This is a genomic window from Shewanella sp. SP2S2-4, assembly GCF_031932025.1.
In the GTDB taxonomy this organism is placed as follows: Bacteria; Pseudomonadota; Gammaproteobacteria; order Enterobacterales; family Shewanellaceae; genus Shewanella; species Shewanella baltica.
In genome coordinates, this window is the sequence record NZ_JAUOER010000003.1 from 57672 (window position 1) to 115342 (window position 57671).

At 44.8% G+C, this 57671-nt stretch carries 46 protein-coding genes (2 of these 46 cut by a window edge); 13 read left to right on the forward strand and 33 right to left on the reverse strand.

Annotation, left to right across the window (positions count from 1 at the left end):
• From Q4Q54_RS03975 to Q4Q54_RS03990, 4 genes are all read right to left on the reverse strand, one after another.
• Positions 1-320: the beginning of an EAL domain-containing response regulator gene (locus tag Q4Q54_RS03975; protein WP_071939492.1), read on the reverse strand. 889 nt of this gene lie to the left of the window's left edge; only the first 320 of its 1209 coding nucleotides appear in the window; the start codon lies at positions 318-320; the stop codon falls past the left edge of the window.
• Positions 317-1285: a helix-turn-helix domain-containing protein gene (locus Q4Q54_RS03980; RefSeq protein ID WP_311987757.1), complete on the reverse strand. Its 969-nt coding sequence runs from the start codon at positions 1283-1285 to the stop codon at positions 317-319. Before Q4Q54_RS03980 ends, Q4Q54_RS03975 begins: the two co-directional genes overlap by 4 nt.
• 552 nt (positions 1286-1837) lie before the next feature.
• Positions 1838-2917 (reverse strand): AraC family transcriptional regulator ligand-binding domain-containing protein, encoded by a 1080-nt coding sequence (locus Q4Q54_RS03985; protein ID WP_311987758.1) that lies wholly within the window; start codon positions 2915-2917, stop codon positions 1838-1840.
• Positions 2918-3880, reverse strand: coding sequence for a diguanylate cyclase domain-containing protein (locus Q4Q54_RS03990; protein WP_311987759.1), 963 nt, complete (start codon positions 3878-3880; stop codon positions 2918-2920).
• Between the two features lie 577 nt (positions 3881-4457).
• Here Q4Q54_RS03990 and Q4Q54_RS03995 point away from each other — a divergent pair.
• Together Q4Q54_RS03995 and Q4Q54_RS04000 are read left to right on the forward strand one after the other, a co-directional pair.
• A complete protein-coding gene (locus Q4Q54_RS03995; RefSeq protein ID WP_311987760.1) occupies positions 4458-7211 on the forward strand; it encodes a TonB-dependent receptor in 2754 nt (917 codons plus the stop codon).
• Positions 7212-7362: 151 nt separating this feature from the next.
• Complete coding sequence (locus Q4Q54_RS04000) at positions 7363-9468, forward strand: phytase (protein WP_311987761.1); 2106 nt, start codon at positions 7363-7365, stop codon at positions 9466-9468.
• Between the two features lie 290 nt (positions 9469-9758).
• On the opposite strand, the gene Q4Q54_RS04005 is transcribed toward Q4Q54_RS04000, so the two are convergent.
• The gene (locus Q4Q54_RS04005; protein WP_311987762.1) at positions 9759-10355 is read right to left on the reverse strand and encodes a VF530 family DNA-binding protein; all 597 of its coding nucleotides are present in this window, start codon (positions 10353-10355) and stop codon (positions 9759-9761) included.
• A 535-nt stretch (positions 10356-10890) separates the two neighbouring features.
• Here Q4Q54_RS04005 and Q4Q54_RS04010 point away from each other — a divergent pair.
• A complete protein-coding gene (locus Q4Q54_RS04010; protein ID WP_006081677.1) occupies positions 10891-12501 on the forward strand; it encodes an ABC-F family ATPase in 1611 nt (536 codons plus the stop codon).
• Positions 12502-12707: 206 nt separating this feature from the next.
• Entirely contained in the window at positions 12708-12863 is a 156-nt protein-coding gene (locus Q4Q54_RS04015) for a hypothetical protein (RefSeq protein ID WP_311987763.1), read from the forward strand.
• 3 nt (positions 12864-12866) lie between these two features.
• Here the strand turns inward: Q4Q54_RS04015 and Q4Q54_RS04020 are convergent, their stop codons facing one another.
• The 6 genes from Q4Q54_RS04020 to Q4Q54_RS04045 form a co-directional block, all read right to left on the reverse strand.
• The gene (locus Q4Q54_RS04020; RefSeq protein WP_311899155.1) at positions 12867-13286 is read right to left on the reverse strand and encodes a Fic family protein; all 420 of its coding nucleotides are present in this window, start codon (positions 13284-13286) and stop codon (positions 12867-12869) included.
• Positions 13287-13601: 315 nt separating this feature from the next.
• A complete protein-coding gene (locus Q4Q54_RS04025) occupies positions 13602-14186 on the reverse strand; it encodes a hypothetical protein (protein ID WP_126491902.1) in 585 nt (194 codons plus the stop codon).
• A 21-nt stretch (positions 14187-14207) separates the two neighbouring features.
• A complete protein-coding gene (locus tag Q4Q54_RS04030) occupies positions 14208-14636 on the reverse strand; it encodes a hypothetical protein (protein WP_126491901.1) in 429 nt (142 codons plus the stop codon).
• 109 nt (positions 14637-14745) lie between these two features.
• Positions 14746-15861, reverse strand: a complete 1116-nt coding sequence (locus Q4Q54_RS04035; protein ID WP_311987764.1) for a DUF1570 domain-containing protein — start codon at positions 15859-15861, stop codon at positions 14746-14748.
• 61 nt (positions 15862-15922) lie between these two features.
• Positions 15923-16984 (reverse strand): HNH endonuclease, encoded by a 1062-nt coding sequence (locus Q4Q54_RS04040; protein WP_311987765.1) that lies wholly within the window; start codon positions 16982-16984, stop codon positions 15923-15925.
• The gene (locus tag Q4Q54_RS04045) at positions 16974-17654 is read right to left on the reverse strand and encodes a class I SAM-dependent methyltransferase (RefSeq protein ID WP_311987766.1); all 681 of its coding nucleotides are present in this window, start codon (positions 17652-17654) and stop codon (positions 16974-16976) included. The genes Q4Q54_RS04040 and Q4Q54_RS04045 overlap by 11 nt, the downstream gene beginning before the upstream one ends.
• 388 nt (positions 17655-18042) lie before the next feature.
• Between Q4Q54_RS04045 and Q4Q54_RS04050 the strand changes: the two genes are divergently transcribed.
• Positions 18043-19677 (forward strand): diguanylate cyclase, encoded by a 1635-nt coding sequence (locus tag Q4Q54_RS04050; RefSeq protein WP_311987767.1) that lies wholly within the window; start codon positions 18043-18045, stop codon positions 19675-19677.
• Positions 19678-19783: 106 nt separating this feature from the next.
• On the opposite strand, the gene Q4Q54_RS04055 is transcribed toward Q4Q54_RS04050, so the two are convergent.
• Genes Q4Q54_RS04055 through Q4Q54_RS04100 form a run of 10 tightly spaced genes read right to left on the reverse strand, consistent with a single transcriptional unit; the run spans position 19784 to position 30521 of the window.
• Entirely contained in the window at positions 19784-20833 is a 1050-nt protein-coding gene (locus Q4Q54_RS04055; RefSeq protein WP_311987768.1) for a chemotaxis response regulator protein-glutamate methylesterase, read from the reverse strand.
• Between the two features lie 3 nt (positions 20834-20836).
• Complete coding sequence (cheD, locus tag Q4Q54_RS04060) at positions 20837-21457, reverse strand: chemoreceptor glutamine deamidase CheD (protein WP_011846809.1); 621 nt, start codon at positions 21455-21457, stop codon at positions 20837-20839.
• Entirely contained in the window at positions 21444-22289 is an 846-nt protein-coding gene (locus Q4Q54_RS04065; RefSeq protein ID WP_311987769.1) for a CheR family methyltransferase, read from the reverse strand. The genes cheD and Q4Q54_RS04065 overlap by 14 nt, the downstream gene beginning before the upstream one ends.
• Positions 22290-24263: a methyl-accepting chemotaxis protein gene (locus Q4Q54_RS04070; RefSeq protein WP_310802402.1), complete on the reverse strand. Its 1974-nt coding sequence runs from the start codon at positions 24261-24263 to the stop codon at positions 22290-22292.
• Positions 24264-24265: 2 nt separating this feature from the next.
• Positions 24266-24781, reverse strand: a complete 516-nt coding sequence (locus tag Q4Q54_RS04075; RefSeq protein WP_259509783.1) for a chemotaxis protein CheW — start codon at positions 24779-24781, stop codon at positions 24266-24268.
• Positions 24782-24791: 10 nt separating this feature from the next.
• Positions 24792-26978, reverse strand: coding sequence for a chemotaxis protein CheA (locus tag Q4Q54_RS04080; protein WP_311987770.1), 2187 nt, complete (start codon positions 26976-26978; stop codon positions 24792-24794).
• Positions 26979-26995: 17 nt separating this feature from the next.
• Positions 26996-27361, reverse strand: coding sequence for a response regulator (locus Q4Q54_RS04085; RefSeq protein ID WP_011846804.1), 366 nt, complete (start codon positions 27359-27361; stop codon positions 26996-26998).
• A 3-nt stretch (positions 27362-27364) separates the two neighbouring features.
• Positions 27365-29071, reverse strand: a complete 1707-nt coding sequence (locus Q4Q54_RS04090; protein WP_311987771.1) for a fused response regulator/phosphatase — start codon at positions 29069-29071, stop codon at positions 27365-27367.
• A 2-nt stretch (positions 29072-29073) separates the two neighbouring features.
• Positions 29074-29364, reverse strand: a complete 291-nt coding sequence (locus Q4Q54_RS04095) for an STAS domain-containing protein (protein WP_011846801.1) — start codon at positions 29362-29364, stop codon at positions 29074-29076.
• Between the two features lie 14 nt (positions 29365-29378).
• Positions 29379-30521, reverse strand: coding sequence for a methyl-accepting chemotaxis protein (locus tag Q4Q54_RS04100; protein ID WP_311899346.1), 1143 nt, complete (start codon positions 30519-30521; stop codon positions 29379-29381).
• A 277-nt stretch (positions 30522-30798) separates the two neighbouring features.
• Between Q4Q54_RS04100 and Q4Q54_RS04105 the strand changes: the two genes are divergently transcribed.
• Positions 30799-33504, forward strand: a complete 2706-nt coding sequence (locus Q4Q54_RS04105) for an acetate--CoA ligase family protein (RefSeq protein ID WP_311899345.1) — start codon at positions 30799-30801, stop codon at positions 33502-33504.
• A gap of 272 nt (positions 33505-33776) precedes the next feature.
• Here Q4Q54_RS04105 and Q4Q54_RS04110 read toward each other — a convergent pair whose 3' ends face one another.
• The 5 genes from Q4Q54_RS04110 to Q4Q54_RS04130 form a co-directional block, all read right to left on the reverse strand.
• A complete protein-coding gene (locus Q4Q54_RS04110) occupies positions 33777-34805 on the reverse strand; it encodes a GGDEF domain-containing protein (RefSeq protein ID WP_063882908.1) in 1029 nt (342 codons plus the stop codon).
• 271 nt (positions 34806-35076) lie between these two features.
• Positions 35077-36702 carry a phosphoethanolamine--lipid A transferase gene (locus Q4Q54_RS04115; protein ID WP_311987772.1) on the reverse strand — a complete coding sequence of 542 codons (1626 nt, stop codon included), beginning with the start codon at positions 36700-36702 and terminating at the stop codon, positions 35077-35079.
• A 269-nt stretch (positions 36703-36971) separates the two neighbouring features.
• Positions 36972-39065, reverse strand: coding sequence for a prolyl oligopeptidase family serine peptidase (locus Q4Q54_RS04120; RefSeq protein WP_311987773.1), 2094 nt, complete (start codon positions 39063-39065; stop codon positions 36972-36974).
• 211 nt (positions 39066-39276) lie between these two features.
• A complete protein-coding gene (locus Q4Q54_RS04125; RefSeq protein ID WP_311987774.1) occupies positions 39277-39786 on the reverse strand; it encodes a MarR family transcriptional regulator in 510 nt (169 codons plus the stop codon).
• Positions 39787-40956, reverse strand: coding sequence for a cation diffusion facilitator family transporter (locus Q4Q54_RS04130; protein WP_311987775.1), 1170 nt, complete (start codon positions 40954-40956; stop codon positions 39787-39789).
• Between the two features lie 455 nt (positions 40957-41411).
• Here Q4Q54_RS04130 and eco point away from each other — a divergent pair, with 455 nt between their 5' ends.
• A complete protein-coding gene (gene eco, locus Q4Q54_RS04135) occupies positions 41412-41963 on the forward strand; it encodes a serine protease inhibitor ecotin (protein WP_311987776.1) in 552 nt (183 codons plus the stop codon).
• An 87-nt stretch (positions 41964-42050) separates the two neighbouring features.
• Here the strand turns inward: eco and Q4Q54_RS04140 are convergent, their stop codons facing one another.
• The 4 genes from Q4Q54_RS04140 to Q4Q54_RS04155 form a co-directional block, all read right to left on the reverse strand.
• The gene (locus Q4Q54_RS04140; RefSeq protein ID WP_006081699.1) at positions 42051-42326 is read right to left on the reverse strand and encodes a hypothetical protein; all 276 of its coding nucleotides are present in this window, start codon (positions 42324-42326) and stop codon (positions 42051-42053) included.
• Positions 42319-44307 (reverse strand): RecQ family ATP-dependent DNA helicase, encoded by a 1989-nt coding sequence (locus Q4Q54_RS04145; RefSeq protein WP_311987777.1) that lies wholly within the window; start codon positions 44305-44307, stop codon positions 42319-42321. The genes Q4Q54_RS04140 and Q4Q54_RS04145 overlap by 8 nt, the downstream gene beginning before the upstream one ends.
• A 336-nt stretch (positions 44308-44643) precedes the next feature.
• The gene (locus tag Q4Q54_RS04150) at positions 44644-44982 is read right to left on the reverse strand and encodes a hypothetical protein (protein WP_011846791.1); all 339 of its coding nucleotides are present in this window, start codon (positions 44980-44982) and stop codon (positions 44644-44646) included.
• A gap of 209 nt (positions 44983-45191) precedes the next feature.
• Positions 45192-45731 (reverse strand): hypothetical protein, encoded by a 540-nt coding sequence (locus Q4Q54_RS04155; RefSeq protein WP_311987778.1) that lies wholly within the window; start codon positions 45729-45731, stop codon positions 45192-45194.
• A 590-nt stretch (positions 45732-46321) separates the two neighbouring features.
• Between Q4Q54_RS04155 and Q4Q54_RS04160 the strand changes: the two genes are divergently transcribed.
• Positions 46322-47437, forward strand: a complete 1116-nt coding sequence (locus Q4Q54_RS04160; protein ID WP_311987779.1) for a tyrosine-type recombinase/integrase — start codon at positions 46322-46324, stop codon at positions 47435-47437.
• Between the two features lie 394 nt (positions 47438-47831).
• A complete protein-coding gene (locus tag Q4Q54_RS04165) occupies positions 47832-49889 on the forward strand; it encodes a PhoX family phosphatase (protein WP_311987780.1) in 2058 nt (685 codons plus the stop codon).
• A gap of 163 nt (positions 49890-50052) precedes the next feature.
• Here the strand turns inward: Q4Q54_RS04165 and Q4Q54_RS04170 are convergent, their stop codons facing one another.
• Complete coding sequence (locus Q4Q54_RS04170; RefSeq protein ID WP_311987781.1) at positions 50053-50817, reverse strand: tRNA-uridine aminocarboxypropyltransferase; 765 nt, start codon at positions 50815-50817, stop codon at positions 50053-50055.
• Between the two features lie 398 nt (positions 50818-51215).
• Between Q4Q54_RS04170 and ampC the strand changes: the two genes are divergently transcribed.
• Positions 51216-52400 (forward strand): class C beta-lactamase, encoded by a 1185-nt coding sequence (gene ampC / locus Q4Q54_RS04175; protein ID WP_311987782.1) that lies wholly within the window; start codon positions 51216-51218, stop codon positions 52398-52400.
• Positions 52401-52816: 416 nt separating this feature from the next.
• On the forward strand, positions 52817-54049 hold the full coding sequence (emrD, locus tag Q4Q54_RS04180; RefSeq protein WP_311987783.1) for a multidrug efflux MFS transporter EmrD: 1233 nt from the start codon (positions 52817-52819) through the stop codon (positions 54047-54049).
• A 211-nt stretch (positions 54050-54260) separates the two neighbouring features.
• Here the strand turns inward: emrD and pssA are convergent, their stop codons facing one another.
• Both pssA and Q4Q54_RS04190 read right to left on the reverse strand, forming a co-directional pair.
• Positions 54261-55574, reverse strand: coding sequence for a CDP-diacylglycerol--serine O-phosphatidyltransferase (gene pssA / locus Q4Q54_RS04185; protein ID WP_311987784.1), 1314 nt, complete (start codon positions 55572-55574; stop codon positions 54261-54263).
• Between the two features lie 11 nt (positions 55575-55585).
• Entirely contained in the window at positions 55586-55918 is a 333-nt protein-coding gene (locus Q4Q54_RS04190) for a DUF1904 domain-containing protein (protein ID WP_006081709.1), read from the reverse strand.
• A 475-nt stretch (positions 55919-56393) separates the two neighbouring features.
• On the opposite strand from Q4Q54_RS04190, the gene Q4Q54_RS04195 reads away from it, so the two are divergent.
• Together Q4Q54_RS04195 and dacB are read left to right on the forward strand one after the other, a co-directional pair.
• Positions 56394-56570, forward strand: a complete 177-nt coding sequence (locus Q4Q54_RS04195; RefSeq protein WP_006086754.1) for a hypothetical protein — start codon at positions 56394-56396, stop codon at positions 56568-56570.
• A gap of 67 nt (positions 56571-56637) precedes the next feature.
• Positions 56638-57671, forward strand: the 5' portion of a protein-coding gene (dacB, locus tag Q4Q54_RS04200; protein ID WP_311987785.1) for a D-alanyl-D-alanine carboxypeptidase/D-alanyl-D-alanine-endopeptidase. 475 nt of this gene lie beyond the right edge of the window; the window shows 1034 of its 1509 coding nt (coding positions 1-1034); the start codon lies at positions 56638-56640; its stop codon lies off the right edge, out of view.

A 57671-nucleotide genomic window follows, 5' to 3' on the forward strand; every position in this document is an offset into this window, starting at 1 on the left:
TTGAGCCTCAGCACTGTGATGATATTGTCCACCAGCTCTAAAGTCCGTTTATCCGAAGAGCTGATCACCGCAATCGGAATCGCGGCAAAACGGGGCTCGGAGGCCAACATATTGATGACTGCGATTCCATCTCCTTGGTCCATCTTGAGATCTATGATGATCAAATCAAGCACCACTTCGATGTCAATAATCAGTTCTATGCCTTGATTACCATTACAGGCCTCATAGATCTGCACGTTATCGTCAACCAAGAACTTATGGATATCGGCTTTCATGGTTTCTCGAATAAAACGCTGATCATCTATGATGAGAATATTCATATAGGGGTCTCTAACTGCATGAAGAAAATGGGATCGATCGTTTGGGATTTTGATGAAGGAATGACGGAAAGCTTGAGTAGATTACGATTTGCCATCACCTCTGTGCGACTGCAGAAAAACGAATAGTTTTTTATCGGTTTGCAGCAACCTTCTATCGTTCTCACTTTGAAAATGGGTAACTTAAATTGCGTTAACTTTCGTTTTAATGACTCATCACAGATATTAAAACTTAAAAACTTGAGTGAGCGACTCGCAGCCAATTCATTGAGATAAACAGACATCATGTAGTTTTCAATATAGGGAGTCACACCAAAAGATGAGAACACCATCAAGGTATCTGGTAAGGCTTGGCTGTTATGGTTAATCACCTCGAATAAGTCCACCTCATCATTCATAAATTCGAGGGCAATTTTGCCCTGAGTGCGACAAAACAGACTATGTCCGACTATCTGATCGCCCGAGCTAAACGCAACAACTAATGACAGACCATGGAAAAACGGTTGAGATAAGTTACGGCTCACAAAGGATAAACGCGGATTACTTTCATAAACCAAACTGAGTTGCAGTAACGCCATGAAGTTATGATGGTGGCTCTCGATAAATTCGACACGATAAGGCGTATTGCGGTAGTACGGATGGTCACTGCGTTCTATGTTGGACTCAAAAAGATTAATCAAAGCTAAGCCTTCGTTGATAAACTTTTTATCCTCCCGATAAATATCAAAGAGTTCAGAGCCAAATATTTCAACAATTTCAGACTGTTTAGCAAGGGATGGGATGTTAACCCCTCGCTCCCAACGGCTAATCGTGATGGAATCTAAGGTATCGAACAGACAGCTTTTTTGCCTGAGCAAACCACATAAATCTTCTTGGGAAAGGTTATTCTCTGTGCGGGTGTGTTTTAAGAAATTGGAGAATGTCTGTGCACTTGTTTTGTTTTGATAGGAGATAGGTGTACAAATCATATCGCGTTCCATCTGTATTTTTTACTTTATCTAGCAGCTCCATATATGTCGTATGGTCGATGTCATCTATTGGCTCTGGATGCCTATATGTATAAGTAATCCAAATGCGCTTAAGTCCCTCGATGAAATAAAGTCCAGTGATATTTTCGTCACTCACCACTTAGTTGCTCCATTTCAGCTTAATGTTCACCACGTTTTTGCAATAGGAAAGTGAGTATAAATGGCATTGTTTATCTGAGACCATGGCACAGTCAAAATAGCGACAATAAAAAAGTGTCTAGTCATTCATCCGGTAAAATCATTACCATAATCACTCGCCACTCACTCAGCGGAATCACAGTTCAGCCAGCATAACGCTTATGAGCCTTGCGTAATAACCATTAATGGTGAAATTGATTGGTTATGCGTCAAGTATTCAATTATGAACATATAATGCCGACAAATTTCTCACCTAACTTCACTTTTAAGGCATAAAAATTCACGCTTTGAATAAATAAAAACAAAGAATACGCTTGAAAATACAGGCAGGACATTTTGTTACTCGCTTATGACTTAAGCCAGCCAGCTGCGAAAATAGGTGGGTAATTGGCCCGTCCAGCGTTTAAAAGAACGCCTGAAATTACTGGCGTCGCTGAAGGATAATGAGTTGGCAATTGTGTGGGCGTCCTGCGAAGGTGTAGCTAAATAATACAGGGCTTTGATTAAACGGGTTTCATCGACGAGTTGGCCAAAGCTTAGATCCATTTCAGCCAAGCGGCGCTTTAAGGTCGCTGGGCTCATCGATAGTTTTTCTGCCATTTCTGGCAAACTTACGTTATCCCGCATCAGCGACAAACGAATGCCCGCCGCCAACCCGAGCCTATATTCACTGGCAAACAGTGCATAGCGTGGCGATTGAAATAGCCCTTGGCGCGGAATGACAGATTGAGTAATCGTATGAGTCACAGCATGGCGTGTGGCTTGTGATTCAACGCTGCTAGCGATCTGCTGCGCATATAACAGCGGTTGCTGCATAAGGGCTTTTGCCATCGAGACTCGGCACAGCGGCGCATCGAAACTGATATTGGTACCGAAGTACTTATAATATTGGGCGACATTCTGTGGCGTCTCGAAGGGGAAGCTCATGCTGCCACGCCAACTCTGCCCCATCAATTGCTTACAACTGGTGACCAATGACGACAGGCTTAACTCAATAAAAAATTGGGTATGCCGCTGTGTACCTAAATCAAGACTCAGTAAAAAATGCCACTCTTTATCGCCCTGCCAACGCCAACACTGTAACCAAGGTTGAGTGAGCCAATGATATTTATACCAAAATAGCCCAAGTTCATTGAGATCCCGCGCGCAAAACATCCCCGCGGTTAACGGGCCGCTTTGGGATGGCAACCATAATTGCCCGAGTAAAAAACTTAAGTCGCCACTTGGCCATAGTGATAGGCCATTATCCACCAGCCTGAGTAATTGCTTCGGGCTAATGACATGGCCAGGTTTTCGGATGTCAGCATTAAAAATCCCTGTACCGCGCAGCAATTTGTCGCAATTCAGTCCCCTTTGCTTAAATAAGCCGACAAGGCTCGCCACCAGCAGTTGGCTGTCGATACACTTATCTTGCCAAGTGGCCAGGGCTTTCATTTATCGCGGCTCATGAAACGCGTTGATTGTCGATGTTTGCTGGTTTGATGGCTGACGATTTAACTTTTGCTGTGACATTTTTTCATTGAGCGATTTGAGTAATACTTGCGTTTCGTCCTTTAGCGGTCGTTTTGCCTGTTCACTGCTCAGTTTACCCACAACCGCTTTAGGAGATGGCAGCGTCCACACCACTGAAACCTCGCAACCAAGCACAGTAACCCCATGTTGCAGCTGTTCTGCCATGGTACTCACCAAAGGCGCGATTGCACCATTGAGCAAAATGATAAAGCGATCTCCGGCGTAACGACAGACCAAATCTTGGCTTCTTAGCTGGGTACTCAGCCACTGGGCAACATCGGATAACAGCCTATCGCCCTCTTCAGCACCCTGAAGTTGGTTATATTGATGAAAATAATCGATATCAAGCATGATAAGACCAAAGGGTTGCTGCTGCGCTAGTTGCTTCACTAAATGGTGTTCAAAGGCTTTCGCATCGTTCAATAAGGTTAAGCCATCAGTTAGATGATGCTGGCGATAAAATTGCTCGCGGGTTTGTAACTGGCGATTTACTACGGTTTGCTCGTCGCGCCACAACCAAAGCCCGCAGGTTAAGATGAGTAGACCAATCGGGGTCGGCATTTTTTCAAACCAGTTATACACGGGCAGCGTTTTAACGATAAAAACTTCATCGAGTAAATCTAAATAACACCCTAAACAATAACTCGCCAGACCCACTACCAGTAAATTAGTCACTCGTCCTGATGGGCGAGCCGAGACAATCACCATCAACCAGCACATGCTCAGCACGAACAATGCGCCCTCGGTGGCAATATCGAGCCAATCGACTTGAAGAATGGCTTTCGCAGGCGTGTTCTGCCACAGCAATAGCGGCACGATAAAGATGAACAACAGACTCAAGCCATACACACCGGCCAGTCGCAGCGATTTCACGGGATAATGCAAGGTTTCACCTTTTAATTTTGTTGTGCAAAACGGAGTGGGAATTCACCCTATAGGCACCGCAAGCTAACCCAGTTTTATGACAGAAAGGTGACGTACGGTTTAGCGTGATTGCGGCAAATTAGCTCAACCACTTCGGGATTTTACGGCTATTTGTCGGATATTATACTGGCAACGCTTGCTCACCTTTTCGGACTCTCACACTAAATACTCATGCAAGTAATTGGTTTAAAACATTTAAATCAGTAATAGAACATTTAAATACACAAGCCCTTCCCTAGTGTTTTTGCTGCTAAGCCCACTGTGATAAGCGTCTTTTTAGCTCACGCTCTCGCAAAAAGTCGCTATTAAGCGGCGTTTGAGGGCAAGTTTGCCCCGTTTACAAAATCCCGTCACAAATCTGACATTAACCTGCCCTAACGTTGCCGCTATTGAATGTTTCCAGTGACTAAAAACACAGATTCAAATCCGTGATGCCATGTCGCAACTCATGTTGCAACTCATGTCGCGATGCAGCGACCGAGGGTAACTGGCCGTCACGGATAACACTCGCGTACCAACAAAATAATAGGAAGTTAATATGCAATTTCGCACGCCGTTATCGGCCATCGCCCTTGCCATTGTGGCCGCTGGCTCCAGCGCCAATGTCTTTGCCGTGGGTAAACTCGAAGGTCAGGTTCGTGACAAAACTAGCCAGCAGCCCTTAGCTGGCGCGAGCGTCACCCTCAAAGAGCTAAATCTGAGCCAACAGGCTGGCCGTGATGGTCGCTACTTCTTTGTCGGCATTAATGACGGCGATTACACTCTGGTGGTCAACTACCTCGGAGCTACGCCTATGGAGCACAAGGTCCAGATTGCCGATAAGCAAACCACCCAGCAGGATGTTAGCCTCAGCAGCAAAGATGTTGAACACATTATGGTGGTCGGACAGCAAGGCGCCTTGAGTAAGTCGATGAACCGTCAACGCGGTGCGGATAACGTGCTCAATGTGGTGAGCGCGGATGTACTGGGTAATTTCCCCGACAGTAACATCAGCGAATCACTGCAACGCGTGCCGGGGCTTTCTATTGAACGTGACCAAGGCGAAGGCCGTTTTGTGCGAGTGCGCGGCATGGCGCCGGACTATAACTCAGTGTCGATGAACGGCACGCGTCTGCCATCGCCCGAGAGTGATCGCCGCGCCGTGGCGCTCGACGTGGTACCATCGGATTTATTGCAATCGGTTGAAGTCAGTAAAACCTTAACCCCAGATATGGATGCCGACGCACTGGGCGGCGCGATTGAAGTCAAAAGCCTGTCAGCATTCGATCGAGACGATACCTACGTTAACCTGAGCGCAGAAGCCAGCCAAGATTCTCTAACTGATAACACCAATCCCAAATTGGCCGCCAGTTACAGCGATGTCATTGGCGAAAAGTTAGGTATCGCCATCGGCGCTAGCTGGTACAACCGCGACTTTGGCTCGGATAACGTCGAAACGGGTGGCAACTGGGATTTCACCGATGGCACAGGTTACGGCAATGCGGCGCTCGAGTCAGTCGATCATCGTGACTATGAAATCAATCGTGAGCGTTTAGGCATAGGGGTGAACTTTGATTATCGCCCAAGCGATGACACAGATTTATACCTGCGCACGCTTTACAGTGAGTTTGACGACACCGAAACCCGCAACAGCGCCAAGACGAAGTGGAAATCGCCGCTACAAGCAGGCGAACTCAGCCAAGGCAAAACCACGCGCTCACTTAAATCCCGTAGCGAAAACCAAAACATCACTTCCTATGTCCTTGGCGGAGAAACCCGTTTTGAGCGCTGGACCCTCGATTATCAAGCAAGCCACAGTACGGCAAGTGCCGACAAGCCACGGGATATTGCCGGCGCGGACTTTGTCGCCAAAATCGATGACACAGGTTTTAGCGATACCCAACGACCGCACATAATCGCGCCCGAAAGCTATTATCAAACCGATAATTTTGAGCTGGACGAAATCGAGTTAGCCGAGTCGAAAGCCAAAGACACCATTAACAGCGCCCAATTTGACCTCAGCCGCCAACTGAGTCTAGGTGGCTATCCTGCCGAAGTGAAAACGGGGCTAAAACTCAGCCGCCGCGATAAAACCAATCGTGAAGAAGTGTGGATTTACAGTGACTTTGCCGACCAAGGCGTTAGCGATGATGCCCTGTTACTGAGCCAATACTCAGGTGATGAAGTCGATTACAGTCTCGGCCGCTTTGGCGCGGGCATTAACGCTTCACCCGTGTGGGATCTGGTGGACAACTTAGACGCGGATGCCAATCGCGATGACATCGAATCGACCATCAATGACTTTGATATTACTGAAGATGTCAACGCCGCCTATCTTATGGGTCACTTAGATATCGGTAAACTGCGGATACTCACAGGACTAAGGTTCGAGCAAAACCAATGGGATTCTAAGGGCCATGGTTTCGATGGTGTTAGCGGCGATTTTATCGATATCAACAACACCAGCGATGAAGATCATTGGTTGCCCGCTTTGCATCTCACCTACCGTTATTCTGACAATACAGTGCTACGCGGCGCGTGGACCAACACCTTAGTGCGCCCGACCTTTGGTCAACTCGCGCCAGGTTATTTGCGCGAAGAAGATGACGGCGATATCGATTTAACTTTCGGTAATCCCCATCTTAAGTCGCTCGAATCTATGAACTTCGATCTGAGCCTAGAGCACTACTTTGGCAATATTGGGCTCGTGTCGGCGGGATTGTTCTACAAGGACATTGATAATTTTATCTACAAAGCAGACTTAGCCGGACGGGGCGATTATGTCGATGCCCATAGCGCAGTGACTTACATTAACGGCGACAGTGCCCATATTTCTGGGATTGAGCTCAGTTATGTGCAGGAATTCTACTTTCTGCCTGAGCCCTTTAACGGACTCGTGCTCAATTCTAACCTAACCTACACAGATTCCGCCGCCAGCATCAGCTGGTTAGATGACGGCGCAGAGCACAGCCGTGATATTCCGATGCCAAGTCAGTCGGATATCACCGCGAACCTGTCCTTAGGTTATGAGAACACTTACGCCAGCGTGTGGTTATCGGCAGCCTATAAATCGGAATACTTGCAAGAAGTGTCTGAAATCGATGACTCGCGTCTCGATCTCTATGAAGACAGCCACTTGCAATGGGATTTTGTCGCAAAGGCGCATATTACCACCAGCCTGACCTTGTATTTCAAAGGCGTGAATCTCACCGATGAACCCTATTACAGCTACGCCGGTAACAGTGCCTATAACGCCCAGTACGAAGCCTATGGCCGCACTTTCCAATTAGGCGTGCAATACACTAACTATTAATGCGCTCATCGGCACTTAGGTTATTAACAAGCTTGTGAGTAGACTTTTTTGGCTAAAAATGGGCTGAGAAATGTACTGCGAAGTTTGCTGACAAGTGTCGATGATAAATTTAATAAAAATCTGATAAAACAGAATACTAGCGAATCAAAATATGAAAAAAACTCTACTATCATCCGCCGTATTGCTCGGCCTTATCGCCAGTCATACGCCCTTGACTGCCATGGCAAACACCATCAGCGTCGCTGTTCAAACCATAGCGGGCCATAAGGGCAGCCAAGCACAGCCACTCATCTTTAATCAAGACAAACAGAGCGATAACACTCTGTCTCACTGGCTCTTTGCCAGCGAACAGCAAGGACTGATGTTACAAACCGTTTCGATGACACAAACGCAGCAAGGCATGCAAACGACTGCACAAGCGCCCTTGCCTGCTGCGAGTTTACTGGTGCAAGGTGACTTTGAATTACTCGCCTTTAGCGATCCCTATGCCTTAACGCTCGATCGCAAAGCCGACCGCGTGCGACCTATTATGCTCAAAGAAATCAATGGCAAACCGACGACCAACATCTTGCCCTTGCTGCCCATGGGTCATTTCGAGATCAATTGGATCTGTATTCAGCCCCGCACTCAGGATGGCAATGTCTACGCGTGGTTTGGCGGTGAAAGTGGTAAGAGCGAGCAGTGGCTATTGGGTAATGCCGCGCATTTCTCACCTAAGCTAATGCGCAGCCAATCGATTCCGGTTAACAGCACGGACTGCGCTATCGACGGCGACACACTTTATGTCAGTGAGCCCGAAGCGGGTGTATGGCAGTTTGATGCCAGCCCGTTTGCCGATACCAGTGCTAAGCTCATCTTCCCCGCGCTCGATAATCACATCACCGGCTTAAACCTGCTGAACGCTCAATTGCTACTCAGTGATAAAAACGGCAAAGTGATGGACGGCAAAGGCACTCAAATACTGAGTTTTAGCGCGCCATCGACAAAAACCAACGATAAAACCGAGCTAAAAGCGATAACCAAGGCACAGCGCTTAAGCCTTGCTGTAAACGCGAACACATCAGCCCAAGCAAAAACTGCGACGTTTGCTCTCTATGATGATAAAAACGACCGCTATCTTTTTGCTGAGCAAACCTTGTCACCAGCTTTGCAACAAGCCTTGACACAAGTGCCACCCCAAAAGTTACTCGCCACATCCTTGCCGAGTACTAACACAGCCGCCGATGCACAAGCGAGGCCAACAACAATTGCGGAAAATATTGTAGAAATCCCCGCTTGGGTTGAGAGCGCGCCATCCGATAGACCGGGCGATACCATGGATGATCCCGCCATTTGGGTGCATCCTACTGACCCCGAAAAAAGTCTGGTGCTTGGCACCAACAAACGTTGGGGTTTATTGAGTTTTAATATGCGCGGCGAGCAAGTTCAAGCGTTGCCATCGGGCAGGATCAACAACGTCGATTTGCGCCAACAGCTACTATTGGGCGGTAAAAAGCGCGATATCGCAGTCGCAACCCAGCGCGAACACGACAGTCTCGCCTTTTATGAAATCGACGCCGCAGGCAAGATTACTGAATACCCAAATCAAGCAACCAACATGACGGATATTTACGGCATGTGTTTGTATCAAGACGAGCAAACCTTATACGTGTTCGCTAACGAGAAATCTGGCCGCATCGCCCAATATAGTGTCGACTGGCAGCAAAATGGCCCCAGTATCACACTAGTGCGAGATATTCATACCCCAAGCCAAGTTGAAGGCTGTGTGGTCGATGAGGCGCAACATGCACTGTTTATCGGTGAAGAAGACAAAGGCATTTGGCGCTTTAATGCCAAAGCAGATGCCAGTACAGAGGGCAAATTGATCATTAAGGCCGAAGGCGATTTAGTCGCCGATGTTGAAGGAATTTCTCTGTATCAAGGTGCGACCCTTAAAGGCAAAAAACAAGATTTGCTGGTGGTCTCGAGCCAAGGTAATAACAGTTATTTGCTTTATCAAGCAAGCGCGCCTTATACCCAAGTGGGGCGTTTCCGCATTGGGGTGAACTTAAACGGCATGGAGAATGGCCACGAAACCAGCATAGATGGCAGCGCCGAAACCGATGGGCTGGCTGTCACGCATTTGCCCGTCGGCCATGGTGTTTGGCAACAGGGAATGCTGGTGGTACAGGATGGTCACAACCACTTACCCGATGCCAACCAAGCGTTTAAATGGTTACCTTGGAGCAGCATAGTCAAACAACTCGACATGCAATAGGGCCAATTTACTGCTTGAAATGCCACTGCGGATAATGCGTTATGCAGGTAACGATTTGCACTTAGCGCAACGCGAACGAAAATTGAAGGGGTTAACTATTTATGCAGGGAATATGCAAATTCAAAATAATAACCCCCGACAATTTGCTAACCAGCATTCAATAAATTGAATTATTAATCAAAAAAAAAGAGGTTAGCCGAGAACTACGGCTACCCTCTTTCGTTTACACCCGCCTAAATCGTCTATCACACAGTTAAACAATAACTTCATTCAGGGCGACTAACATCGAATTAACTGCGCTTAGTACCCCAAGGATCGTTATCATCCGTCGATGGGCTTGGTCCTGAACGCTCAGTCATTCTTGAATCATTTTTTGAATCATGTCTGGGTTCGCTGCGACGCTGTGAGCTGCTATTGGACGAACCATAGCCAGAACCCGTTCCCCGTCCACCCGCAGTTTTTTTGCCAGCGCCTTTACCCGCGTCATTACCAAAGCGCTTGCCAGAATTTGGACGGCGGTTACCCGCTTCGTACTCGGCGCTGGCTTTGGCTTGCATTTCAGCGATAGAGGCTAATGTTAGCTCCATCGGTTTACGCGGGACGATACCCGAGGCAAAACCACGTTCACGTGGCTTAAGATCAAACTGCTCACCGACGGCTTTAGGCATACGCTTGAATCGGTATAAGTAGAAGTTTTCCACTTTCTCCCGCGCCCATTCGGTCTTTTTGAGGAAAATGATACAGGCCTCAATGGTCGGGTTAGTGTTAAAGCAGCCTAGCTTTAATGCCGCGTATAAAATTTTCCAACCATAAAAATCGACTAACTCAGTGATCATTGTCTCGAGTTTAAGGCCGTGTAATGGGTTGTTCTGTTGCTCTTCTATCATGGGAATTCCAAATCCAGCCCAATTGGCTGATTTTAAGGTATTAGTTTACGGTATTGAGTGGTTAAACGAGTGACTTAATTCGCTACAAAACTCGCGACACTTAGATCTTACGGTCCTAAAGCTTTCAAACTGAGCCATTAAATTTTAGCCGTAAAATCTGCTGCTCGACAAAACTGCGGGAATAATAACGGTAAATACGCTAAACGCCTTCTTTTATTTGCGCTAGCAAGGTTTGGCGTTGGCTTTAGTACAAAGAAATATTACCGTAAGCTGGCAGTTTAGCTCGGCATATCTGCGATATCATGCAAACAGCTATAAACTCACGCCTTCACCGATCCGCAAATAAACGCAACTGAAACGGCTCGATTTATGGCTACGCATCACATACTTGCTCGCATCTTTAGCCCTTAGTCTGTATACTCCGCGACCTTATTATCCCAACTTTAATGTTTTGGCTTAGAGTGGGTGAAGCGCATGTTTCATTTTGAGGCTTGTTTGTCACAATCCCCGTTAGCAAATACCTAGGAAAGCTCCTTTGATCTCTACCGCGAACATCACGATGCAGTTTGGCCCTGAGCCATTGTTTGAAAACATTTCAGCGAAATTTGGCAATGGTCACCGCTATGGTTTGATCGGCGCGAATGGCTGTGGCAAATCGACCTTTATGAAGATCCTCAGCGGAGCGTTAGCGCCAACCTCTGGCAATGTGTCCATCACGCCCGGCTTAAAAGTCGGTACCCTAAGCCAAGATCAGTTCGCGTTTGAACAATACAGTGTGATCGATGCGGTGATCATGGGTGATGTAGCCCTGTGGAAAGTCAAACAGGAACGCGATGCCATTTACGCTAATCCAAATATGACTGAAGAAGATGGCATGCGTGTTGGCGATCTTGAAAGTGAATTTGCCGAAATGGATGGCTACAGCGCCGAAAGCCGCGCCGGTGAAATCCTGCTCGAAGCGGGTATTGAAGAATCTTTCCATTACGGCCTAATGCAACAAGTGGCACCGGGCTGGAAATTGCGGGTCTTGTTAGCCCAAGCGCTATTTGCCAACCCAGATATTCTGCTGCTCGACGAACCGACCAACAACTTGGACATCCATACCATTAGCTGGTTAGAAGCCGAGTTGAACAAACGTAAATGCACCATGATCATTATTTCCCATGATAGGCATTTCTTGAATGCCGTCTGTACCCACATGGCCGATATCGATTACGGCGAACTGCGCATTTACCCAGGTAACTACGAATACTTCCTCGCCCAATCCTCTTTGATCCGCGAGCAATTATTGTCGGGCAACGCCAAGAAAAGTGCTGAAATCGAAGAACTGCAAGACTTCGTCAACCGCTTTGGTGCCAACGCTTCTAAAGCGAAGCAAGCTAGCTCGCGTGCTAAGAAGATGGACAAGATTAAACTCGATGATGTGAAATCATCTAGCCGTATCCACCCTTCTATTCGTTTCGATGCCGGCAAGAAAATGCATCGCCAAGCGCTGATCCTCGAAGATCTAGCCCACGGGTTTGATGGCGAACAGTTATTCCAAGGCGGCGACTTGATCCTCGAAGCCGGTGCAAAATTAGCGATTATCGGCGAGAACGGCGTGGGTAAAACTACTTTCCTGCGCTGCTTAGTCAATGATTTAGAACACAATAAAGGCGTGATCAAGTGGTCAGAAAACGCATCAATCGGCTACTGCCCGCAAGACAGCAGTGACGAATTTGATAATGACTACACGCTAATGGATTGGATGTCACAATGGCGCCAACCCAAGCATAACGATCTAATGGTACGCGCCATGTTAGGCCGTCTGCTGTTCACCGAAGACGATGCCAACAAGAAGGCCCGTAACTGCTCAGGCGGAGAGAAAAACCGCTTGTTATTCGGCAAGTTAATGATGCAAGACATCAACGTGCTGATCATGGATGAACCGACCAACCACATGGACATGGAAGCTATCGAAGCATTAAACAATGCGTTGAAAGACTTTGAAGGCACCTTGATATTCGTCAGCCATGACCGTGAGTTTGTATCGTCACTCGCTACACGTATCATTGATATTAAAGATAAAAAAATAATTAACTTCCAAGGTACCTTCGATGAGTACCTTTCAAGCCAAGCTGAAATGGAAGCGAGAAAAAGCGCGTAATGTTGTGCTTTGATAAACCTTAATCGGCTATGTCACCTTGATTAAAAAAGTCGTCATTGGAGAACCTACTGACGACTTTTTATCGATATCTAAAGAGCGATATGATTGGTAAAACATGAAGTATTGCTGCTTTGGGCCTTGGATACACAGCTGTCTATTCGTTATCTAGAGTGCTATAATTCATGCACTTAATTGAGGTTGATCCTATGAAAACTAAATCAAAAAACACACAAGTGACTCAAAATCGACTCTATCGCGCTGTGGCCAGTTCAACCGCTATTGAGACGGGTAAAACTACGGCTGAAGCTGAAGCAAAATTGAAGGCCAAAAAAAGCCGTTTCAGTCATTTGACCTTAGCCTAAACTTCATTCGTTTTTAGCGCTGAGCACATCGTTTACCAAACGAGCCATATGTTGATAATCCCCACCCAACCCTGCTTGAATTGACTTAAAATAAAAATCTCTATTTTGTTCCCAAATCCCATAATCAAGTGGGAGATAACCCGCCTTTACTGCCATCACATCGAGTATCAAACGTGACAAACGTCCATTTCCCTCTCTAAATGGGTGAATTAGGATAAATTCCACATGACTTTCAGCCAAGTAACTCACAACTTCGTCTCTAGAAAATGAATTTAAACCATTGAACTTGCTTAAATATTCCTTTTCAAACTGAGTGAGACACTTAAGTATTTGAGCCGCTGCCGTAAATTCGAAACCACCTGACTGTACGCCGCTCACCAGCCCAGTAATAAACATTACCGAGCCATTTTCGATGCCACTCAAAGAGCATACCAACCGATAGATGCTCGCTTTCAATAACACCAGATTGAAACACGTACTCATAAAGCTTTAATAACAACTGTGTCTCTACCTCTGCCATATCCTCTTCATCGGTTATCGCGAGTTTGTTACGAAGTATATGGCCGCCAGAACCGGGTTCGAATTCATCTTCGGTAGTGCCAATATGATATTTCGACATGATAATAGACCCGCTAACTGTAATAACTAATAGAAAAGCAAATATCCGAGTCACAGACAACTTAACACAACTACTCGATGAGATTGACCACACAAGTCTTTGAAATTGGTATGTAGAAACTATGGGCTATAAATTAGCTTATTAATTTTTTTAACCAATATCTCGCGATTTTTAGCCAGTTTAAAAATTGTCGGCAAATGTCGAATGACTATCGGCTCTGACTCGAATACCGCATTGCGATCTTTAGCCTGAATGTAATCACGGATCTGAAGCATCATCTGTTTATTAAATGCCCAAAGTGAATGACCTTTAAACTCAAGGGAATAAAATGCGTCATTGGGCCATTCAAGTCGATGTTTCTGTTTTGCCATACACTGATAACAACAAATAAGACCAAGATCTGTACCATCTGTAAAAGCACTGTTCGCCCTATGTTCCCAAGTCGAAGTACCTTGGTATTTTTCTGGCAATTTTTCCTGCCAAGAAGCATCCAATAGCGGAGGGAAAAACAGCACACCAGGCCATTTATGGGCAAATCTTTGATTAAACTGCTTGATCTCAAACTGCCGACCCTCAAATAAATGCACATCTTTTTTCTCTAAACGAAAAACATGGGCAAAGGTAAAAATGGCGCAGCCAGCACAATGGGGACAAGTAACCTCAACTCCGTTTGGCAGGCTAAAAAACTCATAAAATCCTGTCATTGATACGACATTCCAAGTGATTTAGAGACTAATTTGGAGCTCATCAATTTTCCAACCACCTTCATTTATCATACTAATTCTTTGTTTTTCATTCGCCTCCGATGCATTACCACAAAGATCTTTTTGTGCATATTCAAGGACGGCCGTATCCCCATCTATCACCTGCGACACTAAGGTGAGTGCTTTGCACTTGGCAGCCGCTTTTGAAAATGAAAGATAAGATGCGATCACTTCATCGCGGGACTGCTTCATCTGCTGCATATACTGTGGGAACTTAGATTCAACATCCGCTTGCTTACGTTGGGTATAGTAAGCCTTGTCCTCTTGATAACTCATCCCCTGCTGTACCTTAGCATTGTACTCGTCATACACTTCGCTTGGCGATTTAGGCGTTGTACAACCTATCAGCACAAGCACAGATATGGGCAGTAAGAAAATCGATTTCATCATCGAACCTCCAAAACTAGACATGTATTATCAATAAAAGTGAAATAATCCCTTTTAGTAACTCTGTCATACCTTTCCTTTAAAAATAGATAATTAAGATTTTTAAACTCAATTAACGCCACGTTTTCCAATCATGATCCAGTTGTTTAATACCATCAGGATAACGTGTAAATAGTTCATCGATTACTTTAGCTTGGCAGCGTTGCTCACTCAATTGCAGCAAAAGCTGCTTTAAGGTCACTCGACCTTGGCGAGTGCTAAAGAGGAAAGCCATAAAACTGTGAGCATGCTGGTATAACGCAGCTTGTTTTTGCCCCTGCCAATCATGGTCTGAAGCCGTTAATAGTTCACTCAATCCCATTGATAAAGAAATAGATTCGTCAACGACACGATATGAGTGACCTCGGCTGGAATTGTTTTGAATGATGGCATCATAACGATTATTTGTATCAATCGTTGCTAGAAAAGCGGGCGATTCAAAATATTCCGCCATGCCTTCATTAAACCAGCGCGGAGTATGACCAAATTGACCCGCATTAATGACATGAACGCTTTCGTGAATTGCAGTACGAAACGCTTGAGCATCTTCTCTGTGCCAAACTGCGGCCAAATTATGCTGACTTGAATAAAATCCTTGGCTTGCACCTACCGTGGATGCGTACTGTCTTTTAAGTTTATTATAGGCAGTTAAATTGCCTGCAAGCATCAAGTTAACCTTAATGGGCTGTAGGGTGCGCTTGGGTAGATATTGACGATAAATTTGATCGATTTGATTGATAGTGCTGGTCAGTCGGTCCCTAAAAAATGGCGGTGGAGTACTGACTAAGGAATCAATGTTCAATTCGAAATTGTATTTAGGTTCAGTATATTGAGTTAACTTACTCTCAGCTGATGCATGATTTATATCAGAAAAATGAGTTATGCCATTCTCATCAACCCAAGTATAAACCCCCCCCACTTTTTGTTGTGCAATGCGTCCTTCTTGCACAGTCAACAAATCACAACCTAGGTACTGATCTTCACCATGATATTCATCTACTTGCTGCTTAATATTAGGCAGATCATTAACACGAGTCATTAATGGCATAGAGCTCGCTGAACACCATTGCCAATTCTGTTTTATACAAACTTGTTGCAACGGCTGAGCTAGCTCTGCAAATACTTGGGAAAACTCAACACGAAACCAACGACCATGATAATGATCAATCAGTAGCGCTAAAATCGCCATGATGAACAACATCAAAAAACTACGCTTAAATCGGCTATCCATCGCCCGTTTTCCTCAATATCTAAATTGCTGTGCTCGATAAGTCATTATCTATCGCGTTAAAAGGCACAAAGGTCTTTTTACCGAGCCATAGAGGCGAGCGATTTTGTCCTGCAAGCTGATAAGCCCAAGTCGTAATGGCTTCAGAGCGATCACTCTCACAGACGAAATATCGGCTGAGTTCAGAGTGCAACGCTTGGCCGTGCTGGATAATATTTTGCTCATACCAGTTATCTTTATGGTGCTGAGCGGCAAGATGATCGCGTTTATTGTTATTGCAACTGCTATGAGCGAGAACAAAATTATGCCCTAAATCATTAGGATATCGTGTCCAAGGAATAAAGTGATCCACTTCGCCAGTTTCTTTTAATGACTTATGGCAATAGAAGCATTGGCCTTTTTGGATATCAAGTAGTACAGGTCTGGCGTGAGTAATCGTCTGTCGGTCACTGCCAAATAGAAACTCGCTTAAATTGCCTTTATTGCCAATAACGACCTGATTTGCGGGAAATTCGGCGACTTTCTGCACCCATTGAGTACGAGCCAATGACACCACTAAATCGTGAAATCGCCTGAAGCAAAATGCTATGCCCGGATTTAACTCAATGTAATTTTTCGTTTTATCATGGGGATAAAGAAAACAATCTGCGCTTCGGGACAAAATTTGTAAGCGCCATAACGGACCCTCTTTAAAGGTAGCGCGTGTTTTACGCAATAAAGCTGGATAACTAAGATGCGCTTTTAACTGGGATAAACTGTTAACGCCTTGATTACGTAGCTCAATCAAACTGTTGATTAAGGCTGATTGCTTTCCATTATTTTGAAGTAGAACAAAATGCGCATTAACGGCACCAAAAGGTAAAGAGTGTTGCCAATAGAGTTCAATAAACTTTTCTACCAGCTCATCAATACTGATGGCGGTTCTCTGTTCAGGATCGGCATTAAGTATTAATGGCCGTTCGATGCAGACATCTGCGATCGCATGCAGTAAGGCAAATTTGTATGTTGCAACGAAATCACCTTCCACTAACAGACGTTGTAAATAGCTAATAAATTCAACTTGTCTTCTCGCATCAATCGGCATTCAGTCGCTCCTGAATAATAACGCTTGCTACAGGTGCATTTACGTTTTGCATCAGTTTGGATGTAAAAACTAGCGTCTGCCAATGCACTTGTGTGCGACCGAGTTTGTCAGTCTCATCTTGGCTCGAATCTTTGAGTGCTAGCTGGCAATCTGCAGCCAGTGCGAGCAATTCATCTGCACTGACTGGGTGCATAACGCGGGCATCGGGGCTTGGACCATGGCGCAAACTGATGACTAAAAGGCCCGTTGAATTGAGTAAACCTGAGAGTGTTGCTAGTGCGAGTGGGCGCTCAGAGGGAGATAAATGCATCCACACAGCGCTGAGTAAAATCAGATCGAACTGTTGTGCTAGGCCAACTACTTTTTGTAGCTGAGGTAAACTATCCTCAATCCAACGAACGGGTAGATCCCGCGTTAACACCTGCCCCATTTTCGCTAAAGCAATAGCAGGTTCGATTGCAAAAATTTGCGTCTCTTTGCTCTGTGCTTTTTTGGCTAAATAATGCACATCCCGCCCTGAGCCCGCTCCCACATCCAATATCGATAGTTTGTCTCTCGCGAGGATCGGCAAAAGATGATGTAACCAACTTGAATGCACTTCTTCAAAGGTTTTAGACAAATACTGCGCCGAGAGTGTTACGGCATGGCCATTATAAAACGCTATGCTCACTGACAAAAATCCTTTTGCAACAAGTGATTGTTTTTAATGACGCTAACTTATCACAATCACTTTTGATACAAAATACACATCATCATTATCCTGCTGTTTTGCATAAAATATTTTGCGTTTTGCTGTTTTATATCACAACCCGAGTATTGGCGATTGAAAAAGGAAGTCTATTTAGGCGGGTGGCATCTGTGCATTTCCCCGTCGTTTTTTTCGCAGTGGTTTACACTCTATTAGTCAGTGAGAAAATACGTGCAATTGATTGAATCTGTTACATCCTTCTGTTGAGAACAGTGTCAATTTCAGTATCGGTATAAACGGGTTTTATCGTCCCGAGGTAGCGACCACACGGAGAAACCTAGGGCTCAATCATTTAGGATATCTATTGCCTATGAGTTTTGAAGATTCGTTAGAGCAACTTAAACGACAGTTTTTACATGCACTGCCGGATAAAAAGAAACAAATCATTACCCTGTGGATTTCATTGCGTAAAAATTGGAATGCACACATGTTGTCGGCTGTGTATCGTGAGGTGCATAACTTAAAAGGATCGAGCGAGACCTTTGGGTTGTCGGATACCAAACACATAGTCGATAAACTTGAGTTGCAGCTTAAAGGGTTGCTCAATGCGCCAGCTCCCGAACTTCCTACTATCAAAGGCTTAGATACCCTCTTCCACCAGTTGTTGCAAAACAATATGCGCGGTCAACCTTCGGCGCCAGTGGTGGAGGCGCAAATGCAGCAAAGTCCCTATAAACCTGCTAAGGCGCGGCATGATCATCATATTGCCATCATAGAAGACGATGGTAATGTCGGCGCAATGATCACAAAGCAACTGCGAGAGTTCGGTTTTAGTGTGCAGCATTTTTTGAATTTCACGAGCTTTCTGGTGGTGCAAAATGAAACGCCCTTCGATCTTATTCTATTGGATTTAATTCTGCCCGATTGGACTGAAGAGGCCTTGTTCGAAGCCGCCACTGAGTTTGAAAAGAACAATACCCGAGTGTTTGTTTTATCCTCGCGCGGGGATTTTGACATGCGGTTGTTGGCCATTCGCGCCAACGTTAGCGAATATTTTGTTAAACCTGCGGAAACCACTTTATTGGTGCGCAAAATCCATCAATCTCTCAAGATGTCAGAGAAGCAGCCCTTGAAGGTGTTACTGGTGGATGATCAACAGTCTATGGTGGATTATTTTTCAAGCCTGTTACGCAGTCACGGTTTGATGGTGAAAGGGTTATCGAGCGCCGAGCAAGTTTTGCCTGCCCTTGAGCAGTTTGAACCCGATTTGTTTATCTTCGATTTATACATGCCTGAGGTGAACGGGCTTGAACTGGCAAAAATGATACGCCAACTGGATAAATACACCTCTAGCCCAATTCTCGTGTTGAGCTCTGATGATACGATGCAGAATAAAGTCAGCATCATACAAGCGGGATCAGATGACTTGATTTCGAAGCAAACTGCGCCGAGCTTATTTGTCGCCCAGGTGATTTCCCGCGCCCAACGTGGCCATGATATTCGCAGTTCGGCAAGCCGCGACAGCCTAACAGGGCTGTTAAACCATACCCAGATTCTGGTTGCCGCGAGGCGCTGCTATAACGTGGCGAGGCGAATTAACTCTCAGGTTTGTATCGCCATGTTCGATTTAGATCACTTCAAAAAAGTGAACGACACCTATGGCCATGCTGGTGGTGACAAGGTGTTGCTGGCCTTTGCCCATCTGTTACAACAATCCTTACGGCAAACGGACTTTACCGGTCGCTACGGTGGCGAGGAATTTATGCTAGTGCTGCCAGATATGCAAAAGCCACTGGCCATTGCTAAGTTAAATGCGATCCGCGAGAGCTTTAGCCATATTGTATTTGTCGAAGATGGCGTCGAGTTTAAAGTGACGCTCAGCGGCGGCTTAGTGTTCTCGGACGAATGTGAAGAGTTTCAAGATTGCTTATTACTGGCGGATAAACACTTGTACGAAGCGAAACGATTAGGCCGAAATCAATTAGTGGTTTCACCAAGTGAGTAGAATTGACTCAATTAACCCAGCCACAGTATCAGTCAAGCCGTCATGGCTTATTATCTGGCTCACCGCCAGATTGATGGTTAATGTTGAAGTCCATTCAATGCCGCCATCACAGTGAGCTTAAGTGGTTGATAAGTTTGTTCGGCATCTGCGATAACTCCACCACATAATCTACCGCACGGCATTTTATCGCTTCTCGTGGCATACCAAATACCACACAACTTTGTTCATCTTGGGCAAAAGTGGTGACACCTTTTTGATGCAGTGCCACCATGCCTTCTGCGCCATCTTTGCCCATACCGGTTAAAATCATCGCGCTGATATTGGGCGCGGCACATTGGGCCAAGGCCGTAAACATCACATCGACCGAGGGTCTGTGGCCACTGACCTTTTCATCTTGGGTTAATTTCACTTTATAACTGCCGCCCACTTTAATGATTTCAAGGTGATGATCGCCAGGGGCAACATAGGCATAACTGGGCAACAGTCGCTCACCGTGCTCGGCTTCTTTGACTGTGATCCGCGACAATCGATTTAAGCGTTCGGCAAAAGTGCGGGTAAAACCCGCAGGCATATGTTGGGTGATCACTATCGGTGGCATAGCCGCAGGTAAATGCTGTAATACATACAAAATGGCTTCGGTGCCGCCTGTAGAGGCGCCTATCGCAACTAGATGCTGGGTTAGGGTTGTATTGGCCAATACCGGCCGCTTACTCGACACTGGGCGTGTTGGCTCAACAAATTTTTGCGGTTTGATGATTTTGGCTTTCGCGGCGGATTTGATCTTATCTAAAATCAAATCCTGATAATCATGGATACCTTGGGGCGAGTCTAATTTCGGTTTCGCGATAAAATCTACCGCGCCTAAGGCTAAGGCGTTAAAGGTCGCATCTGCGCCCTGCTCGGTTAACGAAGAAATCATCACTACCGCTGTGGGTCTGGCTTTCATCAAGCGGTCCAGAAAGGTTAAGCCATCCACTTTAGGCATTTCGATGTCTAAGGTGATCACATCGGGGCGAAATTGATTCACTAGATCCTTGGCCTCAAAGGCATCGGCAGCTTGCCCAACCAGAGACAGTTCAGGGTCAGCCTCAATCATTTTACCGAGCAAGCTGCGCATCAGCGCGGAATCATCAACAACGAGCACTTTGATCGTCATAACTTAATCACCAAATAGTTCAACGTCGCCGCCCGTGGGGAGATTACGAACCCGTAAGCGGTACTCGCTTTCTCGGTCAAGGATCGTGCTGTTGTGCAAACTTTTAATTTTGCGAACTTTCACTTTGCCCGTATGGGGGAAAAAATACACTTTGCGCGGATACACATCGAGTAAATCGGCGGCAATAATCGGGATATTTTCCGTATTAAGATATTCAATTACAAACTCAGCATTACGCTCACCAATGTTATGCAGTGTAAAACCTTGCAACATGTTGCCGCCACCAAATACCTTTGCCTCAATTGCGCTTCGACGTGCACCGAGTTTTAGTAAGTCATTTAATAACAGTTCCATTGCATACACACCGTAGCGGGCAGAGTCGGCGAGCACCCCAGTGCTATTACTGTTATCGCTTGGTAATAGAAAGTGATTCATCCCGCCGATTTTGAGCTTAGGATCATACAAGCACACTGACACGCAGGAGCCAAGCACTGTCACTATCATGGTATTTTCACGGGTGGCAAAATATTCGCCGGGTAAGATCTTCACCGCATCGCAACCAAAATGACTATCATGGTAGCGATTCGGCTCTGTAACGGCATATTCGATATTAGGTTTTAGCACTCGAACTCCCTTTCGCTGCTCGATAAGTGGTCTGTCCAACCGCCGTTATAATCTGCGGAAACATATTAAAATTTTCCGAATGTCCCGCAATATAAAGTCCATCCTCACTCAGGGAGTTCATCATGTGCTTTAAAATGACTTCCTGGGTTTCTTTATCAAAATAAATCATCACATTACGGCAAAAAATCACATCGATTGGCGTTTTTAACGGCCAAAATGAATCGAGTAAATTGATGCGGGTGAACTGGAGCATCTGCCTTAGCTCTGGCGCAACTCTGGCATTACCAAACTGAGCTCCTTTTCCTCGATGGAAGAATCGTTTTTTACGTATCTCACTGATCGCTTCAATTCTTTCTAGGGGATAAATACCTTGTTCGGCTTTATGCAGTACGCCACTATCGATATCGGAGGCAATGATCTCAATGGGGGTATTAAAGTTGCCAAAGTGTTCTGCCACTACCATAGCTATCGAATAAGGCTCTTCACCTGTACTACTGGCTGCGCACCAAATTCTTTTCGTATCAGGATGTTCCAATAAGTACTTCCTGAGTATCTCGAAATGATGTGGCTCCCTAAAAAATGCCGTCTGATTGGTGGTTAATGCGTTAATAAATTCTTGGTGTTCACTTTCCTGTGCGAGCAGATAGTCAAAATACGCTGAGAAACCGGACAATTTCAGTGTCCGGATCCGCCGCACTAAACGGCTGTACACCATAGCATCCTTGCTATCGGCAAGTTTAATACCTGAAAACCGATACAGCGTCGTCCGCGCGGTATTAAAATGCGCCGTGGTATAGGCAAACTCCCGCTCCAACGATTTAAGCTCGCTCAATTAAAATTCTTCCCATTCATCTTGATCCACTTTTTTCAATTTTGACATGGGCATTTTTGCTTTAACGGGCATACGAGCAACCGTCAGCGAGGTGGTGTTTGCCGTAAGCTTTTTTTTCTTTGTGGGCTGAACAACATGCGGCTGCTCATCGTCATCTACGCGGAAGCTGGCAACACTGTCTGATAATTGTTGCGCTTGAGATTGCATGCTTTCAGCTGCAGCGGCCGCTTCTTCAACCAAGGCAGCATTTTGCTGGGTCATTTCATCCATTTGCACCACAGCTTTGCTGATCTCATCAATGCCAAGTGCTTGTTCATTGGACGCTGAGGCAATCTCCGCCATGATGTCGTTCACCCGTTTAATGGCAATGACGATTTCTTTCATGGTATCGCCCGACTTACCGACAAGGCTGTTGCCGCTTTCGATCTTAGTGACAGAATCCGAGATCAATGCCTTGATATCTTTAGCGGCATTGGCCGAGCGTTGGGCTAAGCTGCGTACTTCTGATGCGACTACTGCAAAGCCGCGTCCTTGCTCACCCGCCCGCGCGGCTTCAACGGCGGCATTAAGCGCTAAGATATTGGTTTGGAATGCAATACCATCAATAACACCAATGATGTCGGCAATCTTACGCGCCGATTCATTAATCGATGCCATGGTCTGGACCACTTGCTGGATAAGCTCACCACCGTCCACCGCCACTTCAGCGGCTTTAGATGCTAAGGCATTGGCTTGACTGGCGTTATCCGCATTGAGTTTCACTGTACCTGTGAGTTCCTCCATGCTGGCGGAGGTTTCTTCTAGGCTCGAAGCTTGCTCTTCGGTGCGGCTGGATAAATCGGCGTTACCTTGGGCAATTTCTGCTGAGGCGGTATTGATGGTATCCGCAGCTCGTTGGATATCTTGGATCATGAAGGATAGCTTTTCAGCGGTTTGATTTGAGTAGTTTTTCAAATCATTGAAGGTGCCTTCATAGTCGTTATAAATGCGGGTAGTCAGATCGCCATCCGCCAGCGCCATCAGCACGCGGGCCACATCTTGCAGTCCACGGTCTGAGGTTTCAATTAACGAATTCAAGTTGTTCGCCAGCATCAGGAAGAAACCTTGCTTGCCTTCGGTGTCCGCCCTTTGGGAGAAATCACCCGCTGCTGCTGCGGTCACTATGCGGGAAATCTCTTGCTCGGTTTGCACTTCAATGGTGCGGTCGAGCCATTCAACCACTGTCCCTAAACGCTCGCCTTCTTTAGACACTATTGGGCTGGCCGTTAAACGGAAATGGCAGCTGGCCACCTTAATCAGCGATTCATATTTGCGGTCTAATTTATCGAGTAGACTCGCTTGGTGGGCAGGATTGCGGTGGAAAATGTCCATCGAGCTGCCGAGGATTTTATCCACAGAAAAATGCGGTAAAGCCTGCCTAATTTCATGCTCAGACTGACGTAACATGGCTTCGACCGAGCGATTCATATAAATAATGGTACGGTTAGCATCGGCGATCATGACGTTGGTACTGGTATTATTGAGCGCTTCCATAATGCGCTGGGTTGCTCGCTCGGCTTCAATACTTTCGGTGCGATCTATCCACTCGACACCTGTACCTAAATGTTTATTTTCAGCCGTGATAATTGGCGTCAAAATCAACCTAAAGGTACGTTTGCCAATGGTGATTTGTGCAGTATGGGACTGAGTCAAGCGCTCTAACAGATTGCGTTGATGCGCTGGATTTTTATGGAAAATATCGATATTACTGCCGATCAGTTTGGCAACCGAGAATTGAGGTAATTCTTTACGAATATCGTCCTCGGCCTCTTGCAGCAAACGGACGACGGCTTTATTCGCATAGATGATATTGCGCTGACTGTCAGCAATCATGAAACTGTTGCCACTATTATCGAGTAGCTGAAAATAGCGCTGACGTTCTTCATCCTTTTCTAGGCTTGCTTCAGCATTTCCAAATATATTAAAGATACCCATTATCATTGCTCCTGATCAGTCAGACTATTTGCATCAATTAGACCCAGCTCATCACTGCTGATCAGAGCCTGAATATTTACCAGAATTACCATCTTATCTTCAACCGTGGCTAAACCTTTGAGGTAGCGACTATCGAATGCCACACCAAATTCTGGTGCGGGTAAGATTTCCTCCGTCGACAGCTTAATTACATCGGATACGGCATCGACCACTATGCCAACAATGCGCTCGAACACGTTGAGCATAATAACGATAGTGAACTCGTTATAAGTGGCTGCTCCAACAGCAAACTTCATCCGTAAATCGACTATGGGCACTATGTCACCGCGCAGATTTAACACACCTTTAATAAAGCTGGGGGCGTTGGCGATTTTAGTGACTGGCTCATAACCGCGAATTTCTTTCACGGACATAATATCGAGGGCATAGTGCTCATCACCCAATACAAAGCTCAAAAACTCGACTTCATCTTGGGAACTGTATTCCACTTTGGCGGCCATGGTTGATCGACTCTCCATTTGCTGTTCCTTAATTTTTGATGTGCAATGCAAGCGATTCGACATCGAGGATCAAAGCAACGCTACCATCACCCATGATGGTGGCGCCGGAAACTCCGGGGATCCTGCGGTAATGTTTTTCAAGACTCTTGATCACGACTTGCTGCTGGCCAACTAAGGCATCAACGCACAGGCCAAAGCGCTTGTGGTTGCTTTCGAGCAATACCACTATGCCCTCTTCTGGGCTGTGAGCTTTCGGGGTAATTTCCATCAGTTGATATAGATTAAGCAGCGGTAAATATTCTTCACGTACTTTTAATAGCCGTTCTTTGGCCAAGAATTTGAGTTGCTCTGCCTGCGGCTGAATGGATTCAATAATGTGTACTAAGGGCAAAATGTAGATCTGATTGCCAACAGACACACTCATACCATCGACAATCGCAAGGGTGAGCGGCAATTGGATCTCAAAGGTCGCGCCTTTACCCTGCACTGAGTCAATATCGATTCTCCCTCCTAGGGCTTCAATATTTCGGCGCACCACGTCCATACCGACACCTCGACCAGACACGTCTGTCACTTCCTGCGCGGTTGAAAACCCTGCGGCAAAAATCAATTGCCAGACTTGCTTGTCGCTTGCATTCTCCGTGATAGCAATACCATTCTCTTTCGCCTTTTGGAGAATACGCTCACGACATAAACCTGCGCCATCATCGTACACTGCAATGACTATGCTGCCGCCACGTTGACTCGCTCTGAGAGAAAGTTGCCCAATTTCTGCTTTACCTGCTGCCAAACGAATGTCGGGTTTTTCGATGCCATGATCTAAGCTATTGCGCACTAAGTGGGTCAGCGGATCGACAAGCTTTTCAATCATGCCCTTATCAATTTCTGTGTTGCCGCCTTCAATCACGAGATTGACGTTTTTACCCAGCTGCTCAGAAAGATCCCTCACCAATCGATTGAAACGGTTAAACACAAAAGATACCGGCAGCATACGCACCGACATCACGGCCTCTTGCATCTCACGAGTATTACGTTCCAATTCATTGAGTGCAGTCTTAAGGCGCTCGCCTATCTCGCCAGTCAACTCATTCCCGATTAGAGTCAACATAGACTGAGTTATGACCAATTCGCCCGCCAGATTGACCAGAGTATCGATTTTGGAGGTTTCGACCCTTAAGGTGGCATCCGGAGCTGACGCGGCAGGTTTTTTAGCCGCTGCTTTCACTTCTGAAGGCGTATTTTTTGGTATAGCGGATGAACTGAGTGCCGCATTTGAATTTGTTGCATTTGAATGGATTGCAGCAGGCGAGCTGGGGTTTACAGAAACACTCGCGGGAACACTTGCAGCAGGCGACACTTTGGCGTCAGTAGCGCTCTCTTCTTCTTTAAATATGCCGCGTTTTGCTTGGCTGCTATCTGCGTTGACTTTAGCTTGATTGGCAACTGTGGTGGGTTTGACTACCTTAGGCGCTACTGGCTTTGAGCTCAGTAACTCGATTTCATTGGCGAAGGATTCCGGCGTCAACGCTTCAAAAAAGCCAAAACCTAATTCATCATCGGATGTGAAATCAAAGGGCTCTGCCGCTTTCTCAGTATTGCTGACATCATTTATGACACTTTGTGCGCTGATTTCTTCGGCTTGATAAGCCTCTTCAAAAAAGCCAAAGTCTTCACCTTCAATGGCAATATCGCGTGCCATTTCATCTTCAAAGAATCCAAAACCCTGATCTTCCACCTTCTGCACTGACTCGGCTTGGATAATGGGAGAAATCGGAGCATTAGCAGCATCAGTGCCATTGCGTACTGCAACCGATGAGCTAAAGGATTCGCCATTTAACGCTGCGACCAATTGGCTTTTACTGTACTCCACCTCCTGCCAATCAATTTGTTCTTCTTCGCGGTACAGGCTCAATATATGGGATAGCGTATCAACGGTACTCAGCAGTAAATCGATAATCGATGAGGTGAGTTGGAAGTTGCCCTTGCGGGTCATGTCCAGCAGGTTTTCCATCACATGGGTGACACTGGTCAGTGCGGTAAAACCAAAAATACCACTGCCACCTTTAATCGAGTGGGCAGCACGGAAAATCGTGTTCAGTTCTTCAGGATCGGGAGAAGCAAGGTCCAATGCCAATAGCAATTGTTCCATATTTTCAAGATGTTCATGACTTTCTTCAAAAAAGACCTGATGGAACTCGGCCATATTAATGGACATAGCGCACCCCGTTGCAGTTAACCCAGCACTTTTGCCGTAATAGCCAACAGCTTTTGAGGATCAAAGGGTTTTACCATCCATCCCGTCGCACCTGCCGCTTTTCCTTGCGCCTTCATGTCATCGCCCGCTTCCGTCGTGAGCATAATGATCGGAGTGCGCATAAATGCCGACATAGCACGTAAGGATTTAATTAAGGTCAGTCCATCCATTCGCGGCATATTCTGATCCGTCAGGATAAAATCAAATCTTTGCCCATTACAAAGATCAAGGGCTTCACGGCCATCTTTGGCCAGTACCACTTGGTAGTTAGCCGATTTAAGGGTCGCTTCGACCATTTGTCGAATCGCAGCGGAATCATCAACCACTAATATTTTTTTACTCATGCGCTATTCCATTATGACTTTCGTTATATTTCCTGGTGATACTAATTCGTAGGTCTTAGATAATGTTTTCACCAGTGAGAGCCCTCGTCCAGAAAGCTGAGGGATATCTACAACAGTATTTTTATATCCCTTAAATCCTTGACCACTATCTGCCACACATATATGCAACTCATTCGTTATGGAACACCAAACTAAACTCACTTTTACCCAATCATTCATTGTGAGTCGTGCTGAAGAACTGTCTCTAATACTATGGTACAGTTCGAAACCATCCGGATCACTTTTTAGCCGAGAATCTAATTTTAGTACACCATGGTCTATAGCATTACTAAATAGTTCGGCAACCACAGTAAAAACCCTTTGGCAAAAACTTGTCGCAAATCCAAACATACCTAAGAATTGATTCAAAGAATTCAAATATTCAGCACTTAACAACATAGGCCCAGCGAGTTTGACCTCCCAATCAAATTCGCCATCCATATTTGACCGGACAAGGCAGATATTATTCTGTTGATGCCATTCATTCAATCGCTCAAAGTCTAATGTGCATACTGTAATATCATCTGTAATAGGCTTGCCATCGAAAACTTTTTTAAAGTTTTCTGTTAAGTATGGGATAAGCTCACTCGCGTATTGGATAAATAATGAATTTAAAGTTTCAATGCCAAAGGGTTTGTTTTCATTAGTGTATTGTTCAATTAATCCATCACTAAATAAACAAGCATGGCCGACAACGGGTAAATCAACCGTAGCAATATCCGCCACGAAGGTTTGGGAGGGCAAAATGCCAAGAGCCATGTTTGTTGATTTGAATTTTATGATATTTTTTACAGGATAATGGTCTGAGACTGTTTCAGTTTCAAGATGATTTTTGATATATACGGGTGGCATCCCCCCGTTCCAAATATGTATTTTTTTTCGAAAAAAATCGACTTCTAAAACAATACAAGCAACAAAGCGATCATCAGGGTTTTCTCTATGTACTTTTGAGTTCAGTTCATATATTAGCGTTGCTAATGAAAACCCCTTTGAAACCATGGCTCTAAATGTGCTTGCAACACGCATAATTGGCATTGCTGCACTTAATCCGTGACCCGTTGAATCTGCAAGCATAAGGAAAAAATTGCCATTAGGAGCTAACCCTTTAAGGATTATGTCACCACTAAAATTGGCACTTGCCTGGCAGAAAGTACGAACAAACTCGAATTGGGTATTATCAATATTGACTAAGTGCTCGAATAAGTTCCTAGCCATTTTTTCTTCTCTGGCTTTCTCATACAGCATTTTTTCAAGTTCAATTCTTTGTAACTTAACTTCATGCTGTAACTTAACCCGAGTTAATAAGCACTCGACTTTATACCAAAATATCTCAAGGTTAATCGGCTTAACAACAAAATCTAATACGCCCATTCGAAAACATTCTAATACAGATTGATGTTCCTTAGTATTGCTGATCACTATGACTGGAGTCGTTATTTTTTCTTCATTTAAATGTTCAAGTAAAATTAGAGCTGTACCATCTGGCTGCCAAAAGTTAATCAGTATAAGGTCAATCTTATATTGTGACAATTCTGAGAATGCTTCCTCAAGATTATTACAGACAATGACGTGGTAACCTTTCTCATGAATAAAGTCACTAATTGTCTGGCTCATTATGACATCGTCATCGATGACTAATATATAGTTCTTCTTTGCTATTAATGATTTCATGACTAGCAATTCTCTATAATGTAGAGTTTCTGCATGTTAGCAATATTGAGTATTTCCTCGGCTTGACCATGTGCACCTTTAATAGAGGTCGAAATATGTAGCTCCTGTGCCTTACGATGTAGTAATACCATCATACCTAAAGCAGAACTATCCAAATAAAGCACTCGGCTAAAATCGAGAATAATATGATTAATACCTTCCAGTTTTATGATGCTTTGATAACTGTACGTAAATGTTTTGTGATAATAGAAATCAAAGCGTTCTGGCAATGGAATCGTTTGAATATTCGACATTATGATATCCCTATTTAAAAGAGTTCAATTTCACCACAGGTAATTTGATCCCTTGATACGGGATTGTGCGTCTCCTGACGCCGGCGACTCATTTGTGTCGTGATATCATCGCCGTCAATACCAAACTCCTGTTGCGACATGTTGGCGACGCGATTGAGGGACTCTTTTAAATGACTTAAGGATTGGTTGGTGTAAATCAGACTTTGGGAAGTGATATCGCTGAACTGCAAGCCTCGAATCGTATCTGAGATAGCTTGTTCGAGTTCATGTGCCGATGAATCTATGCGTGCTATCACATGAGAATCCTTCTCTGCTTTGACAATAATATGTTTAAGTGCAGTATCAATATCCTTCTTTGCATCTATGATATAAGTCATATCTTGAGCGGCAACTTTACTCACGTGTACGGTTAATTGTTCAATCTGAGTTTGAATCGATCTAAGCTGTTTTTGTATACCTTCACTAAAGCCTGAGCTTCGAGTAGATAAAGCCCGCACTTCATCGGCAACAACCGCAAATCCCCTGCCCGCATCGCCCGCTCTTGCCGCTTCAATTGCCGCATTTAAGGCGAGTAAATTGGTCTGGGAAGAGATTTGGTCTATATCCTGTAAGGCTTTCATTGCTTGGGGCATGGCCTCGTAGATAAGATTCACTTTTTCCAACAACTCCATAGTAGATGCTGACATATCTACTGTGGTTTGAATAAAGCGCTCTAAGGTCAGAGAGGTATTATTGGCGAATTGTTTCATTTGATCTGAATGGAATAGCTCTGCATCATCAGTGCTTTGGACAAGCGCTGAAATGAAGCCTGTTTGCTCCGTCATTAATCGCCCTAAGCCATCGAACGATTCGCTTAGCAAATTGACCGCATCGCCCTGCACTGTCAGCACGCTATCAATGTTAGACTCACAACTGTTAAGTGTGGTGATCGTTTCTTGATACAGATTGACGTGGGCTTGCCAATCGGCGGCCAGTTGGCTGTTTGAGGACTTATCATCGTGCTGTTGAACTGATAGCTTTTGTTTGTGCTGATAAAATTGCCAAAGCAACATAATCAACACGGATATAATCGGCCCGATAGCCAATAAAGTGATTAAACCCAGTAAATATCCAACGCCTGCCGCAAGTAACGCAACGACCCCATCCTTGTATGTCATATGGATTTCACAATAATTGTACAGTGATTAAAAAGTAGTTTGGTACTGAGCAATTTTCAAACATGAAAGTGAAATTTTTCACATTGTTACGTGCCGCAATGCGGAAAATGCAGTTATCACAGGATAAATCCACAGAATTGGGCTCAGATTCTCAGTAAATGACTGTAAATTCATGATTTGCTAATAAACTTACCTTAATCGAACCCGAAACTTAAACTGGGCAGTACTCATACCCTAGGTTACACTGGAAGCGTCATTGATTGGGATGGAATCGCTTATGAGTCAACGTACATTACACTCCTTATTTAAACCGACTTCCGTAGCCATTATCGGCGCTTCGAATACCGAAAAGCGTGCGGGTAATGTGCTGATGAAAAACCTGCTCTCCAGTGGTTTTTCGGGTCCTATCATGCCCGTCACCCCAAAATATCGGGCAGTAATGGGCGTGCTTGCCTATCCCAATATCGAAGCTCTTCCCATCAAACCCGATTTAGCGGTTATTTGTACCCGCGCTTGCCGTGTACCCGCGATTGTTGAAACTCTGGCGCAATTTGGCTGTAAAGTGGCGATTATTATGGCGTCAGGTATGGCGCAGGAAGTTAACGAAGACGGCGTGAGTCTGCTCGACCTGACCATGCAAAATGCCAAGCGTTACGGGATGCGTATTCTGGGGCCAAACAGCTTAGGTATGTTGCTGCCGCCATTAGGATTAAACGCCAGTTTAGCCCATGCCAGCGCCCTACCGGGTAAAATTGCCTTCGTGTCTCAATCGGCCGCCATTTGTACAACGGTACTCGATTGGGCTAATAACAAAGGTATTGGCTTTTCGTCCTTTATCTCTCTGGGCGATGCCACCGACATTAACTTTGACGAACTGCTTGATTACCTTGGTCGCGACAGTCGCACCAGTGCCATCATGCTTTATATCGATTCTGTGAATGAGAAACGCCATTTTCTCTCCGCTGCCCGAGCCGCCTCACGCAATAAACCGATTTTGGTGATTAAATCTGGCCGCAGCGCCGAAGGTGCCCGCGCCGCAAAATTACATACGGGCGGGGTTGGCGGTAACGATGCCGTATATGAAGCCGCATTTCGCCGTGCGGGTATGCTACGGGTTAACGACTTGATTGAACTGTTTGCCGCGGTTGAAAGCCTTGCGCATTCCAATCCGCTGCAAGGTGAACGCTTAGGGATTATCAGTAATGGTGGTGGCCCCGCGGTGTTAGCGGTGGATGAACTCATTATGCGCGGCGGTAAATTGGCTGAATTGTCAGATGACACCATAGCCAAATTAGAAGCCGTGTTACCTAATACTTGGTCAAGGCAAAACCCTATCGATATCATTGGTGATGCAAACGCGTCGCGATATGCTAAAGCCTTGACTATCTTGATGGATTCCAATGAGCTGGATGCCATTTTGGTATTGCACTCCCCTTCGGCGCTCGGTGAAAGCGTTGAAATCGCCGATGCCTTGATTAGCGTGATCCATGCGCATCCGAAAAAGAATCGCCTTAATATTTTGACCAACTGGAGCGGCGAAGACTCTGCCTATCAGGCGCGAAAACGCTTCACTAAGGGCGGCATATCCACCTATCGTACGCCCGAAGGCGCCGTGGGTGCGTTTATGCATATGGTTGAATACCGCCGTAACCAAAAACTGCTGCAAGAAGTACCGCAATCGATCCCCGACAATATTCCGACAGATAGCCACACTGCGCGTAAATTATTGCAAGCGGCTCAAGCGAAAGGAAAATCAGTACTCGAAACCCATGAGGCGAGTCCTATTTTGCGCGCCTATGGGCTGAACACTATAGACACTTGGTTTGTGAAAGATGCCGATGAAGCGGTCGCCATCGCTAATGAAGCGGGCTATCCCTTAGCGTTAAAAGTGCAGTCTCCGAATATCTTGCATAAGTCCGATGTGCACGGAGTGATGCTCAATCTAACCTCTGCCGAAGATATCCGCCACGCCGCGAGTGCCATTACCCAAAGGGTGCATCAGGCCAATCCTGAAGCCATTATCGAAGGTATGATAGTGCAAAAAATGGCATTGACCGCTGGCGCTCAGGAAATCCGCGTGGCCGTGATAAGCGATCCCGTCTTTGGTCCAGCGATTTGTTTGGGTGAAGGTGGCTCAGAATGGGATCCAACTAATGACGCCGCCGTTGCCCTGCCACCACTGAATATGGCACTGGCGCGGTATATGGTGATCCAAGCGTTAAAGACCCATAAGTTGAAGGACAGGCATTTACCGCTAGGTTTAGACATGAATGCCCTGTGCGTGATGCTAACGCAAATATCCCACATCATTATCGATTGCCCCGAAATCGCCTCTTTGGATTTAAACCCAGTATTAGCCGCGGGTGAAAACATTACGCTGCTCGATGTGAATATCCGTTTGCACGACGCCAATGCCGACAGTTCATCACGGATGGCCATCATGCCGTATCCGAAGGAATTAGAAGAATTCGCCGAGCTTAAAAATGGCCTTAAGGTAATGCTAAGGCCGATTCTGCCCGAAGATGAACCCAAGCATTTGGCTTTTGATAATTCGCTCTCCGATGAAGACAGATACAAACGCTATTTCGGGGTGCGCTCTAAAATGACCCATGAAGAAATGGCGGTATTAACCCAAATCGATTACGCCCGTGAGATGGCTTTTATCGCCACCGCCAAAGGTCCTGATGGCGATGACATCACCTTAGGTGCAGTACGGGCTTCCATCGACCCCGACAATACTGAGGCCGAATTTGCCATGGCTGTGCGCGGCGATCATCAAGGTATAGGTTTAGGTAAATTGTTGCTCGAAAAACTGATTAAGTATTATCAAGCCAATGATACGCCTGTGCTCACCGGCTTTACCATGTTCGAGAATCGCAATATGGCTAGCCTTGCTAAGAGTCTTGGTTTTAAGGTGACCTTCGATATGGAGGAGCATTTGATCAAAATGCATATGGATTTAAAGTCGCCCACTGATAAATAGCCTTATCCTGACGAACAAAAACGCCGCAATGATTTGCGGCGTTTTGTTATCATATCTGCTGGAATCCACAGTACAACCACAAAGTTCAATTTTTATGCAACTGACTCTTATCAATTAATCACTTAAAATGTCAGATGCTTAAGAAGAGTATGGGTAATGAGCCAAGGCCGTGCACCGCTGGCTGATTAAACGCAGCAAAATAAAGCTGTTTATGGTAACTGAACCAGCAAAACTCAGCCGAAAATCACCTCTCTATTTATATCCTATCTATTTTATCCCCTGACGCAGTTACGGCCTTCGGACTTGGCTTGATACAGGGCCTTATCGGCGCGACTAAATAGAGTTTCGGCATCGTCGCCTTGCTGCAATGAAGCAAGGCCAATCGAAACAGTAATGGCGCCAAGGGAAAGTTTTTTGTCTTTTCCTATGGTTAAGCGGCGCTCAGAGATACGTTCCCGAAGATTTTCAGCCACTTGTAATGCATCGTGAAAATGAGTGTTAGGCAACACCACCACAAATTCTTCGCCGCCATAACGCGCCACAAAGTCATCCCCTCGCACACATTGTTTTAAGGCTAATGCGACATAGGCCAACACTTTATCGCCGGTTAAATGGCCATAAGTGTCGTTAAAGGCTTTAAAGTTATCGATATCGATCAGTAAAAGGCTGCAACGGGTTTGATGATCTTGGGAAAGGTAGATTTGATCTTGAATACTCAGTTCATAGGCACGGCGATTGTGCAGCGAGGTTAATTGGTCCGTCATCGCCGCCAGGCTCAGGTTTTCCATTTCCGATTTAAGATTTTGCACTTCTTGGCCCATGGTGCACAGGCTTTGCTCCATCTCACGGTTGTTGATGAGTAGCATCTGCATTTCATCGACTACACCGTCAACCAGCTCGTTTAAGGTATTAATGTCGGGATTCGTCTGTAGGCGTAAACCAAACTCGGCTAATGAACCTGAAAACGCTGCAGTGCCTTGACTCAACTGGCTGATTTTACTTAACAAACTATTGATCAGGATTTGCGTTTCAATCTGCACATTTTCAATCACTTCGGGTGACTGTTCTTGAATGAAGTTCTTATACAGGCTGGTGTTGACCTCCTTGGTAAAAGAGACCGAATTTGCCAGAAAGCCATCAATCGCACGGTTTAAATCGAGATTTGTCCCTGCAAAATATTCATACCAAACAGTGTAGTTTTCAGGTGTAACGGGGATATCGAGGGCAGACATTTGCGGTACGGCCAAACGCAAAATTTGCGCGGCAGAATCAAGCTCTTTATTTTCTGCAGTAGAAGGCATAAATCGCGAACCATAGACTTGTTATGTTTTTGTATGCATTAAGTTAACTCATGTGCTTGGATTTGGATATGGGAGAAATCAATTATTATGATAGGGCGCAAAAGAAAAGAGGATGTTGCCATCCTCTTTGAAGTTCATACTTGGATCGACTAAGACAAACTAACGAGGTATCACTCAATAACTTTTGGTCAGTAGATCATACTTAGTCACAAGATAACATTGAGTCGCACGATAATGTTAGCGACTCAATATTGATGAGTTAATGGGTTGATTAACCTCGGCAACTGGCAAAGATATCTAACTTAGGCTGATATACCTCGGTCTTGACATTCATTAGGCCTAAAAGACTGTCGAATAAATTGTCATGGGAGAAACCGCCCTTCGCCGCGTGCTCAGCTAAACAGGCCATGTCTAAGTGGTTATCTTTACTGAAATCTTCAGATACCCAAGCAAGCATAGGAATACTCGTCTGTTCGATTGGGGCAATGCTGTAAGGTGCGCCATGTAAATACATGCCCTTCTCACCTAACGATTCGCCGTGATCGCTCAAATACAACATGGCTGGATCAAATTTATCTTGCTGATTTTGTAACTTTTTCACTACTTCGCTGATGATGTAGTCAGTATATAAAATGGTGTTGTCGTAGGTGTTAATCAGCTCGTCTGGGCTACAGTTTTGGATATCGCTGCGCTGACAATCCGGTGTGAACTTACGGTGCTCCGGTGGATAACGTAAGAAATACGTCGGTCCATGGCTACCAATCACATGCAACACAATCACAGTATCTTTGCGTTCTGCAGTGACCAAGGTTTCATCTAATTTGTTGAGTAACACTTGGTCGAAACAATATTGGCCAGTACACAACTCAGGATCGCTGTTCAAATCAATCGTAATGTTTTCAACTTGATCGCACACGCCTTTACAACCAGAGTCATTGTCAAACCACTGCACTTTAATTCCGCCATGGTTCAACACATCAACTGCAGTATCTTGGGCATAGGCGCGGCGAGAATCATAATCTTCCCGTCCCATGCGTGAAAACATACAAGGCAAAGATACCGCCGTTGCCGTGCCACATGAATGGGTATCTTTAAAGACTATTAATCCTTGGTCTTGGGTATGGGCGTTGGTCGGCTTGTCATAGCCATAATACTGATAATTCATCGAACGCGCGGTTTCACCAACCACAAGCACTAGCAAGTTAGGTTTACCATTAGGGTTAGTACTGACATTCTTAGCATCGAGGCCAAGCTGCTGATATTCCATCGGTGTTTGTAAGTAATGCACATTAATGTACTTAGACGCCGCACCAATAAAATACGTCGGCACTATATAGCGTTTTAGTTCGTCGTTGTTACGGCCAAAAGCGGCGTAATCTTGGAAATAGAAGAAAGCAATAATAGCCAGTCCCGCCAACATCGTCAGCATAAACAGTACTTTATGCAGTAACTCTTTGAAGAATGGCTGGTATTGAATATCGGCCTTATAAATAAGGTACGCGGGTAAAATCCCTGTGATTAACATATTGATTATTGATGCGAAATTCACATACATCAGCGCTTCAGCATGATTGGTCTGAAAGGTGTTTTCTATCATGCCGTAATCGAAGACGACATTGTATTGATAAGCAGCGAAAAACACACTCGATGACAATAAGGTCAGTATGATAAAAAATGGCTTAACGAGGTACTTAACCGTAAATAAGGAAAACACAAAACTAAGGGCAAAAGTTAAAAACAACGGCATCGTGGCGATGAAGATTGGATCGACATCAGGTTGTTTTTCGATGCCTTTTTTAATGATATCGAATAGAGGAATATTGAAAATACAAACGTAAAACAACGCCGTGATAAAAGTGAAACGATTCACCGATAGAGTCTTAAATCTTGCTAGCACTGATAGCTCTCACTCAAATTAGTTGTATGCCGAGAATAACTTACAATTCTTAAGGTAATCTTAGGCTGTAACAGTCAAATTTTTTCGCCATAGTAGCAAGCTCTCGGCAATGGCTCAAATTATCTGTGGTTAATGTTAACAATTAAAAAACAAAGTTAAAAAAACGGCCGAACCTCAATCAGTTCGACCGTTTTTTGCTCCCCAACCTATTAGGGCCTTGCTCGGTTTTATCACCAACGAGTTAACAATTCATGTTAACCCTGCGGTGATTATCGTAACTGCTGTAATAAGTAGGCAAACGCCATTGAATTAAGTTCCGCAGCTTGATTATTATCTGCAGCGCCGGCGTGGCCACCTTCGATATTTTCGTAGTACAACACATCAATCCCCATGTCTTTCATCTTAGCGACCATCTTACGGGCGTGACCTGGGTGAACCCTGTCGTCACGGGTAGAAGTGGTGAAAAAGACCTTGGGATAATGCACGTCTTTATGCAGATTATGGTACGGAGAGTAGGTTTTAATGTACGCCCATTCCTCAGGAATATCTGGGTTACCGTATTCGCCCATCCAGCTAGCACCTGCTAATAACTTATTGAATCTAAACATATCAAGCAGAGGTACTTGGCACACGACAGCATTATAAAGATCCGGTCTGCGGGTAAATGCCGCGCCCATTAACAGGCCACCATTGCTGCCACCTTGGATACCTAAATGTTTGCTTGAGGTGATTTTACGGGCAATCAAATCTTCAGCAATGGCTTCAAAATCCTCATAGGCTTTATGACGATTTTGTTTTAACGCTGCTTGATGCCAAGCTGGGCCGTATTCGCCACCGCCACGAATGTTGGATAACACATAGACGCCGCCCTGCTCTAACCAATTCTTACCAATGGTGGCCGAATAAGATGGACGCAGCGACACTTCAAACCCGCCGTAGCCGTAAAGTAGCGTGGGATTAGTGCCATCTAACTTAAGATCCTTAGCCATCACCACAAAATAAGGCACTTTAGTGCCATCTTTAGACGTCGCAAAGTATTGCTCGGTTTTAAACTTGTCCGCCGCAAACTGTTGCGGCATACCTTTAATTTTCTTTGGATTTAGGGTTTTAGCATTCACAGTGTAGAGACTTGAAGGCTCAAGAAAACTGGTGTAATTCACAAAGAAATCATCACTGTCTTGCTCAACGTCCATTACAGTCAAGGCGCCATTCGCTTCAAACGGTACGTGAGTGCTCTGCCAAGCGCCCTTTTCGTCTTGTTCATAACGCACTAATTTGCTTTTCACGTTATCGAGCCAATTAACGAAAATTGCACTCTTACTAAAACTGAGCTGCGCTATCGATGCGGTTTGAGTCGGGCTTACAAATAAACTGAACTTGGCTTTTTGAGCGATAAGATCCGCCACATCGGCATACACGACCGCGCCTTGCTTAAAGTTACCGTCTTGATTGGTTAAATCGCTCTTTAACTCAATGAATAACTTACCTTTGAAATAACCTTTAATCTCAGCATCTTGCGGTAAAGGCAATCCAATAAGTTTACCGTCTTGGTACACATATTGGCTGGCGGTATAAAAAGTATGCGCTTCGGTGACTAAACTCAGCGGCGTTTTATCATCAAATAACACCCAGCCAGAAACTGCAACTGAAGCCTTATCGCCAGTAAAAACAGGCTTAGCTTGCTCGAGTGGCGTGCCGCGTTGCCACAGTTTAACGCCCCGTGGATATCCAGAGTCCGTCATGCTTTGACCATCACCAAAATCTGTACCGACAAAGGCGTGATCTTTATCTATCCAGCTCAGACTCGATTTGGCTTCTTTTAAAAAGAATGGTTTATCTTTGGCAGCAACAAAGGATTTAGTGTTGAGATTAAATTCACGTACTTCCACCGCATCAGCACCGCCGCGAGACAATGAGACAAAACAGCGCTCATTTTCGGGATACTGACAGCTAATATCCTTAAATACCCAATTGACGGCTTCTGCTTTACCTAAGGCATCGATATCGAGCACGGTTTCCCATTTAGGATCGGCTTTGGCATATTCTTCCATTGTGGTGCGACGGTAAATGCCGCGCACATGGGTATCATCCTTCCAAAAGTTATATAACTTGTCACCAATATGGGTGGCGTAGGGAATGCGTTCTTTATCGTTTAGGATGGCGAGACTGTTCGCCACTAAGGTATCAAAACCTTTAAACGCTTTAATTTCGGCGGCAGATGCGGCATTTTGGGTTTTCACCCATTCCATTGGCTTAGCGCCTTCAACATCTTCCAACCAAATGTATTTATCTTCTTCTGCGTGAAGTTGACCGCTCATTCCGAGCACTCCTGCAATGCACCAAGGCAGTAATTTATTATTCATTCTATTCCTTTTAAACAGAGTCCATCTTGAGATCTGCCCTTACATTACCTTAATTGGTATCCAGTTCAACTATTAATCCAACAAGAATGTAACAAAAGGTAAGATATTGTAATGGCTGATGATTAATCTAGAATGAATCGCGTTTTTAAAGATGACGTGCTATAAAAAAGCGTCCGAGAAGGACGCTTTTTAGTCGATGATATAGGGTCAATTAAAACTCGTTATTCATGCGTGACAGCAAATTAAGCAGCACGATTCGTTCTTCACTGCTCATTTTTGCGGTGAGATCTGTGGTGAGTTGTAGATGCAAAGCATCATGTTCAAGGAACAAAGCTTGGCCCTTATCGGTTAACTCCACCAGAATCGAACGGCGATCGGTTTCATGGGGACGACGCACGACCCACTGTGCCTCTACCATTTTATCGATTTGAACCGTTAATGTGCCGGTCGTGACGCCAATCTTGTCCGCCAATTCCTTCATCCGCATGGCGCCATGCACGCCAAGTAACTCAATCGTGTGCACCTGCGACAGACTAAAACCTTTGTCACGTACAATGGCGTGCTCCCATGACGACAGCTTTTCATAAAATTCAATAATCACATGATTTAATGCATGATCTGTTGAATGCGCGGCCGTTGAATGTCCAGCTGTTGATTGTGCAGCAGGCAAATGTGCCTCACTTGCATGCAGGTTTGATGAGGAATGATGTTCAACAGTCATTTAGGCTTCCTTAGCTATACACTCGCGCTGACGACAAGTATGGAGTTCAATGGTGATATGGGCCAATTCAGGAAATTGTGACAGTAACTGATTAAAATAACTGACATCTTTCGGTGAATGGGACACGATAGACACCATAATAGCATGGTGATCGGCGCTCACTCGCCAAAGATGTAAATCGGCCACTTGATGATCCGGTACGGCCTCAAGAGTTTCCACGACCTTACGCTGCAATGACGCTTTAACGCCGCCGTCCAGCAAAATAGGGCTGGTTTGCTGAATGAGTCCCCAAGACCAACGGCTGATAATCACAGCGCCGACAATCCCCATAATCGGGTCGAGCCAAGTTAGTCCCATGTATTTACCAAACAACAAAGCAGCGATGGCGAGCACTGACGTTAACGCATCGGCCAGTACGTGAAAATAGGCCGCACGTAGGTTGTGATCATGGCCACCGTGGGCCTTCTGGCTCTTGTGCTCATGCTCTGCAGCATGTTGGTGATCCTGTTCATGTTGGCAATGGCTGTGATCATGATGACTTTCATCGTGTGCATGTGAGTCATGGGTGTGTGCTTGGCAGTTGTGATGCGCGTGAGCATATTCGTCTTTATGATCATCTTGATGGTCATGAGCGTGACTATGTCCGTGCCCATGGTCGTGGGTATGATGATCTTTAAGTAAAAATACACTCAGCACATTGACGCTTAAACCAATAACGGCCACAAAAATAGCTTCGTTGAAATGAATTTGCTCGGGACTAATCAGTCGCATTCCCGATTCAATCAACATCACCAGTGCCACAAGTCCTAGCGCTATTGCGCTGGTATAACCGCCAAGCACACTCACTTTGCCAGTACCGAAAGCAAAGGCAGGATCGTTAGCGTGTTTACGGGCATAGGAATAGGCGAATAACGTGATCATAAAGGCCGCGGCATGGGTTCCCATATGCCAACCATCGGCGAGCAATGCCATAGAACCGTAAATGGTTCCGGCAGCAATTTCAGCCACCATAGTGATCACAGTTAAATACAGTACATAACGCGTGTTCTTTTCGCCATCGCGGTTCTGGCTCGAAAACTCATGGGAGTGTTGCCACTGGGCGAGTGAGTGCCCTTGGCGGTGGGCAGTAGCTTGATGCCCTGTCGCTTGCTCGACTGCTGTTGATTTCATTGTGTAATTCCTACTCCATGTCCATCGCTATCAATGATAAAAAACGTGTTGCCTGAATTATAGTTTGAAAATCAAAATATATGAAGTTCAAATTAGTCATTTATCAAGATATATCGTTTTCAAACTTTTAAACGTGCATCTGGATCCCCATAATGCATCTGTACTCCTATCATCAGTCAGACGCTGATATGTGAATTAAGATAGGCAGCTAGACTAGGCAAAGGATATCAGGCAAGGTTTAATGGATTAGCGTTTGATTTATGTGTGAAAACAGCTGATTCAGCAGAGTAAGATTGGCTTTATTGCAGCCTTATTATTCAGATGGATAAAAATTATTTGGGTAAAAATCGATTTTTTATTGAATAATTTAACCCTTTTTTACCTCTGCTGCGTTTATAGGGGCAGAACAACGACAAACTTGTCGACATCCATTCAGTTCGATTAGGAGAAACAAGATGAAATTGAAGACCTTATTTAGCGTTAGCGCTGTTCCCCTTGCATTTACATTATTGTCATTCAATGCTGCGGCAGTCAGCCCGCCACACCCAACAGGATTAGATGCGCCTATGATCAGCATTCAACGTTTTGACCCAAAAGATTACAGCGCACAGGAAGCGACTAAGATGTTCCCTGCTCTGGCGGCTGGTATGGTGCAGCACATTTTGAGTTTGCCTAAGTTAGAAAACGAAGATGACTACATGATCGAAATCCAAATTGGCCAGACTCAAATGGTCGATTGCAATAAGCATGGATTAAACGGGGAATTGAAGGAACTGACTGTACAAGGTTGGGGTTATAACTACTATCAAGTGGATGAAATCGCTGAAGGGCCGAGCACTATGATGGCCTGTTTCGAATTGGCGAAGAAAGAAGCTTTTGTTCGTATTCCGGGTGAACTGAAAATGCGCTACGACAGTCGTTTACCTAAGGTATTTTATCTACCAGAAGGCGCGGAACTGCGTTTCAGAACGTGGAAAGTGGATTCAACCTATCAATATTCCAAGTAAGTAGCACGATTTTAACGATCGAGTCATCAATCGAATGCGCTTCGAGTCTTTGCTGATTGATAAAAGCAAAGACTCGAAGAACATTAACTAGAATCGTTTAATTCTAACAACTTGCATGATTTCTATCTCAAAACCCGCGACTGTTTCTGTCTCTGGGTAATAGATGACATTGATCTTTTGCCCTTGCAGATTACGATATTTTTTCACACGTCTGAATTTAAACGGAACATCACAATCTTCAATCATAACAGTATGTTGTACCCACTCTGCCTTTTCCCTTTGCATATGGGAAACCACAGTCACACCTTCAGAGTGAACTAAATGTTCATGGGTGGCTAACATCTTTTTTACGGCCTTATTCATGTTCAACTCTTTTATCATCTAGTTGCGACAACAGTGACTCAACTTTCTGTTTAATTTCAGCATATCTCAATTTTTCACAGCGGCCGAAGCCACTTAACTTACGCACTTGAAAACGACTCACTAAAGGAACCGACATGCCTGCGAGGCAACGACAATAGGTATCGAGTGACAAAGTCTCAATGCCCTTAGCCGTTAAATGATGTTTCAACTCACGCAAATAAGCCAATATCTGCTGATCTGTCGGCCAAGTTGGTTCCGTCGAATAGCGCAACTTAGCAATATTGCCGCGGCAAACACTGCAATGACCGCAGACCGCTGGCGTCTCATTATCATCAAAATAACGGGATAAATTGTGGCTTAAGCACGTCTCAAGTTCAAAAAAGCGGACTAACTGCGCGATTCGCGCAATTTCTTTCTGCTCTTTATCAATAAAATAATGGTACTGCTCATCGATGAGTTCGGGACGCGCTAATGCGGCAACATCCACCCGATAAACATCGGTAATTCGTTTAGTCTCTAATTCAATCAACTGATGTTCAGCTAAATATTCCAGCGCGGCTAACACGCGGCTGCGCTCATGACCCATCGCACTGTACAAGGCATCAAAATCTAACGCGCCCCATATTTTCTTCATCTGCGTATGATTAAAAATCTGCGTCAAAAACGCCTGCCGCTCAGGATTAAATCGGCTCAGAATGGTCTGTTTGTCGACCAAAAACTTGTAATTAACGTCAGCGTAGTAAGCGAATAACGGTTTAACCACACCTAAAATTTCTAGCTGCACAAGTAACGTTTTTAACGGTAACTGGCGAATATTACTCGCCGTCGACACGCCATTGAGCTGACATTCCCACTGACCGGAATCTTGTTCAAGTCGAATAGCCTCAATGACTTGTGCTATACCTTCTCGCTCCGGCGTATCGCCATACACAAAATTCTCAACGGTATTGAGCCCGTCAAGATTGGCCAAAGTGACACAATGGGATAACGCACCATCACGCCCTGCTCTGCCGATTTCTTGGCTGTAGTTTTCAATGGATTTAGGCAAATCGTAGTGGATCACAAAACGAATATTGCTCTTATCGATTCCCATGCCAAAAGCGATGGTTGCCACTACCACTTGCAGCTTATCCTGCATAAAATCATTTTGAATTTGTTGACGTTTTTCATCTTCAAATCCAGCATGATAGGCACTGGCGACTATACCTTGTTGGCTCAAAAGTCGTGCGACCGTTTCGGCGGTTTGCTGCAAAGTCACATACACAATGCCGGCACCTGAGAATGATGCAATCTGCTGAACCAGTAAGGCATTCTTCTCTTGCGTTGATACAGGCAGAACAGTCAAATCTAAATTGGGTCGATAAAATCCCGTTTGCACTATGTGTTCAGGCGCAATATCAAAGCGCTTGGCCATATCCAGTTTCACTTTACGTGTTGCTGTGGCCGTCAATAACAGTACCAATGGGATCTCAAGCTCACGCCGATAGTCGGGCAATTTAAGATAATCGGGCCGAAAATTATGGCCCCACTCTGAAATACAATGCGCCTCATCGACGACCAGCATGGACAGCGGAACCGATTGAATAAATTGCCGAAAACGTTCATTTTTGAAACGCTCCACCGACACCATCAAAATTTTCAGCTTGCCAGAGCGCGCATCAGCCATCACTTGCTGACTCTGCTCGGCGCTTAAGGTTGAATCTATGCTGGCCGCATGAATTCCCTTAGATTGTAAAAACTCCAGCTGATCTTTCATCAAGGCGAGTAAAGGCGAAATCACTAAACTCAAATGGGGTAACTGCAATGCTGTAAATTGATAACAAAGGGATTTACCAGAACCCGTCGGAAAAATCGCTAAACTCGACTTCCCCGCCAACAGTTGTGATATCGTTCGCGCTTGGCCAGGGCGAAATTCAGAAAACCCGAAATCCTGCTGCAACAAACTAATGTATGGATTGGTTTCTGGAATGGGATTGAACATCAACCGTCCTTTACACTCATCCTTACCACCCAAAAAATTCGGGTATACCGCAAGAAAAAGATTCAGCATTAAGTGAGTCGACTAGTCTAGCAAATTTTGAGGTACTTTACGGAGTTAATTACCGACAACTGAGTTTTGGAGCTGAATTTATCGGTTGAAAACCATGATGCCGCAGATAAAGTGTGACAGTTAATCTATTGATTTTATAAGAAGTAATTGGCTGTTTTTATAAAAACTTGAATGCAAAAATAAAAACGACTTTAAAAAATGAGCGATGGATAATATAAGCGCCGAGGCTAGAGCTTAGGTTAATCTCGGCCGCATGCAGTCTTCAGTTTAAGGTTTTCTCGCAAGGTATAAATTAATCAGCGAGGTGAGTTTATCCTGAAATCTTTCTTCAAAACTATCAATATCACGTCCGATAGAGACAAGATATTTAGTCGCTTGTTCGCGGGAAAGTAATTTATTGGCAACACTGTATTGCATCTCATCCAAGGTTTTATCGTATCGTGGGATCAGCAACCAAGTGCCAACATCGACATCGAAATGTTGCATCGCTTTCTGGGCCAAAGCACAAAAAGCCTCAATATGATCCACACCATCAGGTCCGAGACAGCCAGGCTCAATTCGGCACAAGACAGCAATTTTTCTATCATTTTCAATGCTTACACTCATTTCTGATGCCCCATGTTACCGAGTCTTAAACTTAAAATATCCCTTTAAACTTAACAGCAATTTTACGTGTCTGCACAGATAAGTCACGGCTTACTTGCTCATTTAAGCGATTATTAACAAATCCATTTTAGGCGATATTGCGACGTCAAAATAAAGATTAACAGAACTTAACTCTACCCATTTTATTTCAGGACGAGATAAGCTCGAGATCATTCATCAAGCATATCGTCGACACTCATATTGTCATCTAGGTCATCTGGATGCAGCAAATGGTTTTGTGAGTTATCGGCATCATGTTCTGACAATAGGTTATCAATCGCCTGATCAAAACTGTCTAACTTTTGTGTCTCCATATAACGCTTTAATCTCTGAATAATATCCCTACTTACCTCTATATGGGATTTTTTCTGACGCTTTTTTATTTGAGATAGCTCTTTACGAACCATGCGCCAACCCAAATCAGTAAAATACTGATTGAGCATTTTGTTTACATTCTTAAGCTCGTTGTCGAGTCGCTGTGTCTTTTTACGTAATCGGACCAATTCATTTAATTGTGTCACCAACTCAGTATAGGAAACCCTTTGTAACTCAGCGTCACAAAACCAATCTGGTTTAGATGCCACAGTTTCAGGATTGATAAGGCGATAAATTAAGGGTAAGGTAAAAATTAATTCTGCTTCCTCAAGCAATAATAATTTTCTTCCTGCTGTCGGTTTGTCTTGTTGATATATCCAAGCTTGCGGTTCCATAAATACGTTTCTTCAGTTAAGCATGCGTTCAATGCGGATAAAATAAATGGGAACTCATGCTAGTACAAATCGATAAGTATTAATATATGGTTCAACCATTTTATTGGTTGGGAATCGCTCCCTTATGCTTCATTTTGCCTTAGGCAGAAATAGCTCAATGCATATCACGTCAAGTATCAGATAAGCGGTTGTCGTTATTAGCTTAAATTTCACCCAACACACAAGCCAAGTTTAGCGGCATGCCATTCATGCAAACCAATAGAATGGTTAAACCATTCTTTAAAATTATGCGTCTGTGGCTAACCAAGTTCGAAACCACTGCATAGAGAAAGTACAAATTTCATACTATCATTGCCTTTATTTTTACATCAGCTTAATTAATCGCCATTGTTAGAATAGGTTTATCTTGGCTATTTTTTAAACTAAACAATCCAACTTAATGATATTTAATTTCCCCTTCACTGATAAAAGAGGATTATTTAAACAAATAAGCACTCTACCAGTGATAATGACGATTATCACTGGTAGGTATAGCTATAATTTGCGTATAATTACGCCTTCTTAATTCGATATCAGGTGACTTCAACGGCATGTCTAAAATGATCCGGACAAGTAGTAATGCTCAAAATAACACCAATATATCGAATGAAATAGCGACTGGATCAGGTCATCACCATAATAACCGTGCTGAACAGCCACGTTTTTTTGAAGAGTCTTTCCTACCCCAATCTGTTCGAAGTGATTATTTAAGCGCCGCCGAAGAAACTGAATATGAAATTTCAGTTAACACTCGCCGTGTTTATAATACGAGCTTTAGTGTATTCAGTCGTTATTGTGCTGAGCACCAACTGCAGGCCCTGCCCGCAGATCCACGAAGCGTAATTTCATTTATTGGTCATCAAAAAGAATTGATCCAAGAAAGCACTGGCGTTCAACTTTCTAAGCAAACATTAACCACAAGATTAGCAGCAATTCGCTACCATCATATTCAAGCGGGATTCCACTCGCCTACCGAACATCCTCTGGTGATCAGAGTGATGCGCGGTTTGAGCAGAAATCAATCTCGCTATGTGAGTGATTATGATCAGCAACCCATTATGTATGATGAAGTGGAAATGTTGATCCAGGCTATCGATGAACAAGAGCAGTCATTAACCCGAGCGCGGGACAAAGCAATTATTCAGTTAGGACTGCAAGGTGGGTTTCGCCGCTCTGAACTTGCAGATATAAAAGTTCAGTATGTCAGTTTTCTGCGTAACAAATTAAAAGTACGTTTGCCCTATTCGAAGAGTAATCAGCAAGGCCTGCGTGAATGGAAAGACTTACCAGATCATGAACCTTTTGCAGCACTCGATGCAGTAAAAAATTGGTTATCGCTAGCCAATATTGAAGACGGACATTTATTTAGATCGCTTTCCCGTGATGGAAAAAATTTACGGCCGTATCAAATGAAGGATCGACATTCCGGAGCGAGTTCATTATTGAATAAAAATAGTGGTTTCCTTACTGGCGATGATATTTATCGCATCATAAAAAAATATTGTACTAAAGCAGGATTGCCCGCCAGATTTTATGGTGCCCACAGTTTGCGTAGTGGTTGCGTGACACAACTCCATGAAAATAATAAAGATCATTTGTACATCATGGCCAGAACCGGACATACCGATCCGCGTTCACTGCGTCATTATTTAAAACCTAAAGATTGACACTTAACTGTTAAAGATTAAGTGTCAACAGCATCGACTCATCGGAAAACTAACCGCATAAATATCGTTTTTCTAAGCATAGAAATAATTTCAACTTTTTATTTAAAGAATATTAACCTGATAAAACACTATGAGTTGATAATGATTTCACTATCAACTCATATTTTATAATTATTGCAAAATTCAAATTAGAGCAATAAGTCTAACTAATATTATTTTAAGTTTTATGCCTTGTTATCTTAAAAAATACATCACGCCAGATTTAACATCATTCAAACATATCGATTGGATTACTCTTTAAATTATTCCTGTAATATAAAATCAGCTTTATTGTCATATTGGTACTTTAGCCTTAGGCACGAAATTTAATTCATCGTACTAGCCGGAGTAAAACATGAGTAAGGCCACCTTTGATCCTACACTTTATAATAAAAGTAATAATGAACCCTTTAATCAAGTGTTGGATAAGCATTTATCTCGCCGTAATTTCGTAAAAAGTGGCTTAGGCCTCAGCGCTATGACTGCTTTTGCCAGTGTTGGCTTAACCGCTTGTGGTTCAGACAATGAAGCTATTGCTACACCTGTCGATCCAGTCACGCCAGTGCCACCGACTAAAAGTAGTGCCAAGCTTAACTTTACATCGGTTGCGGGTTCTCGCTTAGATGCGGTTGTCGTGCCTGAAGGTTACACAGCGCAGGTGTTAGCACCTTGGGGCACGCCATTAAACGCAAAAGCGGCGCCATGGAAAAACGATGGTAGTAATACGGCCGATGACCAAGCCAACTCAGTGGGTATGCACCACGATGGCATGCACTTCTTCCCATTAAACGATGCGGGTGATGACGGCCTACTCTGCATTAACCACGAATACATTGACGAAGATGCCTTGCATCCTACGGGCCAGACATTTGACCCCACTTCTGGTCTTCGCACTGTGATCGATGAAGTGCGCAAAGAAATTAACGCCCATGGCGTGTCGGTTGTACGTATAAAACTGATGAATAATCAATGGGAAGTCGTCAGTAATGATGGTCATAACCGTCGATTCACTGGCGCGACTGTGATGGATATCAGCGGTCCTCTGGCCTACTCTTCGCTACTCGAAACCCGCTATTCTCCCGACGGCAGCCAAGCACGCGGCACCTTAAATAACTGTGGTAATGGCTACACGCCTTGGGGCACTTACCTGACCTGTGAAGAAAATTGGCCAGGCTATTTTGCCAATCGTGGCAGCTTAACCGCCGATCAGAGTCGCATCGGGATCAGTAAAACCAGTACACGTTATGGCTGGGACGATCTTGCGGGTCATGATGAAGAACGCCTCGATGAATTTGCGCGTTTCGATGTCACGCCATCGGGCACAAGTGCTCAGGATGACTACCGTAACGAAGCAAACGGCCACGGTTATATTGTGGAAATCGACCCGTACAACGCCACCTCTCGCGCGGTAAAACGTACAGCACTTGGTCGTTTCCGCCATGAAGGTTGTACCTTTGGTAAATTGACCGAAGGCAAGCCAGTGGTGTTCTATTCTGGCCACGATTCTCAATTCGAATACCTCTATAAATTTGTTTCAAATGCGGCCTGGGATGCAAAGGATGCTGACAGCAGCAACCGCCTGCAAACTGGCGATAAGTACATGGATGAAGGCACTTTATACGCGGCTAGATTCAATGAGAATGGTGGCGGTATTTGGTTGCCTTTGACGTTAGATAGCCAAACCACAGACGGCAAAACCTTAAGCGATAGCTTCGCAACTTTGGCCGATATTATTTTAAACACAGCGGGCGCAGCGGACCTAGTCGGCGCAACACCTATGGACCGACCTGAATGGTGCGCGGTCGATCCATTCACAGGTTCTGCTTATTTGACCCTGACCAACAACTCGAAACGTACCGAAGCGAATCCTGCTAACCCAAGATTGAAAAACTACTTCGGCCATATTATTCGTTGGGATGAAGGCGACAAAGCGACTGAATTTACATGGGATATTTTTGTTTTTGGATCACCCAGCGATGGCAATGCTGAGACCAACTTGTCAGGCTTAACCGATCTCAATCAATTCGCCAGCCCTGATGGGTTAGCCTTTGATAAACGCGGTATCTTGTGGGTTCAAACCGACAATGGCGCAAAAGAAGTTGCCGAAGAAACCAACGATCAAATGCTCGCGATCGTGCCTTCAACACTGGTGGATGGCCAAGAGAAACAAGTAGGCGTAACGGCCGATAATCAAATGGAGTTAAAGCGTTTCTTCGTCGGTCCCAACGACTGTGAAGTGACAGGTTTTGCCATTAGCCCAGATTACACTTCGGTATTTGCTAACATTCAGCACCCAGGTAACTGGCCTTATTCGTCTAATGCCGCTGAACAAACACCAGCCGGAATCACATTACGGCCTCGCGCCGCCACTGTGGTAATTCGAAAATTAGATGGTAAAGAAGTTGCAGTTTAAGACGTTATTTAAGGAATATATTTTCATTGGTTAAAGCGCAAATAAAGCTTTCTTGCCAGAGCTAACATTAGCCTATATAAAACTCCCCTCAAGTGAGGGGAGTTTTTATTTAAGTTAGTCGCTGACTTAAATTTTTATATTACCCATTCATTTCGAAGATTAATTAACGCTTGTCGTTATTGGCTTGTTCGAAGGCAAGTTCAAAGGCATTGGTAAAATCTGTGATTGGCAGAAGATCTTCACGGCAACGTCGATTACGGCCCAGTAATGATGATTCAACAAATAAATCAAACCACGTACTTAAGACTTTACCATTAGCCGCTTCGCCTATCGCCCCTAATGCTAAGGATGCCACCTCGGCGGTGCCAAGTTGAAAGTTATGGCTGCCTTTACGCAATGCATAGGTTGCCAGCGTGTCGGGATCGAAGGAAAGCAGTGGCAAGGAATGCAAGTAAGGACTCTTACGGAACATTTTAATCGCTTCACGCCAACTGCCATCGAGCATGATCAGTAGCGGCCGTTTACCTTCGACTAACGTCGACATAGGCACTTGGTTCAGTATTGTTTGTCCTTGCTCCGCATATTGGGCTGGAAACACTAAATAAGGTTGATATTGCGGCGAATCAAACAAGGCAAGTAATGCCGCTTCAGGTTCTGTGCGTGACCAAATATAGGCGTGCGTATCTGGGATAAGATCCGCAATCAAGCGCCCGCTGTTAGTTGGTTTTAACACTTCATCGTTGTACATGATCAGCAGGAAACTGGCTTGAGTCTGTAACTGACGACGCAGCGCACAGGTACAGAACTGCTCACCTAATAGGCATAATGGACAGCGGATCAGTTTTTTTCCACGGGCACCGAAGGGCTTAGTCGATATAGACTTACGGTACTGATATAAATGGTGCACTGCATGTGGGGCTAAAGCCATAAGAACCAATTCTCTTTCAAACTTATTAGGGGTTGCGGCTAAATTATTCAGCACTTTCCTCTCGCGGTGGCGCAGTTTATCCCTTGGCCGTAAATGGCGCAATCTGCGCAATGCATTATCGGGATAAAAGGCATAAGTGTCGGTGCTTGAGGGTATAAACTGCTGACTCAACTTTGCATTATGATTAAGGAAATCTCTTAGAATATCGCAACAACTGTAATACTGAAGTTCATGTCATCACGCAGTATTTAACACTCGATTAGCGAGGCCAACCTTTCAGTTACTTACAGAGGGGATATTGACGCTAAATATCAGTAAGGACCTAACTTAATGGGGAATTACCGTAATATCGTGTGCAATCTCTACTCTATAAATGCAATTTCGATAAAAGGTCAATTATGCAACGACATACCCTGCTCGCTACCATGCCGTTATTAAGCGGTGTACTGCTCACTGCAACGCTTTTTTCTAATGTCACTACGGCCCAAACGCTTAATTCCAAAGACATCCAGTCACTTGTTGATTCCGCAGTCAAACCACTGATGGCCGAGTACGGTATTCCCGGTGCGGTGATTGGCATCACCATTGAGGGTAAACAGTATTTTTACCAATATGGGGTCAGTTCTAAAACCACAGGGCAAAGTGTGACAGAACATACCCTGTTCGAGATTGGCTCTATCAGTAAAACCTTTACCGCGACACTGGCTAACTACGCACAGGGCGAAGGTAAATTAACACTCACGGATATGGCCAGCGATTATGTTCCAGCATTAAAAGGCAGCCATTTTGATAAGATTAGTCTCATCAATCTAGCGACGCACACTGCGGGAGATCTGCCGATGCAAGTTCCTGATAAGGTAACTAATAACGCAGAGTTAATGGATTACCTTAAGCATTGGCAACCGTCATTTGCCCCAGGGACTCACAGGAATTACGCGAACCCAACCATTGGCCTGCTCGGCATGATTGCCGCACAGAGTTTAAATAAAACGTTTCAGCAAGCACTTGAGCAAACACTATTTCCACAATTGGGTATGACAAGCAGCTATATCCAGGTTCCGAGCAGCAAAATGGCTGATTATGCCCAAGGCTACAATAAGCAAGACATGCCAGTGCGGGTCAATCCCGGCGTATTAGCCGATGAAGCCTATGGCGTTAAAACCACAGCCACAGATCTGCTGCATTTTGTGGAGGCCAATATGCAAATACACCCGCTAGCTAAGCCACTGCAAACGGCACTCGATGAGACCCACACGGGATACTTTGATGTGGGCATGATGACCCAAGATATGATTTGGGAGCATTACTCCTATCCTATTGATCTTGATAAAATACTTGAGGGTCATACTCAGGAAGTGGTGTTTGGCAGTACGCCAGTTAAACCTATAGTGCCGCCCCTCGCGCCGCAGCAAAATGTGTGGATTAATAAAACCGGCTCAACCGGCGGTTTTGCCGCTTATGCAGCATTTATTCCTGCGCAAAAGCTTGGCATAGTATTGTTAAGCAATAAAAATTATCCCGTTCCGCCACGGGTGACTGTGGGGTATCAGATTTTAACGGGCATAGAAAAACTACAAAAATAGTATCTTGCTAATCGCGACTATTAAAGGAGATAAGAAGATAGGCCGATTTGCTATCTCCTTTCTTATTTCTTCCTTATGCATATTTTTAGCGTGATTTTTTAGGGTGGCTTGTATTAGGCACCTTATCCACTTGCTTACCTCCAATCTCTTAATAGCCACTATTTTTAAGCAAACTCCCATGTAATAAAATAGACAGTGCAGGGTTAATCTGAGTATTAATTGATTTGCAATTATTCGACCTAGTTAACAGACAAATAACCCTACGTAAGTTTAGCTTTACAGCTAAAAATGAAGAGAAAAACTTATGCATCGCATTAAAAAATATTTCATCAAATCAATATGATTGACACTTGAAGTTACGCTTTTAGGGAGTAAGATGCGCGCAAATACCTTAAGTGACCTTTTTCGGAAATATCATGTCAGGCACGCCACACTCTCCTATTCATCACGATGTCGCTCCAGCGGCGAGTCAGTCTAGTTTACTGTTAATGATTGTCTTTATGGTCGCCTGTGGCCAAATGGCGCAAACGATTTTTGTGCCTGCCCTTCCGCAAATTGCACTCGGGCTCCATGTGGACGCCAGTCAACTACAAGCAGTGATGGCCTGTTACTTACTCTCCTATGGGATGTTTCAATTTGTGTATGGCCCAGTGTCAGATCGCATTGGCCGCAAAATGCCACTCGTCGTGGGTATCGCAATTTTTATTATAGGTGCAGTGTTTGCGGCTCAGGCCACAAGCTTTAACCAACTGATTATGGCGAGCCTTATCCAAGGATTAGGCACAGCCAGCGCGGGCGCTTTATGCCGGAGCATTCCCCGCGATCATTACTTTGGCGACCGACTGGTTAAATTTAATAGTTATGTTTCTATGGCCGTAGTGTTTTTACCTTTACTGGCACCATTTATCGGTAGCGCCAGTGCGGCCTACTTCGGCTGGCAAGCCGTGTACTGGGTGTTAGCAGGATTCGGTGCCGTGGTCTGGCTGTTATTGATATTCGCCTTTAAAGAATCGTTACCTAAGGCGCAGCGGGAACATCAAGCCGTTATCGCATCCTATCGGCATGTCCTGCGCCATAGAGCATTTCGAGCTTATCTATTTTCATTGATCGCAACCTTTGCGGGTATTGCGGCGTTTGAAGCCATTGCCGGCGTTCTCTATGGCCAATATCTTGGGCTGACGCCCTTCATGGTCAGTTGTTATTTTGTGGCGCCGATTCCAGGCTATTTATTGGGCGCGCTGATCGCAGGTCGACAAAATAAGCCGCAAAGAGTTATCTATCAAGGTGTTGCGCTGCTTGGCGCTGGCGCCTTATTCATGTTGATCCCGGGGCTTTTCAATTTAGTCGTCGGTTGGAGTTTACTGGTTGGATCGATTTTATTCTTCAGTGGCGCTGGTATGCTATTCCCTACCCTGACCTCGGCGGCTTTAGAGCCATTTCCACGTCAAGCAGGAATTGCAGGGGCATTACTGGGAGGATTACAAAATTTTGGTGCCGGACTTGCCGCATTGACTATGTCTTTAGTGCCTATGGGCGGCCAGTTGAGCATAGGTTTATTAAGCGCTGTCATGGTGGTGTTAGTGATTTTGTCTTTGTATTACGCCAGAGATCAAAATGACACTCACCACAATTTGATGCCACAGATTTAATGTCCTAAATTTAAGATCCTAGATTTAAAACTATAGATTTAAAACCATAGATTTAATGCCGAAAAATTGAAGTCATAGCGTTCTTAGCTTAAGCAAAATCTATTATCGTAATTTAACAAAAAAGCCCACATTGATGTGGGCTTTTTTAATCGGTAACAAACTGTACTTAAACAGAAATATTGGCAAATACGTTGTGCTATAGAACCCAGCGTTACAGAATGCGGCGCAGTAAAAAGTCGGCTTTAAGGCGACGAATTCGGGTCATGATCTTCTTCACAGGTGCAGGATAACTCTGCAAGGTATCCACTTGGCTGTAGTGATATAACCGCTGCGTATGCTCAAGAATATACGTCTGCTCGGCTTCAAACTGAGCTTTCCAGCAGCCAATTTCATCTTGGATCAACAAACCATTCTCAAGATCCAGCGCCCAAGCTCTTGGATTCAGGTTAGAGCCGGTGATCAAATGCTTATTACCGTCGGCACTGATGCCCTTAAGGTGATAACTGTTGATGCCGTGTTTCCACAGATGGATATTCAGCTGACCATTATCAATCGCCCACTGTTGGCGTTTAGCAAACTTACGCAATGATTGCTCATACATATAGGGCAAGGCACCTATAGTGGAGAAGTCCTGCTCAGGCGGAATATAAAAATCGTTAGCCGTCTTGTCGCCCACAACGATGTCGATGCGTTTGCCATTGCGCAAATGCTTAGCCAAGGCGCGCACTAAAATATACGGCGGATTAAAATAGGGCGTGCAGATAAACAGCGAGTCTTTTGACTCTTCCACCAAGGCGACAACCACTTTATTGAGCAAGTTTTTCTTGCGGCCTAACCCAAGTAACGGCGTGATGCGATTGCCATCACGGGTTTCCTTAAACTGATATTCAGCGTCAGACAATCTCAGCTTAAAGCTGCGCATGTCCGTCTTAGGCGGCAGTACTTCTTGTTCAGCGTCTTGGGTTAACGAACACACAGCAGGATCAGCAATGATGTTTTTCTGGATCATCGCGCGCATACTGCGGGCTAATTCGGCCGACTCAATCAAGTGATAACGGTCGAAACGGTACTTATCATTTTGTTGTAAATAGATATTATTGAGACTGGCACCGCTATAGATCACCGCATCATCGATAATAAAGCCCTTAAGATGCAGTACGCCCATAAATTCACGGGACTTAACGGGGACACCTAAGATATCGATAGGATGTTCGGCTTCAGCCATCACTTTGCGGTACATTAAATAGTTACCGCTATCGCCTTTATGGCCAATCAAGCCGCGTCTTGCGCGGTGAAAGTCCACTAAAACTTTGACATCAAGCGCTGGATTTGCCGCTTTGGCATCCATCAGGGCTTGTAATACTTCACGGCCAGCTTCGTCATCTTCTAAATACAGCGCCGCAATATAAATACTGTGCTTGGCGCTCGCGATACGAGCGAGTAATTCTGCCTTGAAACGGCATGGCGTGAGCAACCACGTTAAAGCCTCGGGTTGAACGGCTATTCCACCAAGCTTATCTAGCAAGGCATCCTCCTTTAATCATGCTGACCACCCCGATAGGAAGCACTGGGGTTCAGTGATAAAAACATCACAGCAATATGTGTTAACTCTGGATAGGCCTCTGTCACTGCCTGCCTGATCGTTTGTTCTACTTTAAGATGGATATCAGGGTCCTTAGGGAACCAGAGTAACTCAACTTGGACGAAGCGTTGATCAATTTTTCCATTTCGAAAACTGATGCTTGGGATCCAATCTAACGTGAAACTCTCTGCATTACCTTTACATATATCCGCCAATGACTGCAGTAATGTTTGGCTGAACGCTGCAACGACCGCTTGTGGTAAGCCGCGCATACTAATATGTGGCATGGTTTAGTTGTTACCTAAGAACCTAAAATCGTAAGGGGTAGAAATTACCGACTTCACCTCGTCTCGGCAAGACTTTTCTCCCAAAAGCCTCCTTAAACCTCGCGGTTTTGCTGGTAATTTGACCTCACGCGATGTAATCCTACCGTAGCGCCACTATTTAGCTAAAAATCCCATTTTTTAGGCTAGGATTACAACCACATTTAAGGGCTGTTTTTTCGGCACACATATCATGTTAAGGGCAATGTAAAAGTGTGAATATTAACGGTTCTATATTAATCGGACAGTTCCTGGATTAAGTGATGTTTAACGTGACAAGCCCATACAAACCATCGCAGGTTTTACTGAAGATCCGCTAAAATGTCGGCCAAATCACAAAATAATCTTCAAACCTATTTCGTTTACCCCGAACCCAGTGATTTAGCGTAAACTAAAACGCCTATTTGCGATGAAACCAACACGATAAAAGACGAAGACCATGAACAAAAAAATTTTGCTGACGTTAGCGCTGACACTGCTGTTTGCTTGGGGTATTTTCCATTTTAAAGCTCAGTTGGGATTACTGATCCTGCCACTGTTTATCGGACTGGTATTGTTTGTTACCCTACGTTTATATCGCTTGATGGAAAAGGATGACGGCAGCAGTGAGGATTAGCCCCACATTGCATCGAACTTAACCTGCAGGCCCATGATGTTCTTAATAAAAATGGTCAATAGCTAACATGGAAACGTTACTGAAAACCACTCTGTATGCCAGCCTACTCTTAGCGGCGAGCCACACTATCGCCCGCGCTGATCAAATCGACGCAGGAGCGATAGAGACCCGAACCACTTCGCTTAGCCAAGCGGTCGGCAAAATCAGCCCTCGTCATTCGCAAATTGCACTGCTGGCAATGGACATGTCTAACAATCAAGTGATCTTTAGCCAACAGGCCGAGATGCTGTTTATTCCCGCCAGCACGCAAAAATTACTCACCGCTGTGAGTGCCATGACTCAGCTTGGGCCTGATTTTCGTTATGTCACTGAATTATGGACGGACGCACCAATACGCAAGGGCCATATCGCCGGCAGCGCTTATCTGCGTTTTAGTGGCGATCCGACGTTCACTCAAGCCGATCTCAAGGCCATTTTTGCCAGTCTCGTGAAACAAGGCATTAATCGCATTGATGGACATCTGTATTTGCTCGGCGATAAACAAGAGCAAATGCAAGCCCCTGGTTGGGTTTGGGATGACTTAGGCATTTGTTTTGCCGCGCCTGTGTCGAGTTACATTATCAATCAAAACTGCGTCTATGGTCAGTTCAACCCCAGCACGGCCAACAAACCTTCACAGGTGAGCCTGCGCACGGGGAGTTATGGGGTAAAAGTCAGCAGCGATGCGGTATTTGATCCCAAGGCGAGTCGTGAATTTTGCCAGCTCGATTTGGTGCGACTAGGCCAAAACAACTATCATCTACGTGGTTGTTATCCAAGCGGTGAAGCGATTGGGCTGGCGATTGCGGTCAGCGATCCGTTCAAATTTGCCCAAGATAACCTCACCTCGCTGCTCAAAGGTGAGATGTCACTGGCGGGTAAAGTTAAGCTCGGCACTAGCTTGCCCCAAAAGGCGAAACTGATTGCCAGCCATAGCTCGGCGCCACTGCCTGAACTGCTCGATACTATGTTGCTCAAGTCGGATAATTTGATTGCTGATAGCCTGTTTAAACAGCTTGGCAAAAGTTATTTCAACACCCAAGGTAGCTTTACCAATGGTGC

Excerpts from the sequence above, each read along its gene's own strand:
- Q4Q54_RS03980 (WP_311987757.1), bottom strand. The coding sequence starts at position 1,285 with ATGATTTGTACACCTATCTCCTATCAAAACAAAACAAGTGCACAGACA.
- Q4Q54_RS03985 (WP_311987758.1), bottom strand. The coding sequence starts at position 2,917 with ATGAAAGCCCTGGCCACTTGGCAAGATAAGTGTATCGACAGCCAACTG.
- Q4Q54_RS03995 (WP_311987760.1), top strand. The coding sequence starts at position 4,458 with ATGCAATTTCGCACGCCGTTATCGGCCATCGCCCTTGCCATTGTGGCC.
- Q4Q54_RS04000 (WP_311987761.1), top strand. The coding sequence starts at position 7,363 with ATGAAAAAAACTCTACTATCATCCGCCGTATTGCTCGGCCTTATCGCC.
- Q4Q54_RS04005 (WP_311987762.1), bottom strand. The coding sequence starts at position 10,355 with ATGATAGAAGAGCAACAGAACAACCCATTACACGGCCTTAAACTCGAG.
- Q4Q54_RS04015 (WP_311987763.1), top strand. The coding sequence starts at position 12,708 with ATGAAAACTAAATCAAAAAACACACAAGTGACTCAAAATCGACTCTAT.
- Q4Q54_RS04025 (WP_126491902.1), bottom strand. The coding sequence starts at position 14,186 with ATGACAGGATTTTATGAGTTTTTTAGCCTGCCAAACGGAGTTGAGGTT.
- Q4Q54_RS04030 (WP_126491901.1), bottom strand. The coding sequence starts at position 14,636 with ATGATGAAATCGATTTTCTTACTGCCCATATCTGTGCTTGTGCTGATA.
- Q4Q54_RS04035 (WP_311987764.1), bottom strand. The coding sequence starts at position 15,861 with ATGGCGATTTTAGCGCTACTGATTGATCATTATCATGGTCGTTGGTTT.
- Q4Q54_RS04040 (WP_311987765.1), bottom strand. The coding sequence starts at position 16,984 with ATGCCGATTGATGCGAGAAGACAAGTTGAATTTATTAGCTATTTACAA.
- Q4Q54_RS04050 (WP_311987767.1), top strand. The coding sequence starts at position 18,043 with ATGAGTTTTGAAGATTCGTTAGAGCAACTTAAACGACAGTTTTTACAT.
- Q4Q54_RS04055 (WP_311987768.1), bottom strand. The coding sequence starts at position 20,833 with ATGACGATCAAAGTGCTCGTTGTTGATGATTCCGCGCTGATGCGCAGC.
- Q4Q54_RS04070 (WP_310802402.1), bottom strand. The coding sequence starts at position 24,263 with ATGGGTATCTTTAATATATTTGGAAATGCTGAAGCAAGCCTAGAAAAG.
- Q4Q54_RS04075 (WP_259509783.1), bottom strand. The coding sequence starts at position 24,781 with ATGGAGAGTCGATCAACCATGGCCGCCAAAGTGGAATACAGTTCCCAA.
- Q4Q54_RS04080 (WP_311987770.1), bottom strand. The coding sequence starts at position 26,978 with ATGTCCATTAATATGGCCGAGTTCCATCAGGTCTTTTTTGAAGAAAGT.
- Q4Q54_RS04085 (WP_011846804.1), bottom strand. The coding sequence starts at position 27,361 with ATGAGTAAAAAAATATTAGTGGTTGATGATTCCGCTGCGATTCGACAA.
- Q4Q54_RS04090 (WP_311987771.1), bottom strand. The coding sequence starts at position 29,071 with ATGAAATCATTAATAGCAAAGAAGAACTATATATTAGTCATCGATGAC.
- Q4Q54_RS04095 (WP_011846801.1), bottom strand. The coding sequence starts at position 29,364 with ATGTCGAATATTCAAACGATTCCATTGCCAGAACGCTTTGATTTCTAT.
- Q4Q54_RS04100 (WP_311899346.1), bottom strand. The coding sequence starts at position 30,521 with ATGACATACAAGGATGGGGTCGTTGCGTTACTTGCGGCAGGCGTTGGA.
- Q4Q54_RS04105 (WP_311899345.1), top strand. The coding sequence starts at position 30,799 with ATGAGTCAACGTACATTACACTCCTTATTTAAACCGACTTCCGTAGCC.
- Q4Q54_RS04110 (WP_063882908.1), bottom strand. The coding sequence starts at position 34,805 with ATGCCTTCTACTGCAGAAAATAAAGAGCTTGATTCTGCCGCGCAAATT.
- Q4Q54_RS04120 (WP_311987773.1), bottom strand. The coding sequence starts at position 39,065 with ATGAATAATAAATTACTGCCTTGGTGCATTGCAGGAGTGCTCGGAATG.
- Q4Q54_RS04125 (WP_311987774.1), bottom strand. The coding sequence starts at position 39,786 with ATGACTGTTGAACATCATTCCTCATCAAACCTGCATGCAAGTGAGGCA.
- Q4Q54_RS04130 (WP_311987775.1), bottom strand. The coding sequence starts at position 40,956 with ATGAAATCAACAGCAGTCGAGCAAGCGACAGGGCATCAAGCTACTGCC.
- eco (WP_311987776.1), top strand. The coding sequence starts at position 41,412 with ATGAAATTGAAGACCTTATTTAGCGTTAGCGCTGTTCCCCTTGCATTT.
- Q4Q54_RS04140 (WP_006081699.1), bottom strand. The coding sequence starts at position 42,326 with ATGAATAAGGCCGTAAAAAAGATGTTAGCCACCCATGAACATTTAGTT.
- Q4Q54_RS04145 (WP_311987777.1), bottom strand. The coding sequence starts at position 44,307 with ATGTTCAATCCCATTCCAGAAACCAATCCATACATTAGTTTGTTGCAG.
- Q4Q54_RS04150 (WP_011846791.1), bottom strand. The coding sequence starts at position 44,982 with ATGAGTGTAAGCATTGAAAATGATAGAAAAATTGCTGTCTTGTGCCGA.
- Q4Q54_RS04155 (WP_311987778.1), bottom strand. The coding sequence starts at position 45,731 with ATGGAACCGCAAGCTTGGATATATCAACAAGACAAACCGACAGCAGGA.
- Q4Q54_RS04160 (WP_311987779.1), top strand. The coding sequence starts at position 46,322 with ATGTCTAAAATGATCCGGACAAGTAGTAATGCTCAAAATAACACCAAT.
- Q4Q54_RS04165 (WP_311987780.1), top strand. The coding sequence starts at position 47,832 with ATGAGTAAGGCCACCTTTGATCCTACACTTTATAATAAAAGTAATAAT.
- Q4Q54_RS04170 (WP_311987781.1), bottom strand. The coding sequence starts at position 50,817 with ATGGCTTTAGCCCCACATGCAGTGCACCATTTATATCAGTACCGTAAG.
- ampC (WP_311987782.1), top strand. The coding sequence starts at position 51,216 with ATGCAACGACATACCCTGCTCGCTACCATGCCGTTATTAAGCGGTGTA.
- emrD (WP_311987783.1), top strand. The coding sequence starts at position 52,817 with ATGTCAGGCACGCCACACTCTCCTATTCATCACGATGTCGCTCCAGCG.
- Q4Q54_RS04190 (WP_006081709.1), bottom strand. The coding sequence starts at position 55,918 with ATGCCACATATTAGTATGCGCGGCTTACCACAAGCGGTCGTTGCAGCG.
- Q4Q54_RS04195 (WP_006086754.1), top strand. The coding sequence starts at position 56,394 with ATGAACAAAAAAATTTTGCTGACGTTAGCGCTGACACTGCTGTTTGCT.